Annotated in this window: 47 protein-coding genes (2 of these 47 running past the window's edge); 22 read left to right on the top strand and 25 right to left on the bottom strand. The window is 72.7% G+C overall.

Annotated elements, in window-relative coordinates:
- A protein-coding gene (locus AC0665_RS13355; RefSeq protein WP_478705019.1) for a GTP-binding protein crosses the window boundary here: on the bottom strand, nucleotides 1-1,604 show its 5' portion. 370 nt of this gene lie to the left of the window's left edge; 1,604 of the gene's 1,974 nt are visible here — the first part of the coding sequence; it begins with the start codon at nucleotides 1,602-1,604; its stop codon lies off the left edge, out of view.
- A 188-nt stretch (nucleotides 1,605-1,792) separates the two neighbouring features.
- Between AC0665_RS13355 and AC0665_RS13350 the strand changes: the two genes are divergently transcribed.
- Both AC0665_RS13350 and AC0665_RS13345 read left to right on the top strand, forming a co-directional pair.
- On the top strand, nucleotides 1,793-2,899 hold the full coding sequence (locus AC0665_RS13350; protein ID WP_478705018.1) for an XdhC family protein: 1,107 nt from the start codon (nucleotides 1,793-1,795) through the stop codon (nucleotides 2,897-2,899).
- Nucleotides 2,900-2,984: 85 nt separating this feature from the next.
- The gene (locus tag AC0665_RS13345) at nucleotides 2,985-3,587 is read left to right on the top strand and encodes a carboxymuconolactone decarboxylase family protein (RefSeq protein ID WP_478605434.1); all 603 of its coding nucleotides are present in this window, start codon (nucleotides 2,985-2,987) and stop codon (nucleotides 3,585-3,587) included.
- Here the strand turns inward: AC0665_RS13345 and AC0665_RS13340 are convergent.
- A complete protein-coding gene (locus AC0665_RS13340) occupies nucleotides 3,580-4,401 on the bottom strand; it encodes a class I SAM-dependent methyltransferase (RefSeq protein ID WP_478605436.1) in 822 nt (273 codons plus the stop codon). The two genes, AC0665_RS13345 and AC0665_RS13340, sit on opposite strands and share 8 nt — an antisense overlap.
- A gap of 34 nt (nucleotides 4,402-4,435) precedes the next feature.
- Nucleotides 4,436-4,945: a metallophosphoesterase family protein gene (locus AC0665_RS13335; protein WP_478605439.1), complete on the bottom strand. Its 510-nt coding sequence runs from the start codon at nucleotides 4,943-4,945 to the stop codon at nucleotides 4,436-4,438.
- A gap of 208 nt (nucleotides 4,946-5,153) precedes the next feature.
- Between AC0665_RS13335 and AC0665_RS13330 the strand changes: the two genes are divergently transcribed.
- Entirely contained in the window at nucleotides 5,154-7,097 is a 1,944-nt protein-coding gene (locus AC0665_RS13330; RefSeq protein ID WP_478605443.1) for a glycosyltransferase family 2 protein, read from the top strand.
- 4 nt (nucleotides 7,098-7,101) lie between these two features.
- Nucleotides 7,102-7,707: a dTDP-4-dehydrorhamnose 3,5-epimerase gene (gene rfbC, locus AC0665_RS13325; protein WP_468633048.1), complete on the top strand. Its 606-nt coding sequence runs from the start codon at nucleotides 7,102-7,104 to the stop codon at nucleotides 7,705-7,707.
- A gap of 141 nt (nucleotides 7,708-7,848) precedes the next feature.
- Here the strand turns inward: rfbC and AC0665_RS13320 are convergent, their stop codons facing one another.
- The 7 genes from AC0665_RS13320 to AC0665_RS13290 all read right to left on the bottom strand — a co-directional run bounded on the left by AC0665_RS13320 (nucleotide 7,849) and on the right by AC0665_RS13290 (nucleotide 13,453).
- Entirely contained in the window at nucleotides 7,849-8,652 is an 804-nt protein-coding gene (locus AC0665_RS13320; protein ID WP_363116428.1) for a class I SAM-dependent methyltransferase, read from the bottom strand.
- Entirely contained in the window at nucleotides 8,639-9,526 is an 888-nt protein-coding gene (gene rfbD / locus AC0665_RS13315; RefSeq protein WP_478605446.1) for a dTDP-4-dehydrorhamnose reductase, read from the bottom strand. Before rfbD ends, AC0665_RS13320 begins: the two co-directional genes overlap by 14 nt.
- The gene (rfbB, locus tag AC0665_RS13310) at nucleotides 9,523-10,503 is read right to left on the bottom strand and encodes a dTDP-glucose 4,6-dehydratase (RefSeq protein ID WP_478605449.1); all 981 of its coding nucleotides are present in this window, start codon (nucleotides 10,501-10,503) and stop codon (nucleotides 9,523-9,525) included. The genes rfbD and rfbB overlap by 4 nt, the downstream gene beginning before the upstream one ends.
- Nucleotides 10,500-11,567 (bottom strand): glucose-1-phosphate thymidylyltransferase, encoded by a 1,068-nt coding sequence (locus tag AC0665_RS13305; RefSeq protein WP_468404716.1) that lies wholly within the window; start codon nucleotides 11,565-11,567, stop codon nucleotides 10,500-10,502. Before AC0665_RS13305 ends, rfbB begins: the two co-directional genes overlap by 4 nt.
- A 104-nt stretch (nucleotides 11,568-11,671) precedes the next feature.
- Entirely contained in the window at nucleotides 11,672-11,854 is a 183-nt protein-coding gene (locus AC0665_RS13300) for a hypothetical protein (protein ID WP_363117034.1), read from the bottom strand.
- Nucleotides 11,855-12,023: 169 nt separating this feature from the next.
- Nucleotides 12,024-12,443, bottom strand: coding sequence for a CBS domain-containing protein (locus tag AC0665_RS13295; protein ID WP_363116432.1), 420 nt, complete (start codon nucleotides 12,441-12,443; stop codon nucleotides 12,024-12,026).
- A 74-nt stretch (nucleotides 12,444-12,517) separates the two neighbouring features.
- Nucleotides 12,518-13,453 carry a LysR family transcriptional regulator gene (locus AC0665_RS13290; RefSeq protein WP_478705017.1) on the bottom strand — a complete coding sequence of 312 codons (936 nt, stop codon included), beginning with the start codon at nucleotides 13,451-13,453 and terminating at the stop codon, nucleotides 12,518-12,520.
- Between the two features lie 156 nt (nucleotides 13,454-13,609).
- Here AC0665_RS13290 and AC0665_RS13285 point away from each other — a divergent pair, with 156 nt between their 5' ends.
- Nucleotides 13,610-14,305: a type 1 glutamine amidotransferase domain-containing protein gene (locus AC0665_RS13285; protein WP_478705016.1), complete on the top strand. Its 696-nt coding sequence runs from the start codon at nucleotides 13,610-13,612 to the stop codon at nucleotides 14,303-14,305.
- Nucleotides 14,306-14,336: 31 nt separating this feature from the next.
- Here the strand turns inward: AC0665_RS13285 and AC0665_RS13280 are convergent, their stop codons facing one another.
- Complete coding sequence (locus AC0665_RS13280) at nucleotides 14,337-16,784, bottom strand: SpoIIE family protein phosphatase (protein ID WP_468633038.1); 2,448 nt, start codon at nucleotides 16,782-16,784, stop codon at nucleotides 14,337-14,339.
- 259 nt (nucleotides 16,785-17,043) lie between these two features.
- Between AC0665_RS13280 and AC0665_RS13275 the strand changes: the two genes are divergently transcribed.
- Entirely contained in the window at nucleotides 17,044-19,200 is a 2,157-nt protein-coding gene (locus AC0665_RS13275) for a PP2C family protein-serine/threonine phosphatase (RefSeq protein ID WP_478705041.1), read from the top strand.
- A 251-nt stretch (nucleotides 19,201-19,451) separates the two neighbouring features.
- Here AC0665_RS13275 and AC0665_RS13270 read toward each other — a convergent pair whose 3' ends face one another.
- A complete protein-coding gene (locus tag AC0665_RS13270) occupies nucleotides 19,452-20,849 on the bottom strand; it encodes a S1 family peptidase (protein ID WP_478705015.1) in 1,398 nt (465 codons plus the stop codon).
- Between the two features lie 744 nt (nucleotides 20,850-21,593).
- On the opposite strand from AC0665_RS13270, the gene AC0665_RS13265 reads away from it, so the two are divergent.
- The 9 genes from AC0665_RS13265 to AC0665_RS13225 all read left to right on the top strand — a co-directional run bounded on the left by AC0665_RS13265 (nucleotide 21,594) and on the right by AC0665_RS13225 (nucleotide 31,067).
- On the top strand, nucleotides 21,594-21,809 hold the full coding sequence (locus tag AC0665_RS13265; RefSeq protein ID WP_390977767.1) for a type A2 lantipeptide: 216 nt from the start codon (nucleotides 21,594-21,596) through the stop codon (nucleotides 21,807-21,809).
- 117 nt (nucleotides 21,810-21,926) lie between these two features.
- Nucleotides 21,927-22,733 (top strand): biotin/lipoyl-containing protein, encoded by an 807-nt coding sequence (locus AC0665_RS13260; protein WP_478605457.1) that lies wholly within the window; start codon nucleotides 21,927-21,929, stop codon nucleotides 22,731-22,733.
- Nucleotides 22,730-24,955: an NHLP family bacteriocin export ABC transporter peptidase/permease/ATPase subunit gene (locus AC0665_RS13255; protein WP_478705014.1), complete on the top strand. Its 2,226-nt coding sequence runs from the start codon at nucleotides 22,730-22,732 to the stop codon at nucleotides 24,953-24,955. Before AC0665_RS13260 ends, AC0665_RS13255 begins: the two co-directional genes overlap by 4 nt.
- A gap of 1 nt (nucleotide 24,956) precedes the next feature.
- Nucleotides 24,957-27,782, top strand: coding sequence for an NHLP bacteriocin export ABC transporter permease/ATPase subunit (locus tag AC0665_RS13250; RefSeq protein WP_478705013.1), 2,826 nt, complete (start codon nucleotides 24,957-24,959; stop codon nucleotides 27,780-27,782).
- A 77-nt stretch (nucleotides 27,783-27,859) separates the two neighbouring features.
- Nucleotides 27,860-28,867, top strand: coding sequence for a Ppx/GppA family phosphatase (locus tag AC0665_RS13245; protein WP_363116440.1), 1,008 nt, complete (start codon nucleotides 27,860-27,862; stop codon nucleotides 28,865-28,867).
- A gap of 43 nt (nucleotides 28,868-28,910) precedes the next feature.
- Complete coding sequence (locus AC0665_RS13240) at nucleotides 28,911-29,111, top strand: hypothetical protein (RefSeq protein ID WP_468404700.1); 201 nt, start codon at nucleotides 28,911-28,913, stop codon at nucleotides 29,109-29,111.
- Between the two features lie 80 nt (nucleotides 29,112-29,191).
- On the top strand, nucleotides 29,192-30,199 hold the full coding sequence (locus tag AC0665_RS13235; protein ID WP_468404698.1) for an iron-containing redox enzyme family protein: 1,008 nt from the start codon (nucleotides 29,192-29,194) through the stop codon (nucleotides 30,197-30,199).
- Nucleotides 30,200-30,220: 21 nt separating this feature from the next.
- Nucleotides 30,221-30,877: a HemK2/MTQ2 family protein methyltransferase gene (locus AC0665_RS13230; protein ID WP_468404696.1), complete on the top strand. Its 657-nt coding sequence runs from the start codon at nucleotides 30,221-30,223 to the stop codon at nucleotides 30,875-30,877.
- On the top strand, nucleotides 30,858-31,067 hold the full coding sequence (locus AC0665_RS13225) for a CDGSH iron-sulfur domain-containing protein (protein WP_363116444.1): 210 nt from the start codon (nucleotides 30,858-30,860) through the stop codon (nucleotides 31,065-31,067). Before AC0665_RS13230 ends, AC0665_RS13225 begins: the two co-directional genes overlap by 20 nt.
- Before the next feature lie 172 nt (nucleotides 31,068-31,239).
- Here the strand turns inward: AC0665_RS13225 and AC0665_RS13220 are convergent, their stop codons facing one another.
- The gene (locus AC0665_RS13220; protein ID WP_468404694.1) at nucleotides 31,240-31,674 is read right to left on the bottom strand and encodes a protease inhibitor; all 435 of its coding nucleotides are present in this window, start codon (nucleotides 31,672-31,674) and stop codon (nucleotides 31,240-31,242) included.
- 466 nt (nucleotides 31,675-32,140) lie between these two features.
- On the opposite strand from AC0665_RS13220, the gene AC0665_RS13215 reads away from it, so the two are divergent.
- Nucleotides 32,141-33,310 (top strand): lactate 2-monooxygenase, encoded by a 1,170-nt coding sequence (locus AC0665_RS13215; protein WP_478705012.1) that lies wholly within the window; start codon nucleotides 32,141-32,143, stop codon nucleotides 33,308-33,310.
- A gap of 57 nt (nucleotides 33,311-33,367) precedes the next feature.
- On the opposite strand, the gene AC0665_RS13210 is transcribed toward AC0665_RS13215, so the two are convergent.
- From AC0665_RS13210 to AC0665_RS13200, 3 genes are all read right to left on the bottom strand, one after another.
- Nucleotides 33,368-34,987, bottom strand: coding sequence for an RICIN domain-containing protein (locus AC0665_RS13210; RefSeq protein ID WP_468633028.1), 1,620 nt, complete (start codon nucleotides 34,985-34,987; stop codon nucleotides 33,368-33,370).
- A 330-nt stretch (nucleotides 34,988-35,317) separates the two neighbouring features.
- Nucleotides 35,318-35,695: a toxin Doc gene (locus tag AC0665_RS13205; protein WP_363116448.1), complete on the bottom strand. Its 378-nt coding sequence runs from the start codon at nucleotides 35,693-35,695 to the stop codon at nucleotides 35,318-35,320.
- Nucleotides 35,696-35,698: 3 nt separating this feature from the next.
- Nucleotides 35,699-35,944, bottom strand: a complete 246-nt coding sequence (locus AC0665_RS13200; RefSeq protein WP_030845137.1) for a hypothetical protein — start codon at nucleotides 35,942-35,944, stop codon at nucleotides 35,699-35,701.
- A 175-nt stretch (nucleotides 35,945-36,119) separates the two neighbouring features.
- Here AC0665_RS13200 and AC0665_RS13195 point away from each other — a divergent pair, with 175 nt between their 5' ends.
- Both AC0665_RS13195 and qcrB read left to right on the top strand, forming a co-directional pair.
- Nucleotides 36,120-37,052 (top strand): sigma-70 family RNA polymerase sigma factor, encoded by a 933-nt coding sequence (locus tag AC0665_RS13195; protein WP_478605470.1) that lies wholly within the window; start codon nucleotides 36,120-36,122, stop codon nucleotides 37,050-37,052.
- Nucleotides 37,049-38,563 (top strand): cytochrome bc1 complex cytochrome b subunit, encoded by a 1,515-nt coding sequence (qcrB, locus tag AC0665_RS13190; RefSeq protein WP_478705011.1) that lies wholly within the window; start codon nucleotides 37,049-37,051, stop codon nucleotides 38,561-38,563. The genes AC0665_RS13195 and qcrB overlap by 4 nt, the downstream gene beginning before the upstream one ends.
- On the opposite strand, the gene AC0665_RS13185 is transcribed toward qcrB, so the two are convergent.
- From AC0665_RS13185 to AC0665_RS13175, 3 genes are all read right to left on the bottom strand, one after another.
- Nucleotides 38,523-39,314 carry an alpha/beta fold hydrolase gene (locus AC0665_RS13185; RefSeq protein WP_468404684.1) on the bottom strand — a complete coding sequence of 264 codons (792 nt, stop codon included), beginning with the start codon at nucleotides 39,312-39,314 and terminating at the stop codon, nucleotides 38,523-38,525. The two genes, qcrB and AC0665_RS13185, sit on opposite strands and share 41 nt — an antisense overlap.
- A 76-nt stretch (nucleotides 39,315-39,390) precedes the next feature.
- Nucleotides 39,391-41,634, bottom strand: a complete 2,244-nt coding sequence (locus tag AC0665_RS13180; RefSeq protein ID WP_478705010.1) for a glycoside hydrolase family 9 protein — start codon at nucleotides 41,632-41,634, stop codon at nucleotides 39,391-39,393.
- Nucleotides 41,635-41,787: 153 nt separating this feature from the next.
- On the bottom strand, nucleotides 41,788-44,883 hold the full coding sequence (locus tag AC0665_RS13175; protein WP_478705009.1) for a glycoside hydrolase family 2 TIM barrel-domain containing protein: 3,096 nt from the start codon (nucleotides 44,881-44,883) through the stop codon (nucleotides 41,788-41,790).
- Nucleotides 44,884-45,139: 256 nt separating this feature from the next.
- On the opposite strand from AC0665_RS13175, the gene AC0665_RS13170 reads away from it, so the two are divergent.
- Nucleotides 45,140-47,530 (top strand): SpoIIE family protein phosphatase, encoded by a 2,391-nt coding sequence (locus AC0665_RS13170; RefSeq protein ID WP_478705008.1) that lies wholly within the window; start codon nucleotides 45,140-45,142, stop codon nucleotides 47,528-47,530.
- 122 nt (nucleotides 47,531-47,652) lie between these two features.
- Nucleotides 47,653-48,912, top strand: a complete 1,260-nt coding sequence (locus AC0665_RS13165) for an SLC13 family permease (RefSeq protein WP_468404877.1) — start codon at nucleotides 47,653-47,655, stop codon at nucleotides 48,910-48,912.
- 38 nt (nucleotides 48,913-48,950) lie between these two features.
- On the opposite strand, the gene AC0665_RS13160 is transcribed toward AC0665_RS13165, so the two are convergent.
- A complete protein-coding gene (locus AC0665_RS13160) occupies nucleotides 48,951-51,896 on the bottom strand; it encodes an RICIN domain-containing protein (RefSeq protein WP_478705007.1) in 2,946 nt (981 codons plus the stop codon).
- A 371-nt stretch (nucleotides 51,897-52,267) separates the two neighbouring features.
- Nucleotides 52,268-53,206 (bottom strand): helix-turn-helix domain-containing protein, encoded by a 939-nt coding sequence (locus AC0665_RS13155; protein ID WP_478705006.1) that lies wholly within the window; start codon nucleotides 53,204-53,206, stop codon nucleotides 52,268-52,270.
- Between the two features lie 63 nt (nucleotides 53,207-53,269).
- Here AC0665_RS13155 and AC0665_RS13150 point away from each other — a divergent pair, with 63 nt between their 5' ends.
- Complete coding sequence (locus AC0665_RS13150) at nucleotides 53,270-54,112, top strand: phytanoyl-CoA dioxygenase family protein (protein WP_468404672.1); 843 nt, start codon at nucleotides 53,270-53,272, stop codon at nucleotides 54,110-54,112.
- A gap of 16 nt (nucleotides 54,113-54,128) precedes the next feature.
- Here the strand turns inward: AC0665_RS13150 and AC0665_RS13145 are convergent, their stop codons facing one another.
- Entirely contained in the window at nucleotides 54,129-55,097 is a 969-nt protein-coding gene (locus AC0665_RS13145) for an aldo/keto reductase (protein WP_468633010.1), read from the bottom strand.
- Nucleotides 55,098-55,236: 139 nt separating this feature from the next.
- Nucleotides 55,237-55,695: a nuclear transport factor 2 family protein gene (locus AC0665_RS13140; protein ID WP_468404668.1), complete on the bottom strand. Its 459-nt coding sequence runs from the start codon at nucleotides 55,693-55,695 to the stop codon at nucleotides 55,237-55,239.
- Between the two features lie 92 nt (nucleotides 55,696-55,787).
- Between AC0665_RS13140 and AC0665_RS13135 the strand changes: the two genes are divergently transcribed.
- A complete protein-coding gene (locus tag AC0665_RS13135; protein WP_468404667.1) occupies nucleotides 55,788-56,339 on the top strand; it encodes a TetR/AcrR family transcriptional regulator in 552 nt (183 codons plus the stop codon).
- Between the two features lie 20 nt (nucleotides 56,340-56,359).
- Here the strand turns inward: AC0665_RS13135 and AC0665_RS13130 are convergent, their stop codons facing one another.
- Nucleotides 56,360-56,557, bottom strand: a complete 198-nt coding sequence (locus AC0665_RS13130) for a ferredoxin (protein ID WP_468404665.1) — start codon at nucleotides 56,555-56,557, stop codon at nucleotides 56,360-56,362.
- Nucleotides 56,558-56,568: 11 nt separating this feature from the next.
- Nucleotides 56,569-57,389: the 3' portion of a cytochrome P450 gene (locus AC0665_RS13125; RefSeq protein WP_468633002.1), read on the bottom strand. 376 nt of this gene lie beyond the right edge of the window; only the last 821 of its 1,197 coding nucleotides appear in the window; its start codon lies off the right edge, out of view — the gene reads right to left on this strand; it ends in the stop codon at nucleotides 56,569-56,571.

Raw genomic sequence — 57,389 nt, 5'->3', positions numbered from 1 at the left:
AGGGGCGTCACGCCGCGGAAGTCGGCCCCCGTGCTCGACATGCTCTTGTCGAACCCCTGGTGGGCATGGCTCTGCCGGGGCGAGTAGCCGCTGTGCGTCATGGTGATCACGCAGTCGGTGACCTGCCAGCCGTGCAGCCCCTGGTCGAGCGTCTCCCGCACGGTGTCCTCGACGGCCCTGAAGAAGGCGTACGGCATCGATCCGAGCTCCACCTCCAGCCGGAAGCCGACGCCCGAGCCGACCGGTGCCGGGTCGACGCGCAGGCCTACGGTCGCGAGGAACGGGTTGGGGTCCACCTTGTTGAACTCCACCGCCCGCCCGGTGCCGACGGGGCGTTCCACGCACAGCGGCGTCGTCCCACGGAAGGTGACGTCGAGGCCGTACTCCTCGGCGAGGGTGGCCTGGATGACCTCCTTCTGCACCTCGCCGTACAAGGAGACGGAGGTCTCCTGGCGGCGTTCGTCGCGGCGCAGGCCGATCAGCGGGTCCTGCTCGGCGAGGTGGGTGAGCGCCAGGTGGAGCGCTGCCCTGTTCACTCCCGGGCCGGGCACGACGACCGTCTCCAGGGTGGGCGGGGCGAAGAAGTGCTCGTAGGCCTTGCGGGGTTCGCCGATCGTGTCCCCGATCCGGATGCCGTCGAGCCCGGTGAGACGGGCGATCCGGCCGGCGGCGACGGACTCCTCCCTGGTGTCCGTGCCGTCGCCGAAGACGCTGATCCCGGTGATCCGGCCTTCGGCGCCGTCCGCTCCGAACGGCACCCGGTCGCGCACACGCAGGGTCCCTGAGAACATCCGCGCGTAGGCTGCCCTCTCCCCCGCCGGGCCCCGGTCGATCTTGAACACGGTGGCGGACACCGGGCCGTCGGCATCGCCTTCGGCAGCCGGAAGCAGGGTCTCGATGCCGGACAGGAGCGCCTCCACCCCCGCGCCCGTGGCGGCGGAGCCGAAGTAGAGCGGGTGGACGAGCGCGTCCCGGGTCTGCGCGACGAGGGAGCCGTGCAGCAGGGCGTCGGTGACGGTGTCCTCGACGTACGCGGCCAGCAGGGCGTCGTCCTGCCCGGTCAGGACGTCGAGGGTGGCGGCCGGCCCCGGCCCGGGGATGAAGCGGGCCGAGCGGGTGCCGAGACCGGTGACGGACCCCATGGGCACGATCGCGGGGGTCAGCCGGGCCGAGATCTCCCGCAGCAAGTCCTCGTGGCGCGCTCCGCCCCGGTCGATCTTGTTGACGAAGAGCAGGGTGGGGATGCGCAGCCGCTGGAGCGTCCGCATCAGCACCCGGGTCTGCGCCTGCACCCCCTCGACGGCGGAGATCACGAGGACGACACCGTCCAGCACGCCGAGCACCCGTTCCACCTCGGCGATGAAGTCCGGGTGACCGGGGGTGTCGATGAGGTTGACGGTCACGCCGTCGAGCGGGAACGAGACGACGGCGGACTTGATGGTGATGCCGCGCCGGCGCTCCAGGGCGAGGGTGTCGGTGCGGGTGCTGCCGTCGTCGACGCTGCCGATCTCGTCGATCACCCCGGCCGAATGGAGCAGCCGCTCGGTCAGGCTGGTCTTACCGGCGTCGACATGGGCGAGAATTCCAAGGTTGAGCAGGTGCACGAAGCGTCATGTCCTTCGCAGAGAGGTCCGTTCCTGGCTGGGGGGACATGCACGCAGTGCGCATCGGGGCTCCTTCGGACTCGGTGACGTCGCTTCCTGTGCAGTGCAGCAGAACGGCACGCAGGGTCACAACGGAATTAACCGCCGCCGGGGTACCCGGAGGGGTGCGCGACGGAGAGGAGCGGCTCGTGCGTGACGTTCTCCCGGTGCTCGGCCGCTGGTACGCGGCCGGGGCCCCGTTCGGGCTCGCGACGGTCGTCGAGGTCAGCCGCAGCGCGCCGCGAAACCCGGGCGCGGCGATGGCGGTGGGCCCGGACGAGCAGGTGGTGGGCAGTGTGTCCGGGGGCTGCGTCGAAGGGGCGGTGTTCGAGCTGGCGCGGGAGGCCGCCGCGGGCGGCGAGGCCCGTCTTGAGACCTTCGGCTACAGCGACGAGGACGCCTTCGCGGTCGGCCTGACCTGCGGCGGTGAGATCACGCTGCTGGTGCGGGCGGTCACGCCCGAGCGTGATCCCGGCTTCGGCGCGCTGGCGGACTCGGTCGCGGCGGGTGAACCGGTCGCCCTGGCGACGGTGACCGACGGCCCGGCGCCGCGCGGGGCGGCGCTCGCGGTCCGGCCGGACCGGACCACCGGCACGCTCGGGTCGAGCGGCCTGGACGCGGCCGTGACCGCCGACGCCCGCGGCGAACTCGCCCTCGGCGCGACGGACCTGCGGCACTACGGTCCCGAGGGGCAGCGCCGGGAGGACTCCGTCGGCGTGTTCCTCCAGTCCTTCGCGCCGCCCCCGCGGATGCTGGTGTTCGGCGCGATCGACTACGCCGCCGCCGTGGCCCGTATCGGTGACTTCCTCGGCTACAGCGTCACCGTCTGCGACGCCCGCCCGGTGTTCGCGACGCCCCGGCGTTTCCCCGAGGGCGTCGAGGTGGTCGCGCAGTGGCCGCACCGCTATCTGCGCCAGACCCGGACCGATGAGCGCACGGTCGTCTGCGTTCTGACGCACGACCCCAAGTTCGACGTGCCGCTGCTGACCGAGGCGCTGCGCCGCCCGGCCGCCTACATCGGGGCGATGGGCAGCCGCCGCACCCACACCGACCGGCTGGCACGACTGGCCGAGGCCGGGCTCACGGAACACGAGCTGTCCCGGCTGCGCTCACCGGTCGGCCTCGACCTCGGAGCCCGTACGCCCGAGGAGGTGGCCGTGTCCGTCGCCGCCGAGATCGTGGCACTGCGCTGGGGCGGCACCGGCATGCCGCTCACCGCGACCGAGGGGGCGGTCCACCCGCGCACCTCCCCCTGAAACCGAGCGGACCGGCTCCCGGCCCTTCACGGGCAGGCGTTCAGCCGGTCTCCTGGGATGAGTCCATCGGAGACCGGAGGCCCTCATGCCACAGCGTCACCAAGCCGCCCGACAGACCCGTCCTCGGCTGGAGCCGCTCCCCGAGAAGGAGTGGGACCCGCGCACCCGGGAACTGCTGGCCGCCGCCCCCCACGACCCCGGGGGCGGCATCCCGAACATCTTCACCACGCTCGTGCGCCATCCCGATCTGTACGAGCAGTTCATGCCGTTCGGCGGCCGGCTGCTCGGCAGGGGCCTACTGCCGGCGCAGGTGCGCGAGTTACTGATCCTGCGCACCGCGTGGAACACCGGCGCGCGGTACGAGTGGGGGCGGCACCTCCCCCTGGCCAGGGCGGCGGGCGTCACGGACGCGGACATCGACCGCATCGGCGAAGGGCCTGAGGCACCCGGATGGTCAGACCTCCAGCGGCACCTGATCCGCGCCGCGGACGAGCTGCACGGTGACGCCACGGTGTCCGACGCGACCTGGGCGGGTCTGGCCGAGCACTTCGGCGACGCCGAACTGATCGAGATCACCCTGCTGGTGGGGCAGTACCACATGGTGGCCTACTTCCTCAACGCCACCGGGGTGCGACTGGAGCCCGGTTTCGACAGCACCGGGTTCGAGGAGGGGGCGGACTCTAGCTGAGCCGCCGTGAGCCGTCGTCTGCCGGTCTGCGCCCCCAGGCCGAGATCATCGGCGAGGTGGCGAGGTCCAGGCGTCCCGCCTCGACGGCGCTGAGGTGCGCGTCGATCTCCTCGTCCGTGGCGAGGCCCGCGGCGACGAGCCTGTCCCGTACCTGCCGGACGGTGGCCGCCTCCAGGGCGTCGCAGGCGGGCGAGGAGATCGGGAAGTAGGCGTCGGCCCCGACGTCCACGAGGCCCGCCTCACGCAGCAGCCGCGGCAGTCTGCGTCCGTAGGAGAGGTCCGCACCGCGCTGCCGCAGCAGTTCTCGGAAACCGGTGCGCAGCCGGTTGGCCCGCTCCTGCTCGGGGCCGTGCTCATCCGGGCAGATCAGGGGCTGGAGCGCGGGGTCGGCGTCCTCGATCAGCAGCACCCCGCCGGGGCGCAGCGCCTGGATCATGGCGCGCAGCGCGGCGTCGCGCTCGGTGACGTGGACCAGGACGAGCCGGGCGTGCACCAGGTCGAAGGGACCGGCCGGAGGGGCGTCGCGGCCGACGTCGTGCCGCAGCACCTCGACGCCCTCGGTGGCGGCCGCGGCGGTCCAGGACACGTCGATGTCCGTGGCGAGCACGCGCCCGGTGGGCCCGACGCGCTCGCGCAGCCAGGCCGCGACGCCCGGCCCGCCGGCCCCGACCTCCCAGCAGCGCCACCCCTCGGCGATCCCGGCCGCCTCGAAGTGCCGGAACGTCGAGGCGTCGAAGAGGGCCGACAGCGCGTCGAAGCGGGTACCGGCCTCGGCCTGCCGGTTGTCCAGGAGGTATCCGTCGTCCTGCCCCATGCGGCGATCATGTCACGCGCACAGCCGGGGCGTTTCAGCGCGGTGGGCGGGGCGGCAGCCGGTGCAGTTCCACGTCCGTGAGCTGCCCCTCGGCGACCGTGGCGGTCAGGTACGTGCAGTGGGGCTGACGGCGGCGGTCCGTCGGCGAGCCCGGGTTCAGCAGGCGCAGGCCGGAGGGGGCCGTGGTGTCCCAGGGGATGTGGCTGTGGCCGAAGACCAGTACGTCCAGGTCGGGGAAGCGGGCGGCGCACCGCTGCTCCCGGCCCTGTCTGGCACCGGTCTCGTGGATCACGCCGAACCGCACCCCGCCCAGTTCCGCGTACGCCACCTCGGGCAGCCGGGCGCGCAGCTCCGGCCCGTCGTTGTTGCCGTACACGGCGACGAGCCGGCGACTGCGGGCCTCCAGCAGATCGAGGGTGGCCGCGTCGACCCAGTCGCCGGCGTGGAACACCACGTCGGCGCGTGGGAGTTCGGCGAGCAGGGGGGCGGGCAGTTCCCTGGCCCGCTTGGGCAGGTGAGTGTCCGACATGAAAAGCAGGCGCACCTCCTCAGCCTAGGCGCCGCGGCACGCTGCCGCCTCCGACCCGCTTGACCGCGAACAGACAGACGCTGCAGCTCAGTTGCCGTGCCGCCGAGATGATCACGGCGAGGTCTCGAAAGGTGAGGCGAGCTCGCCGAGCGGGTTAGCATCGGGCGACACGCAGTACAACAGGACGTCTACGGCGAGCGACCCGAAGGGGCCCGGAAACCCGATGCCGGTCAAGGTCAGCGTCATCGTCCCCGTGTACAACCCGGGGATCTACATCGAGGACTGCATCTCCTCGCTGCAGCGGCAGTCGCTGCCTCCCGACGAGTTCGAGGTGATCTTCGTCGACGACGGCTCGACCGACGAGACCCCGGCCCGGCTCGACCGGCTCGCCGCCGAGGACCCCCGGATGAGGGTCATCCACCAGGAGAACTCCGGCTGGTCGGGCAAGCCCCGCAACGTCGGCATCGAGGCCTCCCGCGGCGAGTTCGTCATGTTCGTCGACAACGACGACTACCTGGGCGACGAGGCCCTGGAGCGGATGTACGACTACGGCGTGGCCAACGGCGCCGACGTGATCGTAGGCAAGATGGCCGGCAAGGGCCGCGGTGTGCCGGTGGAGCTGTTCCGCCGCAACCACCCGCGCGCCACCGTGGAGAACGCCCCGCTCATCGACAGCCTCACCCCGCACAAGATGGTCCGCCGGGCCTTCCTGGACCGCATCGGTCTGCGTTTCCCCGAGGGCAGGCGGCGCCTGGAGGACCACGTCTTCATCGCCGAGGCGTACCTGCGCGCGGAGAACGTCTCCGTGCTCAGCGATTACGTCTGCTACTACCACCTCCGGCGCGACGACGGTTCCAACGCCGGCTTCGAGCGCTTCGACCCGGTCGGCTACTTCGCGAACCTCCGCGAGGCTCTCGACGTCGTGGAGCGGTACACGGAGCCCGGTCCGGTGCGCGACCGGCTGCTCCGGCGCTGGCTGCGCGTGGAGATGGTCGAGCGGCTGCGGGCGCGGCGCTTGCTGAACCTGCCCGACGACTACCGCAGGGAGCTGTTCGGGGAGATCCACAAGGTCGTCGTCGAGCGGTTCGGGCCGGGGGTGGCCGCCGGTCTGCAGCCCACGCAGCAGGTCATCGCCGCGCTGACGGCGGCCGACCGGTACGACGACGTGGTGGCCTTCGCGGAGTGGGAGGCGGGTGTCGCCCCCAAGGCGGCCCCCGGGGACATCGAGTGGCGCGACGGCTCCCTCACCATCGGCTTCACCGCCGAGTACCTGTCCGGCGGCGAGCCGATGCTGTTCCCCGCCGCCGCCGAGTCCACGCCGCTGACGGATGTGCCGAAGGACGTGCCCGCGGCGGTGCGCTGGGTGGCCTCGGAGACCGCCGCGCGGTTCGGACAGGCCACGGCCGACCTGCTGCTGCGGGAGCGCTCCAGCGCCGCCCAGTACTTCCAGCCGGTGCGGTTCACGCGCGAGAGCGTGCCCGTCGGGGACGGCGAGGAGGTCCGGCTGGTCCTGCGGGCCACCGCCACCGTCGACCCGGCCGCCCTGCCGCGTGACGGCGCCTGGGACGCACTCGTCCGGGTGAAGTCGGGCGGCTGGACCAAGGAGTGCCGGCTGGGCCCGGTGCCGCCCGAGGACCGCTCCACGCCGGACGCGGGAGTGGTCGGCGACCGCCCGGTCCTGCCGTACTGGACGGCACCCCACGGCAACCTCTCCCTGGAGCTCGGCGCGCGCGGCAAGCGGCTCGGGCTCGGCCGTGTGCAGCTGGGGGACGTCACCGTCTCCGAGGGCCGGTTCCGGGTCCGGCTGCCGGTGCACGTCCCGGGCGAGACCCGGGTGCGGCTGAGGTTCGTCTCCTCCCGCCGCATCCTGGAGACGCCCGGCACCCTCTCCCCCCTCGATGACCGGCCGGGTTCGGTGCTGGCCGCCGATCTGCCCGCCGAGCAGGAACTGTCGGGCGATGTCTGGCGGGTGGCCGTGTGCCTGAACCCGGGCGCCGAGCAGGCCCGCTTCGCCGGTCTGCCGTTCGCGCTGCGGGCCGGGGGCGGGAGCGTGCTGGTGACGCCGGTGCCGGGACCGGGCGTGGCGCTGCGACTGGCCCGGCGTGCGCGACGGGTGCTGCGTGCCGCGCGCCGGAAGGTCGATTCCCGTATCAGGAACGGAGAGTGAGGGCATGCGACCCCTGGGGATAGAGGGCGCCTGGGTTCTGGAGCCCAAGGTCTTCCCGGACGACCGGGGCAGCTTCCACGAGTGGTACCGCGGTGCGGAGTTCCGCGAGGCGACGGGCCACGACCTGTCCCTGGCCCAGGCCAACTGCTCGGTCTCCAAACGGGGTGTGCTGCGGGGCGTGCACTTCGCGGACGTGCCGCCCAGCCAGGCCAAGTACGTCACGTGTGTCCGCGGTGCCGTCCTGGACGTGGTGGTCGACATCCGTGTGGGCTCCCCCACCTACGGGGCGTGGGAGGCCGTACGGCTCGACGACGACACACGGCACGCGATGTTCCTGGCGGAGGGCCTCGGTCACGCCTTCATGGCCCTCACGGACGACGCGACGGTGGTCTACCTGTGCTCCGAGGGCTACGCCCCGGACCGTGAACACGGCATCCACCCGCTCGACCCGGCCCTGGGGATCGAGTGGCCCGAGGGCATCACCCCGCTGCTGTCCCCGAAGGACGAACAGGCCCCGACCCTCGCGGAGGCGGAACGGCGGGGACTGCTCCCGTCGTACGAGGCCTGCCTGGCGTACTACGAGCAACTGCGCGACGGGCAGGGAGCGTAGCCCTCAGCCGAGCATGGGACACACCGCAGGCCCGGACGCGAGCGGCGTCCGGGCCTGCGTTTCGTGCGGCCGGGCCTGCGGTTCGTGCGGCCGGGAAGGCCTCGGCGCCAGCCGCCCCCGGGCGGTGGCCGGCGCCGTCGTTCAGCGGCTCACACCGACCTGCTGGAGGGCCTTGCGCAGCGGCTCCCAGCCCACGGAGCGGGGCAGGCCGCGGTTGCGGGCCTGGGCGAGGGGACGCCAGAACCCCGCTTCGAGCAGGGCTTCGGGGCGGACCGCGCCGGCCCGCTCCAGGATCGCCTCGGGCACCTTCTGCGGGTCGGGGACCTTGTACTCGGCCATGATCTCGTCGTACTTGTCGTGCAGGACCCGGTTGTCCGGGTCGGCGCCGAAGACCACCAACTGGCCGGTGGGCGCGGTGTCCACCTGCACCGTGACCAGGTCGGGGCGGTAACGCGCCAGCACCTCGGTGATCTTGTAGACGTCGCCGGTCCAGGCGTTGGTGTGCCGGTCCCGGGCCGCTTCGTCGATGCTGCGCGGCAGCATGTCGTCGAGGACGATCACACTGCCCCAGTCGGAGTACTTCTCGACGTTCATGAAGTCGCGCAGCGCGAACTCGAACAGGTGCATGCCGTCGATGAAGGACAGGTCCAGCGTCGTGCGGCGCCAGTAGCCGATGGGGCTGCGGCCGCGGCGCAGGTTGCGCAGCGGGTGACGGCCGCCCTTGAGGTGCTGGAGGGGGTTGTCGCGCGCGAAGAAGTCGTCACTGGTGGCCTTCACCAGGTGGACGTCGCACCGCAGCTCCGAGACCACCTTGAAGGCGGGGTCGATCGCGATGCTGGGGACGCGGGACAACGTCAGGCTGCGCCCGTCGTTGACGCCGATCTCCAGGTAGTTGCGATTGGCGCTGACCTTGTGCAGTTCCCGGAGGAACTCATGGCGTTTCACGAGGAAGACCTTCCTTGCGGATGCGGGGCAGTGCTTCGTGCAGGGCGGAGCGCCAGTCGCGCGGCGGTGGCAGGCCGATCTCCTGCCACCGGCGGTGTGCGAGGGCGCTGTACGCCGGGCGGGGCGCGGGCCGCGGGAAGGCCGCGCTGCTGGTGGGGCGCACCCGGTCCGGGTCGGCGCCGATGAGGGAGAACACCTCGCGGGCGAGGTCGTACCAGGTGGCCTCGCCGGAGTTGGTGGCGTGGAAGACGCCGTGCGCGCCGGGGCCGAGCCGGGGGCCGAGGTCGGCGATGCGCTGGGCGACGTCGGCGCTCCAGGTGGGCTGCCCGCGCTGGTCGTCCACGACGTCGAGGGTGTCGCGACGGGACTCCAGCTCGATCATCGTCCGTACGAAGCTCCGGCCGTGGGCGCCGTAGAGCCAGGCCGTGCGTACGACGGCGCCGGCGCCGGGCAGTTCCTCCAGCACGGCCTGCTCCCCGGCCAGCTTGGTGCGGCCGTAGGCGGTGCGCGGGCCGGTGGGGTGGTCCTCCGGGTAGGGGGTGGTGCGGGCCTCGCCGGAGAAGACGTAGTCCGTGGAGACGTGGATCAGGCGGGCTCCGTGCGTGGCGCAGGAGCGGGCCAGCACACGCGGGCCGTCGCCGTTGATCTCCAGGGCGCGGGCCTCGTCGGTCTCGGCGTCGTCGACGGCGGTGTACGCGGCGCAGTTCACGACGAGGCCGGGGCGGTGCTCCCGCACGGCGGCGTCGACGGCCGCCCGGTCCGTGATGTCCAGGGCGGCGCGGTCGAGGCCGACGACGCTCTCCCCGCGGCTCGTCAGTTCCTCGACGACGTCACGGCCGAGCATCCCGCCGGCCCCGGTGATCAGCCACGTCATGCCCGCTCCTGGGCGACGCGCCGCTTCAGGGGCTCCCACCAGGCCCGGTTGTCGCGGTACCAGGCGACGGTCTCGGCGAGGCCGGTGGTGAAGTCGTGGCGGGGCCGGTAGCCCAGTTCGTCGCGGGCCTTGGAGCAGTCCACGGAGTAGCGCAGGTCGTGTCCCTTGCGGTCCTCGACGTACTCCACGCGGTCCCAGTCCGCTCCGCAGGCCTCCAGCAGGAGACCGGTGAGCTCCTTGTTGGTCAGCTCGGTGCCGCCGCCGATGTTGTAGACCTCGCCGGGCCGGCCCTTCGTGCGGGCGAGGTCGACGCCCTGACAGTGGTCGTCGACGTGCAGCCAGTCGCGGACGTTGCGGCCCTCGCCGTACAGCGGCACCTTGTGGCCGTCGAGGAGGTTGGTGACGAACAGCGGGATGACCTTCTCGGGGAACTGGTGCGGGCCGTAGTTGTTGGAGCAGCGCGTGACGCGCACGTCCAGGCCGTGGGTGCGGTGGTAGGCCAGCGCGAGCAGGTCGGAGGAGGCCTTGGAGGCCGAGTACGGCGAGTTCGGTTGCAGCGGGTGGTCCTCCGGCCACGAGCCGGACTCGATGGAGCCGTACACCTCGTCGGTGGAGACGTGCACGAAGGGGCCCACTCCGTAGCGCAGGGCGGCGTCCAGCAGGGTCTGGGTGCCGAGGACGTTGGTGCGGACGAAGTCGGCGGCGCCCGTGATGGAGCGGTCCACATGGGACTCGGCGGCGAAGTGCACGACCTGGTCCGCGCCCGCCATCAGCTTGTCGACCAGCTCGGCGTCGCAGATGTCGCCCTGGACGAACTCCAGCCGCGGGTGGGTCAGTTCGAGGTTGTCGAGGGTGCCGGCGTAGGTGAGCTTGTCCAGCACGGTGATGCGCGGCGCGTCGGGCGCGTGCGAGGCGAGCAGTGCGCGGACGTAGCGGGAGCCGATGAACCCGGCGGCGCCGGTGACGAGGAGGTTCATGAAGTGATCTGCACCTTGCTGTGATCTCCGAGGACGAAGCGGTGGGCGCTGGGGACGCTGGGCGCGGGAGTCACCTCGACGTGCCGGCCGATCAGCGAGGCCTCGATGCGGCCGACTCCCTGGATCGAGGAGTCCCGCAGCACTATCGAGAACTCCAGCTCGCTGTCGGTGATGCGGCAGTTCTCGGCGACGGAGGTGAAGGGGCCGACGTAGGAGTTGCTGACGACGGTGCCCGAGCCGATGACGACGGGCCCCACGACACGGGAGTTGACGATCCGCGCTCCCTCTTCGAGCACCACCCGCCCGATGGTCTCCGAGGTGTCGTCCACCTCGCCGTCGATGCGGCGCTCCACGACTTCGAGGACCGTGCGGTTCACCTCGAGCATGTCGCCGACGTTGCCGGTGTCCTTCCAGTAGCCCTTGACGACCGCGGAGCGCACGTCGGCGCCGGTGTCGATCAGGTGCTGGATGGCGTGGGTGATCTCCAGCTCGCCGCGCCAGGACGGTTCGATGGCGCGGACCGCCTCGTGGACGAGGGGCGTGAACATGTAGACGCCGACCAGCGCGAGGTCGCTCTTGGGCTGGTCGGGCTTCTCCTCCAGGCCGATCACCTGACCGGACGGGTCGAGTTCGGCGACTCCGAAGGCGCGGGGGTCGGCCACGCGGGTGAGCAGGATCTGGGCGTCGGGCCGGTGGCTGCGGAACTCCTCGACGAGGCCCGTGATGCCCCCGACGATGAAGTTGTCGCCGAGGTACATCACGAAGTCGTCGTCGCCGAGGTAGTCCCGGGCGATCAGCACCGCGTGGGCCAGCCCGAGGGGCCGCTCCTGGGGAATGTAGGTGATCTTCAGGCCGAACGCCGACCCGTCCCCCACCGCTTCCTCGATCTCCTCGGCCGTCTCCCCGACGATCATTCCCACGTCGGTGATGCCGGCCTCGGCGATCGACTCCAACCCGTAGAACAGCACGGGCTTGTTGGCCACGGGCACCAGTTGCTTGGCCGACGTGTGGGTGATCGGCCGCAACCGTGTTCCTGCACCGCCGGACAGCACGAGAGCCTTCATTCGGTTCACCTTAGTCGTGAACCGGCGGATGTGAACATCACTTCTTTCAGTTGTCGACGTGCGCGGTTGCTCGGCCCGTCATCGCGCTGTGCTGCGGGGAGGGGTCAGTCCTCACCCCGGACGATGTTCCACTCCGGCCCGGAGCTCACCGCCCCGGGGGTGCCCCGGTCCCCGACGGCGGGGAGGCAGGTCCGCAGCGCGGCCTTTCCGCGCAGACGGCGTGCCTTCGACCAGCCGGTCTCGTGCTGACGGACGACGGGCTTCTCACTGGTGTCCATGGACTCCACGACTCATCATCTTCCTTCTGCTTGCGCTCGTGTTCGAGTCCCCAGTGAAAATCCGAACAAACCCGGACCGGAGCGGTCTCGAACTCCGCTCCTCAGGCCCGGTGTTGCAGGACGCACGACGGTCCCGCGCACGACGGGGTGCGCGGGACCGTGCGGGTGGGTGCCGCTGTCAGGCGTTGGGGCGCGCGGCGCTGATGTCGCCGAGCGCCGACTCCGGGTCGCGCTCCATGGCCAGGTCGCCCAGGGAGACGATGCCCACGGGGTGCCCGTGATCGACGACCGGGATGCGGCGCACCGAGTGCTCGCGCATCAGCTCCACCGCGTGCCCCAGGTCCTCGTCGGGGCCGACGGTGACCAGGTCGTCGCTGCACGCACCGGCCACGGTGGTCTGCTCCGGGTCGCCGCCCCGGCTGATGGACCGGACGACGAGGTCCCGGTCGGTGACCAGGCCGCGCAGGTCGTCGCCGTCCGTCACCAGGACGACACCGAGGTCCTCGTCGCGCATGATGCGCGCCACCTCGGCGACGGAGGTCTGCGGCCCGACGGTGACCGGGTCGCCGGTCATGATGTCGCGGACGTGCTGAGCCATGACGTTCCTCTTCCTTCGGCTCGTGGCGGATTCTCCGTTCTGCGCCGCCACGGGTACCCGGCCGGGCCGCGGTGTCACCAGGTGCGCCCGGCCTCCAGCAGACGGTCGCGGACGAGGGCGACGTGCGGGTTGTCCGAGGTGCCGGGCCGCTGGACGAGGAAGCCGGTGTTGATCGGCGCGTCCTGCGGGGCGTCGAGGAGGACCAGGGCGCCAGACGCCAGTTCCCCGGCGCACAGGTAGCGCGGCAGCACACTGAAGCCGGCGCCGGCCGTGACCAGGGCCAGGACGGCCCGCAGGTCCGGCACCGAGACGGCGGCGCGGCAGTTCAGACGCCGGCCGAACACGTGCCGCCAGTAGCGGCGCACGATGGGCAGGTCCTCGGCGTAGGTGATCAGCGGGACGTCGTGCAGCGCGGCGGGAGTGTCGGCCGCCGGGCGCTTCGCGATCCGCTCGGCCCAGGCGGGGGCGGCGACCAGGACGAACTCCTCGTCGGTCAGCGGCACCGCCGGCAGGGTGCGGCCGCGGGGCCGGGTGGTGGCGATCACCAGGTCGTGGCGGCCGGCGCGCAGTTCGTCGAGCAGGGGCTCGGTCAGCCCGGTGGCGACGCGCAGCCGGACGCCCTCGGTGACGAGTGGGGCGAGGGCGGGCAGGGCCCGGGTGGACAGCAGTTCGGCGGGCCCGGCCAGGTGGACCGGCTCGGCGCGTGACTCCGCCCGGGGGCCGTGGCCGGTGGCCTCGGCGAGCGCGTCGAGAGGGGCCGCGACCCGGGCCGCGAGTTCGTCCGCCACGGCCGTCGGGGCGACACCGCGCGGCAGTCGTTCGAACAGCTCACGGCGGGTCTGCCGTTCCAGTGAGCGGATCTGCGTGGTGACGGTCGGCTGGGACAGGCCCCGCAGCTGCGCGGCGGCCGTGAAGGAACCGGACCGGTAGACCGCCAGGAAGGTGCGCAGCAGGTTCAGGTCCGGCTGCGTGGGTGCGCCGGTCGCGCCGAGCGGGTCGAGGGGCCTCACATGAACCGACCCTACCCGGTCCGGTCATTGGAATTCCTATGGCTGCTATTGCCTCTGTCATTGGAAAACCGTCGGTCCGGGCGCCTACGGTCGTTGTCGTCCCTGTCACCGCCGCGCTGTCCGACCGCGGCTCGTCCCCCTGGAGATGCATCCACCATGTCGAAGATCCTCTTCGTCGTCACCGGCGCCGACACCTGGACCCTGGCCGACGGCACCGGGCACCCCACCGGCTTCTGGGCCGAGGAGGCCGTCGCACCGTACGAGGCGTTCAGGGCCGCCGGGCACGAGGTCGTCGTGGCCACGCCCGGCGGCGTCGAGCCCACCGTCGACCGGGCCTCCCTGGCTCCCGAGGTGAACGGGGGGCAGGAGAACGCCGACCGGATCGCGAAGGCGCTGGAGTCCTTCACCGAGCTGCGGCGTCCCGTCCGGCTCGAGGACGTCCGGCTGGACGACTACGCGGCCGTCTTCTACCCCGGCGGCCACGGCCCGATGGAGGACCTCGCCGTGAACGCCGACTCCGGCCGGCTGCTGGCCCGGGCCCTGGAGTCGGGCAGGCCGCTGGGCGTCGTCTGCCACGGGCCGGCCGCGCTGCTGGCCGCCGTCGGGGCCGACGGCACCAACGTCTTCGCCGGTTACGAGGTCGCGGCGTTCACCAACGCCGAGGAGATCCAGGGCGGCCTCGCCGACCGCGCCCCGTGGCTGCTCCAGGACCGGCTCACCGAGGCCGGTGTGCGGGTGCGGGCCGGGGAGCCGTGGGCCCCGCACGTGGTCACCGACCGCAGCCTGGTCACGGGCCAGAACCCGGCGTCCTCGGCCCCGCTGGCCCAGGAGCTGCTGAAGCGGCTGGGCTGAGCCGCGGGCGCCGCCGGACCGGTCCGGCCCTTCAGCGGCCGAGCGTCAGCTCCGCCCACACCTGCTTGCCGCCGCTGACCGGCAGGGTGCCCCAGGTCGCGGTGAGAGCCTCCACGAGCAGGATGCCCCGGCCGCCGGTGGCCTCCCAGCCGATGCTGGTCGGCCGGACCGGTGAGCGCGGGGAGGCGTCGGCGACGGCGATGCGCAGCCGGTCGTTGACGAGGGTGAGGTCCATCCGGACCTGGCCGTCGGTGTGCACCAGGGCGTTGGTGACGAGTTCGGAGACGACCAGGAGCGCGGCGTCGTGGTCCACGGTGACGCCCCAGGAGCGCAGGGTGCGCCGGGCGAAGCGGCGGGCGTGTCCGACGGCCTGGGGCACGCGCCAGACCGTCCAGCTCTCCCTGAGCGGGCGCAGTTCCATGCCGTCGTAGCGCAGGAGGAGCAGGGCGACGTCGTCGGTGCGCGGGGCGTCGCCCAGGAGGCCGTCGGCGACGAGGCCCATGTCGGCCGGGGCGGCGTCGGCGAGCCGTCGGGCGAGGTGGGCCATGCCTTCGTCGATGTCGGAGTCGGGCGTCTCGACGAGCCCGTCCGTGGCCAGGGCGATCATGGTGCCGGGCGGGAGCCGGAGCGGGCTCATGGGGAAGTCGGCCCGGGTGACGACGCCGAGGGGCGGCCCGCCCTCGGCCTCCGCGATCTCGGTCCGGCCGTCCGGATAGCGCAGCACCGGCGGCAGGTGCCCCGCGCGCACGCACCAGGCCGCGCCCTCCTCCAGGTCGACGTCGACGTAGCAGCAGGTCGCGAAGAGATCGCTGTCCATGTCCGTCAGCAGCCGGTTGGCGTGCGCGACGACCACGTCCGGCGGGTGGCCCTCGACGGCGTAGGCGCGCAGGGCGGTGCGCATCTGGCCCATGAGGGTGGCGGCGCCGGCGCTGTGGCCCTGCACGTCGCCGATGACGAGGGCGACGTGATGGTCGGGCAGCGGGATGACGTCGTACCAGTCGCCGCCGAGTTCGAGCCCGGCCGTGCTCGGCAGGTAGCGGGCGACGGCCACCGCGCCGGGCAGCCGGGGCAGGCTGCGCGGCAGCAGCTGGCGCTGGAGCATGCCGACGAGTTCGTGCTCGGCGTCGAAGGCCCGGGCCCGCACCAGGGCCTGTCCGGCCAGGCCCGCGCAGGCGGTGAGCAGGGCGCGTTCGTCGGTGCCGAAGTCGTGCGGGGCGTCCCAGCCGATCAGGCAGGCGCCGGCCATGCGGTTCCCGGCGGGCAGCGGCAGGACGGCGAGACCGCCGGGGCCCACTTCGGCCAGGGCGCGTTCCAGGGGGCTGCCGGCGGGCCAGATGCGGGCCCTGCCCTCGCGCAGGGCGGCGGCGAGGGTGGGCATGGCGCGCACGGGCGCGTCGGGCCACTCGGTGCGCCACTCCGACCGCCACAGCTCGGGCCAGGCCTCGGGTTCGGGCGGGTCGAGGACGGTGACGACGAGCCGTTCGCTCTCCAGCTCGGCGAGCGCGATCCGGTCCGCCCTGAGCGGCCTGCGCAGCGCGGCGACCACGGCCTTGCCCACGTCGCGGACGGTGACGGCGGTGGCCAGGGCGGCGGCAAGACGCTGGACGCGGGCCACGTCGGTGACGTCGGAGCGCAGGGTGGAGACGTCGACGACCGTGCCCACGAGCCGGGCCGGGCGCCCCTCACCGCCGGGCAGGAGGCGTCCGCGCAGCCGGAGCCACTTCGGCGGCCCGGCGGGCTGGAGCACCCGGAACTCCAGCTCCCGGTCGCCGATGGACATGTGGTCGGCCTCCACCACGGACATCAGCGAGGGCAGGTCCTCGGGCACGGTCAGGCTGAGCAGCGTCTCGATCCGGCCGTCGAACTCCACGGGGTCCAGTCCGAACAGCTCCAGCAGGTCGTCGCCGATCCGGACCCGGCCGGTGTCCATGGCGAGGCTGAAGGCGCTCGGGGGCAGGTCACCGGCCTCGGCGGGGGTGGGCGGCGCGGTGAAGGCGACCGCCTCGGAGATGAGTTCCAGACAGCCGAGGTCGTCGTCGGAGAATCCCCCGGGGCGTTCGGTCACCGCCAGCAGGCAGCCGCCGTCCCCCTGCACGGGCAGGGCCGTGAGGAAGAAGTCCCCGAAGGGCGTGCGCCGTGCCTGGGCGTGCTCGGCGAGTTCGGCCGGGCCCAGCGACACCGGGCGTCCGCCGCGGTGGGCCTCGGCGACCGGGGACCGTCCGGCGCGCGGGTAGCTGTCGCGCAGGCCGTAGAGCGTCCTCGGGACCCCCGCCGACTCCATGAGGCACAGCAGCTCGCCGTCCTGGCCGGGCGCGTACACGGCGGCGAACACCGCACCGGCGAAGACGAGGGCCTGTTCGAGGACACGGCGCAGCCGGTCGGGCGCCTCGTGATCGACCGCGATCGCCTTGAGGGCACCTTCGGCACGCAGCGTTCGCGTTCCGCGCTCTTGGGCGCCCTGACTGACCACGTTGGCCATTACAGCGCTAATGAGACACCTGCGCAGCCCCTGTGGGCGTTCCGTGGACCGGCACCGGGGCGGACGCTCGAAAGAAATCGAACATGACGGGACGCCTGCGTTCCGCACGGTGTTCTCGTGACAGGCGTGACGGTCCGGGCGCGGTGCGCGGCGCCTGTGACCGAAGGCAACCAGTTCGTCACGGGGCCGCTCGTCGTGCGGGACGGGCCGTCAGGGGGGAGATTTGTTCCTGAACCCGGTCGCGCGGCCGTGCGAGGAGGTGGTCGGCGTGTCCGACGGGCAGTCGTCCGCACAGGCGCCGGCAGCCGCCAGGACGCCGGTCGGCCGTCCCCTGCTCTCGCTGGCGCTGGCGTCGATGATGGACGAGGTGCACGCCCACTCCGGCGCGGTCTATCTGATGGCGCCGGACCAGCCGGTGCTGGAGATGGCGGTGATGGCCGGTCTGCCGCGGGCGTTCGCGGCGCCCTGGGAGCGGGTCGGCCTGAGCTCGCCGATCCCGGTCGCCGACGCGGCGCGCGAGCGGCGGCTGGTGTGGGTCGGCGGCGAGGAGCAGATGGCCCGCCTCTATCCGCGGATCGCCGTGGTGCTGCCCTATCCGTTCGCCCTGGCCGCCGTGCCCGTCGCCACCGAGACCACCGTCTACGGCGCGGTCTTCGTGACCTGGCCGGGCGCGCACCCGGCGGAGCTGTCCGACCACGAACGCGAGCACCTGACCGCGGCCTGCGGGCGGCTTGCGGTCCGGCTGGAGCGGGCGGCCGAGCACAGCATCCCGCCGCACCCCGAGGCCGATCTGCTCGCCTCTCCCCTGGTCGGCGGCATGGCCGGCACGCTGGGCACGGTCGAGGCGGCCCGGATGGTGAGCCGGCTGCCCTACGGGCTGGTCTCCCTGGACCTGCACGGGCGGATCGGCTTCGTCAACGCGGCGGCGGGCGAGCTGCTGAACGTCCCCGTCAGCCGGCTGCTGGGCACCCAGCTGTGGGCGTCGGTGCCCTGGCTCAACGACCCGGTGTACGAGGACCGCTACCGGGCCGCGCTGCTGAGTCAGCACGTCACGTCCTTCGTGGCGCTGCGCCCGCCCGGCGAGTGGCTGTCGTTCCGGCTGTACCCGAGCACGACGGGTCTGAGCGTGCGCATCACGAGGTCCCGTGCCGTGTCCCGGATGAACCGGACCACTCCCCCGCCCGACGGGACCCCCTCGCGGCTGGTCACCATCTCGCAGGTGCTGGATCTGGCCGGCGCCCTCACCGAGGCGGTGGGGGTGCAGGACGTGGTGCAGCTGGTCGCGGACGAGATCGCCCCGGCGGTGGGCAGCCAGGCCCTGGTGATGCTGGGCTCCCGGGCGAACCGGCTCCGGGTGCTGGGGCATCGCGGGTACCGGGACCCGCACGTGGTGGAACGCTTCGACGGGATGCCCCTGACCGAGCCGACACCCGGCACACAGGTGCTGCGCACGGGCGTGCCCGCGTTCTTCGAATCGCGGGAGCAGCTGGAGCGCCTGTACCCGGCGCGGCAGGCCACCCCGGACGGGTTCGCGGCCTGGGCCTTCCTGCCGCTCATCGCCCAGGGCCGCCCGGTGGGGACCTGCGTCCTGTCCTACGCCGAGCAGCACCCGTTCCCGACGGAGGAGCGGGCGGTGATGACCAGCATGGCCGGGCTGATCGCCCAGGCGCTGGAGCGGGCGCTGCTCTACGACGCCAAGCACCGCCTCGCGCACGGCTTGCAGGAGGCACTGCTGCCGCACTCCCTGCCGTCGCTGCCCGGCATCGAGGCGGTGGGCCGTTATGTGCCGGCCACCCAGGGCATGGACATCGGCGGTGACTTCTACGACCTGGTGGGCAGCCGGGGCACGGCGGCGGCGGTGATCGGGGACGTGCAGGGCCACAACGTGACGGCCGCGGGGCTGATGGGCCAGGTCCGCACGGCGGTGCGCGCGTACACGACGGTAGGGCAGGCCCCCGAGGAGGTCATGCGCAGCACCAACCGGCTGCTGCTCGACCTCGGGTCCGACCTGTTCACCAGCTGCCTGTACCTGCGGCTCGACCCGGCGCACGGGCGGGCCGTGATGTCCCGTGCGGGGCACCCCCCGCCGCTGCTGAGACGGCCGGACGGCCGGGTGCGCGTCCTCGACCTGGCGGGCGGCCCGCTGCTGGGCATCGACGCCTCTGCGGTGTATCCGACGACGGAGGTCGCCCTGGCCCCCGGCTCACTGCTCGTCCTCTATACGGACGGCCTGGTCGAGTCGCCCGGCACGGACTTCGAGGAGGCCCTCGCAGATCTGGGCCGACGGCTGGCCGACGCCGGTGACCGGCCGCTGGACGAACTGGCCGACAGCCTCGTCCACCAGGAGCGGCACCGCACCGACGGGGAGGAGCGGCTCGACGACATCGCCCTGCTGCTGATCAGGGCCCTCGGGTAGGGCGGGAGGGCGGCGGCGCCGGGGAGGGACGGAAGCAGTGTCGGCGGCCGGGGACGCGGTGCGTCGGTCGCCCGCCGGAAGAGCGGCCCTCCGTCCGGAAGCCCGGCCCGTCCGCCACCGGCCGACCGGGTCAGGGAGGGGAGTGCCGCGAACGCCGGCGGCCGGCCCGGTCCCGCCGGGAAGGAGGCGGGACCGGGCCGGCCGTGCCGGGCCGGTGGTGCCGGACCGGCTGCCGACGGCGTGAGAACGCGTCAGCGGGACTCGGTCAGACCGGAGTTGTCCTCGACACCCTGGCCCGCGTCGTGACCGGCACCGGCGTCCTCACCGGCACCGGCACCCGCTTCGTCGCCTCCGGCCTGCTCACCGGCACCGGCACCCGCACCGGCACCGGCTTCCTGCCCGGCACCCGCGCCGGCACCGGCCTCGTCACCCGCACCCGCGCCCGCTTCGTCACCGGCACCGGCCTCGTCGCCCGCGCCGGCTTCCTGGCCCGCGCCGGCCTCGTCACCGGCGCCGCCGCCCGCGGCACCGCCCGCGCCGAGGGTCGCGCCGACCGCCTCCAGGGCGGTGGTCACGGGCTGGAAGAACGTCTCCCCGCCGACCGTGCAGTCGCCGCTGCCGCCGGAGGTCAGGCCGATCGCGAGACCGTCCTGGGTGAACAGCGAGCCGCCGCTGTCGCCGGGCTCGGCGCAGACGTCCGTCTGGATGAGGCCCGTGACGGTGCCCTCCGGGTAGTTCACCGTGGCGTCGAGGCCGAGGACCTGGCCGTCGTTGAGCCCGGTGGTGCTGCCCATCCGGAAGACCTGCTGCCCGACGGTCGCCTCGGCGGCCCCGGTGATCTGCACCGTCTGGTCGCCGGTGTTGACCTCGCTGGGCGCCTCGGTCGCCGGGTCGTCGTACTTCACGAGTGCGAAGTCACCGTTGCCGGGGAAGGTGGCCTGGTCGACCGTGGCGATCGGCTGGCCGCCCTGGGTGTCGGACCACTCGTTGCCGCCGAGGGTGCAGTGACCGGCGGTCAGGAAGGCCGGAGAGCCGTCGCCCGCGGTGACGTTGAACCCGAGGGAGCAGCGCGAGCCGCCCGCGAAGATGGCGTCGCCTCCGGAGACGAACGGCTTGAAGGTCCCGGAGGACTTCTTCAGGGTGGCCATGCCGGAGCCGAGCTCGCGCACGGTGGACTGCAGTCGGTCCCACTTGGCGCCGGTCACGGTGCTGTCCGCCGTCACCAGGAGCTTGTTGGTGCGCGGGTCGATCGACCAGGAGGTGCCGGCGATGGTCGCCTCGGACTTCAGCGTGGAGGCCCCGTCCTGGAGCTCCGACCAGCTGTTGTCGACCTCGCGGACCTTCGCGCCGGCCGCCTTCGCCTGCACGATGACGTTGTTGTTGTCGCCCGGCACGACGTTGACGACGAGCTGCTGGCTGTCGCCGTCGTAGTAGGACCCGCCGAACGCCTCGCCGAGGAGCCCGGAGAGCTGCGAGGCGAGATCCGAGGCGTCGCCCGCCTTCAGGGTCTTCGGCGCCGCCGCCGCGTCACCGGACGAACCGTCCTGGGAGGCGTTGGCGTTGGGGAGCAGGATCGCGGCCGCGCCGAGCGCCACCACGCTGCCCGCCGCTATCGCGGCCTTGCGCTTCGGAATTCGCTTGTGACTCAAACTTCTCTCCTCCTGGGGGACGGAGTAGGTGCCGCCGTCCGGCAGCTGATGGGGGGCGCCTGGATGGCTGTTGGTACGCACGGGCCGCGCGGGGCGTTCAATTCCGTTTGCGAGTGATCCCTTCGCATCGCGAAATCGGCCAACTCCCGCCACCCGCGCACCGACCGCGCGGTCTGTGACCGCCGCGCTCACCTGGGCCGGTGCGGCAGGGCGTCCGCGACGGGCGCGCGAGGAGCCTTGGCCGGATGACGGCCTTTCAGCGGCGGGCGCGCCGGCGGAACCACGGAACGGAACGCTCCGTATCCGCCCGGGGACGGTCTGTCGATCTTGTTGAGTCGAATCCCGGCTTCAGCGAATCTGCACAGCGCGTGCTCAACCCGGTCACCGAAATCAGGGTTGTCCACAACCTGTCCGGGTGGGTCACGCCTTTGGGGCGGGAGTGCCGGATTCGCCGCCGGGGGAGGCAAGGGCCTGGATGCGCCGATGCGGTGCGGCATGTGAAGAACTCGCTGCCAAGTGGTGTCGAGACCTGCACGGATCGGTGCCCTTGGGGCGTAAGTTGCCTGGTGGGACGGTTGGTTGATTGGAAGCGCGGACCCGCAGCGTGCTTTGATCCATCGCACCGCGGGGGCCGCCCAGGGCACCTGGAAACGGGTGCCCGGCACTCGCGGTCGCGGCCGTCATCTGTCCCCAGAGGGGGCCGCTCCCCCCTTGTGAGATATCCATATGAAGGGAAGTTCCATCATGAACTCCACCCCCCAGGTTGAGACCGTCGAGATCGCCGACGCCGAGCTCGACGCCGTCTCCGGCGGTCTGGCCGTGAACGCCGTGAACACCGTCACCGACACGGTGAACGGCATCGCTCCGGTCTCCGGCCTGGTCGACACGGCCGTCGGCACCGTCGAGGGCGTCACCGGCCTGAACACGGCCCCGGTCACCAACCTGGTCGCCGGTCTCTGATCGAGCCCCAGTGCCGTCGAGTCCCGGAGCCGCAGCCCGCGGTTCCGGGTTCTTCGGCTGCCGTGACGGCTTCCGTCACGGTCGTCAGTACCTCTTCTACGGGTGAGGGAAGTTCCCTTGCAGTTCCGCCAACAGGCCCTCGCCAAGCTCCAGTCACCGGAGGAACTCGACCTGCCGGTGCGGTTCGCGCGCCCGCAGGGCTGGCTCGTGCTGTCGGTGACGGTGGTCGCGATGGCGGCCGCCTCGGTGTGGGCGGTGACCGGTTCGGTGACCTCGACCGTCAGCGCACCCGCCATCCTCACGCACGGGCAGGGCAGTTACGTCCTCCAGAGCCCCGTCGCGGGACAGGTCACCGCCGTGCTCGCCAAGCAGGGCCAGCAGGTGCCCGCGGACTCCCCCGTGCTCAAGGTCCGTACCGTCAGAGGTGAGGCCGTCGTGCGCACACTCGACGCGGGCCGGGTCTCCACCCTCGCCGCCACCGTCGGGCAGATCATCCGGACCGGCGCGAACGTCGCCGCCGTCGAGAAGATCGCCCACACCGACGACCCCCTCTACGCGACCGTGTACGTACCCGCCGGGAACGCCGCGTCGATCCCCGGCGACGCCGCCGTGGACCTGACCGTGCAGTCGGTGCCGACGCAGGAGTACGGCGTGCTGCGCGGCCATGTGAAGTCGGTGGACCGCTCGGCGCAGTCCCCGCAGCAGATCGCCGCGTTCCTCGGGGACAGTCAGCTCGGCGAGCAGTTCACCGAGAAGGGCAGGCCCGTGGCCGTGACGGTCCGGCTGGACAAGTCGTCCGCCACGAAGAGCGGTTACGCGTGGTCGTCCGCCGACGGGCCCCCGTTCAAGCTGACCTCCATGACCCTGGCCTCCGGTTCGATCCGGCTCGCCGACCAGCGCCCCGTCGACTGGCTGCTGCCATGAGCGCGACCGCACAGGAGCCGCGGAGCAGGAGACGCGCCGCCCCGCCCCGGCGCAAGGTGCCCAAGTCCCGGGCGAAGACGGTCCGCACACCCACCGTGCTCCAGATGGAAGCCGTCGAGTGCGGCGCCGCCTCCCTGGCGATGGTCCTCGGCCACTACGGCAAGCACGTCCCGCTGGAGGAGCTGCGCATCGCCTGCGGCGTCTCCCGCGACGGCTCACGCGCCAGCAACCTGCTGAAAGCCGCCCGCAGTTACGGCCTGACGGCCAAGGGCATGCAGATGGACCTGGCCGCCCTCGCCGAGGTGACGTCGCCGGCCATCCTGTTCTGGGAGTTCAACCACTACGTCGTCTACGACGGCATGGGCCGCCGGTTCGGCCGCCGCGGCGTCTACATCAACGACCCGGGCAAGGGCCGCCGGTTCGTCCCCATGGAGGACTTCGACGGCAGCTTCACCGGTGTCGTGCTGGTGCTGGAGCCCGGCGAGGACTTCGCCCGGGGCGGCCGCAAGCCCGGTGTCATGGGCGCGATGCCCGCCCGGCTGCGCGGCACCGCGGGCACCATGCCGGCCGCCGTCCTGGCGAGCCTGCTGCTGGTGGGGGTCGGCGCGGCGGTGCCCGCGCTCAGCCGCACCTACATCGACGAGTTCCTGATCGGGAACAAGACCTCGCTGCTCGGCGTGCTGTTCACGTCGATGGCGGCGTGCGTGCTGCTCACCGTCGTGCTCACCTGGCTCCAGCAGGCCAATCTGCTGCGCGGCCGCATCATCTCCTCCACCCTGTCCAGCGCCCGGTTCCTGCGGCATCTGCTGCGGCTGCCGGTGACGTTCTTCTCCCAGCGCAGCCCCGCCGACCTGGTGCAGCGCCTGCAGTCCAACGACGCCGTGTCCGAGACGCTCTCCCGCGACCTCGCGGCGGCGGGCGTGGACGCGGTCGTGGTCGTTCTGTACGCGGTGCTGCTCTACACCTACGACCCGCAGCTGACGTTCGTCGGCATCGGGGTGGCGCTGCTGAACGTCGTCGCCATGCGCGTCGTCATCCGGCTGCGCGCCACGCGCACCGCGAAGCTGCGCGCGGACACCGCCCGTCTCACCAACACCGCCTACACGGGCCTTCAGCTCATCGAGACCATGAAGGCGACCGGAGGTGAGGACGGCTACTTCCGCAAGTGGGCCGGACAGCACGCCACCACCCTGGAGGAGCAGCAGCGGCTCGGTGTGCCGAGTGCCTGGCTGGGCGTCGTCGCGCCGACCCTCGCCACCCTCAACAGCGCGCTGATCCTGTGGATCGGCGGCATGCGGGCCGTCGAGGGGCACATCTCGGTCGGCCTGCTGGTCGCCTTCCAGGCCCTGGTCACCCGGTTCACGGCACCGCTGACCCGGCTGAACGGCGTCGCGGGCCGTATCCAGGACTTCGCGGCGGACGTGGCCCGGCTGAAGGACGTGGAGAACTTCCAGGCCGACCCGCTCTACGGCCGTCCCGGCGCCGGCGAGTCCACCCGCCGTCTCCAGGGACACGTGGAGCTGGAGAACATCACGTTCGGCTACAGCCCGCTCGACAAGCCGCTGCTCAGCGGCTTCGACCTGACGGTCGGCCCCGGGCAGCAGGTGGCGCTGGTGGGCGGTTCGGGCAGCGGCAAGTCCACGGTCTCCCGCCTGATCTCCGGGCTGTACACGCCGTGGGAGGGCGTGATCCGCATCGACGGGCAGCGCATCGAGGACATCCCGCGCGGGGCGCTGGCCGCCTCGGTCTCCTTCGTCGACCAGGACGTGTTCCTCTTTGAGGGCACGGTCCGCGACAACGTGGCGCTGTGGGACCCGTCGATCCCCGAGGATGCGGTGGAGGACGCGCTGCGCGACGCCGCCCTGTACGACGTGATCACGCGCCGCCCCGGGGGCATCCACAGCAGGGTCGAGCAGGACGGCCGCAACTTCTCCGGCGGGCAGCGTCAGCGCCTGGAGATCGCGCGGGCGCTGGTGCGCCGGCCGAGCATCCTGGTGCTGGACGAGGTGACGAGCGCGCTGGACGCGGAGACCGAGCAGGTCGTGATGGACAACCTGCGCCGGCGCGGCTGCGCCTGTGTGGTGATCGCGCACCGGCTCAGCACGGTGCGCGACAGCGACGAGATCGTCGTCCTGGAGCACGGCACGGTCGTGGAGCGGGGACGGCACGAGGACCTGGTGGCCCGCGGCGGAGCGTACGCGGCACTGGTCAGGGAGCGGTGAGATGACGGCCGTTCACGAAGGGCACGACGGCGACCTCGTGCTGGGCGCCTTCGGGCAGCTGGGCACGCGCATCGACTGCGCCGGGTTCAACCGCCTGGACCTGGAGGGGCCGCAGGTGCTGTGGCTGGTGGCGTCCGGGGCCGTGGACCTGTTCGCGGTCGACGCCGGGCAGCAGGGCCACTGGCATCATCTGGGCCGGCTGGAGGCGGGCTCGCTGGTGCTCGGTCCGGTGCCGGGTCCGCAGCACACCCTGGTGGCCCGGCCGCTGCGGGACTGTGTGGTGCACCGCATCGGCCTGCGCGAGCTGTACCAGCCCGCCGACACCGCGACCTGGTCGTACGACGCGTACGGCAACCCACAGTACGTGCCGCCGACGACGAGCCCGCTGGAGTACGCCCTCGCCCTGGGGGTCGGCCGCAGCCTGTCGATCCTGTTCCAGGCGCCGATGGCCACCGAGCGGGCCGCGGCGCCCACCGACGACGACGTGTTCTGGATGCAGGTGCCGCCGGGCAGCGTGCAGTACGGCTCGCTGTACGGCGCGGAGGCCGCGGCCGACCTGCTGATGGACCCCGCGCTGTGGCAGTCCGTGGTGGACCAGCAGTACCGGCTGCTGACCACGCTGGACCGCTGGATCGAGCAGTTGGAGCGCACCCACGAGACGCGCACGGCCGAGGGCATCAAGGCCGGTGAGGCGGTGCGCGCCCAGGCCGACCGGACGCTGCTCGCCTCCATCGGCACACGCTCCTCCCAGCGCACCACCTCGGCCGACGCCGACGCCACGTACGCGGCCTGCAAACTGGTCGGGCAGGCTGCCGGGATCCGGATCACCGAGCCGACTCAGAAGGGCACCGGCGGCGACCGTCTCGACCCGGTCGAGCAGGTCGCCCTGGCCTCCCGTGTCCGTACCCGGGCGGTACGGCTCGACGGCCGCTGGTGGCGCGACAACGTCGGGCCCCTGGTCGGTCAACGGGCCCTGTCGGGGGCGCCGGTGGCGTTGCTGTGGCGGCGCGGCGGCTATGTCGCGGTGCATCCGTCGACCGGCCGGGAGACGCCGGTCGAGAAGGCCAACGCCGACGAGTTCGAGCCGCGCGCGGTGATGTTCTACCGCCCGCTGCCCGAGCGGGGGCTCAGTCCGCTGCGGCTGCTGCGGTTCTGTGTGCAGGGCATGCGCGGCGACCTGACGGCACTGCTGCTCAGCGGTCTGGTCACGGTGGCGATCGGCGCGCTCGTGCCCATCGCCACCGGCAAGGTGCTGGGCGAGTTCGTGCCGAAGGCGCAGACCGGGCTGATCGTGCAGGTGTGTCTGGCGGTGATGCTGAGCAGCGTGGTGGCGGCGGCCTTCATGCTGTTGCAGAACCTGACCATCCTGCGGCTTGAGGGCCGGATCGAGGCCACGCTCCAGCCGGCGGTGTGGGACCGGCTGCTCCGGCTGCCCACGAAGTTCTTCACCGAGCGCTCCACGGGCGAGCTGGCCAGCGCCGCCATGGGCATCAGCTCGATCCGCAGGCTGCTGGCGGGCGTCGGTCCGACGGTCGCCCAGTCGGTGACGGTCGGCGCGATGAACCTGGGGCTGCTGCTCTGGTACAGCGTGCCGATGGCGATGGCCGCGATCGCCATGCTCGTCGTCATCGCGGCCGTCTTCCTGGCGCTCGGGCTGTGGCAGGTGCGCTGGCAGCGGCGTCTTGTGGTGCTCTCCAACAAGCTGAACAACCAGGCCTTCCAGACGCTGCGAGGCCTGCCCAAGCTGCGGGTGGCCGCCGCCGAGAACTACGCGTACGCCGCATGGGCCTCTCAGTTCGCGCGCAGCCGTGAGCTCCAGCAGAAGGTCGGCCGTATCAAGAACCTCACGACGGTGCTGGGCGCGGTGTACCTGCCGCTGTGCACCCTGCTGATGTTCATGCTGCTGGCCGGCCCGGCCCGGGGCTCGATGTCGGCGGCGGCGTTCCTGACGTTCAACACCTCGGTGACGATGGTGCTGACCTCCGTCACCCAGCTGACCGGCGCGTTCGTCTCGGCGGTGGCCGCGCTGCCGCTGTTCGAGGAGATCAGGCCGGTGCTGGACGCCACCCCCGAGGTGCGGGCGGCGAGCACCCGCCCGGGACCGCTGACCGGTGCGATCGAGGCGCGCCGGGTGTCCTTCCGCTACTCCGACGACGGTCCGCTGGTCCTGGACGACGTGTCGTTCGAGGTGCGGCCCGGCGAGTTCGTCGCGGTCGTCGGCCCGAGCGGCTGCGGCAAGTCGACACTGCTGCGGCTGCTGATCGGCTTCGACCGGCCCGTGTCGGGCAGCGTGCTGTACGACGGGCAGGACCTGGCGGCCCTGGACCAGTCGGCGGTACGCCGCCAGTGCGGTGTGGTGCTCCAGCACGCACAGCCGTTCACGGGCTCGATCCTGGACGTCATCTGCGGCACCGAGCCGTACACGCCGGAGGAGGCGATGGCGGCGGCCGAGATGGCCGGTCTCGCCGAGGACATCAAGCGCATGCCGATGGGCCTGCACACCATCGTCTCGGGCAGCGGGGCCGTCTCCGGCGGCCAGCGCCAGCGGCTGATGATCGCCCAGGCGCTGATCCGCCGGCCCCGGATCCTCTTCTTCGACGAGGCGACCAGCGCCCTCGACAACGAGACGCAGCGCACGGTCATCGAGAGCACCAAGGCGCTGCACGCGACCCGGATCGTCATCGCGCACCGGCTGTCGACCGTGATGGACGCCGACCGTGTCGTGGTGATGGAGGAGGGCAAGGTCATCCAGCAGGGCCCGCCCGCGCAGCTCCTCGCCGACACGAACGGCCGGCTGCACGAACTGGTGCGCCGCCAGATGGCGTGACGCGCGGTCGTCCGGATGTGACCGGTACCCCGCCGCGCCTCCTGTTGGCCGGCGCCGTAAATGGGTACCCACCGGCCATGCGAATCAGCGTGGTGGACGTGGGATCGAACACGGTCAGACTGGTGGTCGCGGACGCGGCGGACGGGGTGCCGCTGCCCGTGCACACCGCCAAGTGGCGGCTCAGGCTGTCCGAGCAGGTCGCACCGGGGGGACCGATCCCCGAGCAGGCCGTGGGGCAGCTCGTCGAGGCGGTGGCCGAGGCGAGCAGGACCGCCGCCCGGTGGGGCGCGACGGGCCCGCTGGCGTTCGCGACCGCCGTGGTGCGCAACGCGCCGAACCGGCACGAGGTGCTGCAGACCGTCCGCGCCCGTACGGGCGTCGACCTGTGCACCCTGCCGGGTGAGGTCGAGGCCGAGCTGACGTTTCTCGGCGCCCGGCGCTGGATGGGCTGGCGGTCGGGGCCGCTGGCCCTGCTCGACATCGGCGGCGGAACCCTCGAAGTCGCCTTCGGGCGCGGCCGGTTGCCCGACTTCGTGGCGTCCCTGCCGCTGGGCGCGCGACGGCTGACGCACGAGTTCTTCGAGGACGAGGACCCGCCGTCACCGGAGCGGGTGCGGGCGCTGCGCCGCAAGGTCCGCCATCAGCTGCGGGACGTCGCGGCGCGGATCCGCTGGGAGGGCCCGCGCACGGCGGTCGCCACCTCCCGCACCTTCCAGCAGCTGGGGCGGCTGTGCGGCGCGGCGCCCGGACGGCACGGCCCGTTCGTGGACCGGCAGATGCACCGCTCCGACCTGCGGGCGGCCATCACGCAGCTGGCCGCCCTGCCCGCCGCGGAACGCGCGCACCTGCCCGGCATCTCCGCGCCGCGGGCCGCGCAGAGCCTGGCCGGGGCGGTGGTGGGGCACACCGCGCTGAAGCTGACCGGCATCAAGGCCGTCACGGTGTGTCCGTGGGCGATCCGCGAGGGGGTGCTGCTGCGCCACATCGAGGACGGACCCTCCTGGTGGGCGGAGGTCGCCCGCCGCAGTGAGGAGGCCGCCCCACCCGACCCCGTGCCGCTGCGCATCGCCTCCGCCACCAGCTGAAACGCTCACGACCCGACGTACCGGACGCAGGAAGGAGACCGCCGTGTCCGAGCACAAGGACCACGACCGGGACCAGGACCAGCACGGCACACCGCCGCAGACGGCTCTCGAAGAGGTGCTGCGGGAGGTCGAGGACGCCGAGAACCGCACCCGGGACTCCGCCGAGCAGCGCCGTCACCGGGGTGAGGCCGGGGAGGCCATCACCCCCAACGCACGCGCCCAGGAGGAGTCCGAGGGCGACTGACGGCATCGGGCGGGCGCCACCGGGGGCAGGGCGGCGGCACCGGCGGGTGACCTTCGCCGCCGGGCGGGTACCCGGCGCGCATGGAGCACGAAGGACCAGCACTGCCCACCCCGCGCGGCCCGCTGAGCAGGGGCGTCGACGCCTGGCTGCGGGGCGCGGGGCGGCTGCCCCGCCTGGAGGACGTCGCCCGGGCCGAGGTGTACGGCGACGACCTCCAGCTCGCCCTGTACGTCTGCTACGAGCTGCACTACCGCGGCTTCGCCGGTGTCCCGGCGGAGCGTGAGTGGGACGTCGACCTGCTGCGCGTGCGCGCGGCCATGGAGCAGCGCTTCCTGTCCGCGCTGCGCGCCGACGCCCGGGTCCACGACACCGTGGACGAGGCATTGGCCGGCCTCCTGGTCGAGCCCGTCGAGGGCACCGGCGTCAGCCACTACCTGCGCGACGAGGGCGAGCTGTGGCAGATGCGGGAGTACGCGGCCCAGCGCTCCCTGTACCACCTCAAGGAGGCGGACCCGCACGCCTGGGTGCTGCCGCGGCTGTACGGCCGGGCGAAGGCCGGGATGGCGGCGGTGGAGTTCGACGAGTGGGGCGGCGGCCGCGCCGACCGCGTGCACGCCGCCCTGTTCGCCGACCTGATGAGGGACCTGGGCCTGGACACCACCTATGGCCGCTATCTCGACGCGTCGACCGCCGAGGCCCTGGTCACGGTGAACATGATGTCCCTGTTCGGCCTGCACCGGGCCCTCAGGGGCGCTCTGGTCGGCCATTTCGCGGCGGTCGAGATCACCTCGTCGCCGGGGTCGCGCCGGCTCGCCGAGGCGATGCGCCGCACGGGCGCCGGGCCCGCCGCCGAGCACTTCTACGACGAGCACGTCGAGGCGGACGCGGTCCACGAGCAGGTGGTGCGTCACGACGTCATCGGCGGACTGCTGGAGGAGGAGCCGCATCTCGCTCCCGACGTCGCCTTCGGTATCGACGCGACCGAGTTCGTCGAGGAGCGCTTCGGCGCCCGGCTGCTCACCGACTGGCGTGCGTCACGTTCGTCACTGCGCGAACCGCTGGCCCGGGAAGTCACTCATATCTCCTGATGACCGGGGTACTCGGCGTCCGTGATCGCACTCGTACTCCCGGGCGTGTACGCCCCGCAGGAAGACACCGAGCTGCTGGCCGGTGCCCTGTCCGACGAGCCGCTGCCCCCGGGCGCCGAGGTTCTCGACGTGGGCACCGGCAGCGGCGCCCTCGCCCTGGAGGCCGCTCGCCGGGGCGCCCGTGTGACCGCGGTGGACGTCTCCTGGAGCGCCGTGTGGGCCGCCCGGCTCAATGCCCGGCTGGCGAGGCTCCCGGTCCGCATCCGGCACGGCAATCTGTTCGATCCCGTGCGCGGGAGGACGTTCGATCTGATCCTGGCCAATCCCCCGTACGTGCCGGCTCCGGACGGCCGTCGCAGGCAGCCCCGCGGCGCTGCCCGGGCCTGGGACGCGGGTGACGACGGGCGTCTGGTCGTCGACCGCATCTGCCGGCAGGCACCCGGTCTGCTGCGGCCCGGCGGGGTGCTGCTGCTCGTGCAGTCGGCGCTGAGCGCGCCCGATGTGACCGTGGAGCAGTTGCGCGCGGCCGGTCTGAAGGCCGCGGTGACCCGCCGGCATCGGATCGAGTTCGGGCCGGTGCTGCGCGGCCGGGAAGCCTGGCTGCGGGAGCGGGGGCTGCTGCCCGCCGCCGATGACAAGGAAGAGCTGGTGGTCGTCCGTGCCGAACTCCCCGTCTGACCGGTCCGCCGCGACGCCGCGCCGCGTCGCCGTCCAGCGCAAGGGCCCGCTGTTGATGGAGGGCCCGGTGGAGGTGGAGCTGGAGGACGGCTCCGTCGTCGCCTCCGACCGCTTCCGTGTGGCGCTGTGCACCTGCCGGCGCAGTCGCCGCTACCCGTGGTGCGACACCAGTCATCGCGACCGGGCCTGAGTACCCGGTCCGGACGGACCGGAAGAGCCCAGAGGCCGGCGGGCGGCCCCACTCCGCCCGCCGGCCCCCTCGCGCGAGATCGCGACTCCCCGTGACAACGGCCCGGCTCCCCAGCCACGGCCCGCTGCGCTTCACGGACTCAGTGCGATCCCGGTCTGTGGGCTCGGCCCGCTCAGAAGGAGAAGACGCCCGTGCCGTAGGCGTTCTTCATGCAGTCGTTGGAGAAGGTGCGCTCGTAGGAGACGCGCTTGCCCTGCCAGACGCCGTCGACGGTGATGACGACCGGGTCGTACTGCTTGGTGCACATCACGCCCTCCTTCGCCGTCAGGGCGTCGAAGTCCCCGCCGACGCCGCGCAGTTCCGCGCAGGCCGCTCCGGCCGCCGGGTGCGTGCCGGCGGGCGTCGGGGCGCAGGTCAGGGTGACCGCGCGTTCCGGCGTCGTCGCGAGCGCGCTCTCACCGTGCCCCACCGTGAGGACGAGAGCCGACGGGGCGTAGAGCGCGGTGGGGGCCTGCCCCGGGGCGGCGAGCGCGGCCCCGGAGAGGGGGCCGCAGACGGCGGTGGCCGTCAGGCCGAGGGTCATGGCCCAGCGCGCGGTGTTCCGCATTGTGTGCATCCTTCCGCATCGATTACAGGGGGTGCCGGTCCGTGCTCGGTCGGTGCCCGGAGCGGCGAGCGCGAGTCTGCCGAGTCCGCCGCGGAAACACACATCGACCCCACGGGTTTCAGTAACCTTGCGTATTGAATCAGTGGCGCGAAGTTACGGAATCCGCGCGGGTGAAGCCCGTAACCGCACGGGCCCCGGGGTCATGAAGCGGCCAGATGGCCGAATTCCAGGTGTTCGTTAATCGGCCTGAAACATTCCGATTCCGCTCTCGGCCGACTGCTTCGTGACCCCTTGTGTTCATCGCGCGGCCGGATATTTGTCATTACATGACGGCTCCACCGCGGCGGGATGAGCCGTCCGCTGTGCACGGCGAGCGCCCGACCCTGATCCCTCCGGGCGCATACCGCTCGGTATCGTCGCCCGCACGGCAGGTCCCGACGAGGAGACGACGAGAGGCGGGGCGTACGTGGGCAAGCACTGGGCGGACTTCCAGTACGAGATCTACCTGAACGGGATGACGGGTGCCGTACCGCGGCTGCCCACCGATCTGACCCGGCTCGAGGAGCTCACCGAGCAGCGGCTCGGGCCCGGCCCGGTCGACTACGTGGCGGGCAGCGCGGGCAACGGCAGTACGGCCCGGGCCAACCGGGCGGCCCTGGAGCGCCGCAGGATCGTGCCGCGCATGCTGCGGGACGTCCACGAGCGGGACCTGTCCGTCGAGGTGCTGGGGCGTGCCCTGCCCGCCCCTCTCGCGCTGGCCCCGGTCGGGGTGCTGTCGATCATGCACCCGGACGCCGAGTCCGCCGCGGCCCGGGCCGCCGCCGCACAGGGCGTGCCGTACATCCTGTCGTCGGCCTCCAGCACACCCCTGGAGCAGGTCGCCGAGGCGATGGGGGACGCCGAGCGCTGGTTCCAGCTGTACTGGCCGAAGGACCCGGAGGTGGCCCGCAGCTTCCTCGCCCGGGCGAGGGCGGCCGGGTACACGGCGCTGGTCGTCACGCTGGACACACCGCTGCTGTCCTGGCGGCCGCGTGATCTGGACCAGGCCTATCTGCCGTTCCTGCACGGGGTCGGCACGGCCAACTACTTCTCGGACCCGGCCTTCCAGGCGGGTCTCGCCAAGCCGGTGCACGAGGATCCGGACGCGGCGGTGATGCACTTCGTCGGCATGTTCTCCGACCCCGCCAAGAGCTGGCCGGACCTGGCGTTCCTGCGGGAGAACTGGGGCGGCCCGATCGTCCTCAAGGGCGTCCTGCACCCCGACGACGCGCGCCTGGCCGCCGACGCCGGCATGGACGGGGTGGTCGTCTCCAACCACGGCGGCCGTCAGGTGGCCGGCTCCGTGGCGGCCGCCGACGCGCTCCCCCGGGTGGCGAAGGCGGTCGGTGACCGGCTCACCGTCCTCTTCGACAGCGGCATCCGCACCGGCGACGACGTCTTCAAGGCCCTCGCCCTCGGCGCCCGCGCGGTCCTCGTGGGACGCCCGTACGTCTACGGCCTCGGCCTGGACGGCCGGTCCGGCGTCGAGCACGTCATCCGCTGCCTGCTCGCCGAACTCGACCTGACGCTCGCCCTGTCGGGCCATGCCACACCCGGCACGGTCGGCCCGGCCGACCTCGTCGAGGATCCGGTCTGACAGGGGGCCGCGCTGCGCGTCCGCGGCGCAGCCCCGCTCGGGCCGTGGGGCCGGTCGTCAGGACGTGCCGCCGTGCGACAGCGTCACATGGCGGGCCGCCGGGTCCCGCTGCTCCTCGATCGACAGGGAACCCGACGCCGACGGCAGGGGCTCCGCCCGCCAGTGCTGGGCGTCGGACGAGCGGTCGCGGACCTTGACGACGATGTCGGCGTCCGGATCGTCGTCGGCCGGGGCGAGGGCGAGCCGCTCGTCCCAGCGGGGCAGCAGCTCCCCCCGCACGGTCAGGTCGTAGCGCACGTCGTCGGCCCGCTCGGCATCCTTGCCGGCACAGGTGCCGAGGACGACCACACCGGCGTCCTTGTGGGAGTCCAGACACAGTCCGGGATCGGCGACGCTGCGCAGCAGACCGTCGTCCTCGTAGGTCCACTGCTGGGTCCACACCGTCGAGCACTCCGCGAGCTTGGTGCCCGAGCCCTCCTTCGGCAGGTCCCGGATGTCCAGGCACAGATCGGCGCCCGCGTTGCGCAGCCGCGTCACGCCCTGCGCCGCGGGCAGGCCCGCGGTGCCGGGCGGTGTCACCGAGGCATCGCCCTTGCCGCCGGCCGCGCTGCTGGAGCCCGCCGGGTCGGCCTCACCCCCGTCGTGGGAGGACGTGCTGATGATGAGCACCGTCGCCAGCACCCCGGCCGACACCGCGCCCACGCCGGACAGCAGCGCCCGCGAGGAGCGCAGCCCCTGCGGAACCCGGGCCGGCACCGCGAGCCGGGACAGCAGCCCCTGCCGCCCGCCGCCCCGCCGTCCGCCACGCCGGCCCGTGCGAGCGCCCCGTGTGCCGTGCGAGGCCCGCCCGGGGCGCGAGTCGAGGTAGCGGCGGGCGCCCCAGCCGAGCACCGCCTCGGCGATCAACGGCCCGAGCGGGCCCTCGAAATGGCTCAGTTGCTCGGCCGCGTTCCGGCAGTAACGGCACTCGTCGAGATGCTGCTGAACGTCCGGCAGCAGTGCGCCGCCCCGGCGGATCGGCACATCGAGGAGGCGGTTGTAGAACCGGCAATCATGGGTCGGGGCGAGTTCGCGATGGGCGAGTACACAGCCCTCGCGGAATTTGTCCCGCGCCTGCTCGAGGGCCGCCGACGCGATCTCGGTGTCCATCCCCAGGAGTCCGGCGGGAACGCTTATGGGATCCGCCTCCACCTCGACATGCCAGAGCAAACACCGCGCAGCCGCGGGAAGTGCCTGGAATGCCCGCTCCGCGAGGAGGCGATTTTCCGGGGTCATGGACGTCGCCGCGCGCAGTCCCCGCCCTCCGGCCGGTTTCTGCAAGGCGGGCAGAACGGCTGATATTCGATCGTCACCCGACCACTCGCGGATCGTGTCGCGCACGGTCACCAGCAGGGCCGGACGCAGCGCGACGGCCGACTCGCCGAAGGCGAGACGGTTGAGGGTGCGGTGGAAGGCGATCCCGGTCACCATGGCCGCGACCTGCGACGACGAGGCCAGACAGATGACCGCGTAGTCGTGCGCCGACTGGTGGTGCCGGGCCATGAGCAGCGCGACGGAATGGGCGGCGACCTGGCCCTCCGGGCTGCCTCTCAGGGGGGCGGCGAGTGATTCATCGGATTCCCCTGGATCCCCGCCGGGCGGGGGATACGGAGGACGAGGGGGGTGGGGGGTGGGCACTGAGATGGTTCCTTCCCACGCGTGTGGCACACAGAAGTCCTGCCGCCGAAAAAGGAGGCCCGGTTGGTGCGTACCTTTTTTGGCGGGGCGCGGGAGGTGCGAATTCACCGACGGTGAGTCGGACGCGGTCAACAACTCACGTGCGACACCCGGCCATTCCCCCCGCACGCGCGATTCACTCTTGCACAACCCCCACACGGCCAACAAGGCGCCCGGACAACATCCCCGCCATTGACAGAAAGTCAGAAACGGGGAACGGATACGCGCTGTTCGCACCCGTTTTCGACATTTCCCTGCGGCCTGTGTGAATCGGACACCGGGTCCGGTTCCTCAGATCTGCCAGGACCGCAGCCGGTCCGCCGCGCCGTAGACGTCGGTGGTGCCGGTCAGGAGGTCACGGGCCAGGTCGACGAGGGCGCCGTAGGGCGGGTCGATGCCGACGCCGCTGACGAACATGTACGCCACGGCGGTCGCGCAGGCGAAGCGGGCGTTGGCCGAGGGCAGCGGCCGGAGCACCGTGATGGTGTGCAGCAGCGCGGCGGCCCGCCAGGCCGCGTCGGAGTTCACCCCGAGGCGCGGCGGGTCGACGCGGTGCCGGGCGACGGCCGCGACCAGCGCCGAGAAGTCGTTGACAGTGGGCTGGTCCGGCAGGACCTCCTCGTGACGCTGGAGCAGCCAGGGCACGTCGATATGGATCACGGGTGCCATGGGTCAGGCGGCCCGCCCCTCGCCCTTGGCGGGTGGTTCGTCGTCGGGGAACGCGGCGGCGAACTCGTCGGCGTGGGTGGCGAAGAACCGGCGGAAGGCCTCGGCGCCCTCCTGGAGGGCCCGGTGACGGGCTATGTCGGCCGCGGCCGCCTCCCGCACGAGGGCCTTCATGGACGTACCGCGCTCCTTGGCGATCTGCCGCAGGTCCTCAAGTTCGCGGTCGCTGAACTCCACGTTGAGAGCTGGCATGTCTTCACGGTACCGCTCGGGTACTGGCTCGTAAATATCCCCAGGTCAAGAGCGCCACCGGAAGGTACCAGCCGGGCGCTGGGCCTGAGATGTGGGTCACATTCAGCCGTGCGATGTCACATTTTCGGGTCCTGCCCGGCTCGCAGTGGTGAGCGCGTACCTGGGAGGGCCACGCATGACCGAGATCTCCGCACCCGGCACGGACGCCCCGCTCGACGCGGCGACCGGGGTGTTCGTCGACCATCGCGAGCTGCTGTTCGGCGTCGTCTACAACATCCTCGGCAGTGTCGCCGACACCGAGGACGTCCTCCAGGAGACATGGCTGTCCTGGACGGCGCGCGGCGGGGGCGCGCCCCTGGACGGCGTCGACAACCCGCGCGCCTATCTCGTCCGGGTGGCGGTCAACCACGCGCTGCGCCGCCGTGCCGTGATCAACCGCCGGCAGGAGACGTACGTAGGGCCGTGGCTGCCCGAGCCGCTGGTCGACGCGGAGGACACCGAGACCGCCGAGACCCCGGCCCTGCGTTCGGAGTCGGTGTCGCTGGCGATGCTGGTGGTCCTGGAGTCGCTGACACCGCTGGAACGGGCCGTGTTCGTACTGGGCGAGGTGTTCGGCTACCCGCACGCCGAGATCGCGGAGATCATCGACCGCTCCCCCGCCGCCGTACGGCAGTTGGCGCACCGGGCGCGGGAGCACGTGCACGCGCGGCGGCCGCGCTACGAGGCGCATCCGCGGGTGCGGCGGGAGGCGACCGAGCGGTTCGTGCGGGCGGCGCTCGGCGGGGACATCGCCGAGCTGATGGAGGTGCTCGCGCCGGACGTCACGGCGTGGACGGACGCCGGCGGCAAGCGCCGGCGGGCCGGCCTGCGCCCGGTGCACGGCCGCGACAAGGTGACCCGGCTGCTCACCGCCGGCCGGGGCGGCCCCGACCACCCCGTCTGGCGCTACCGGCGGGTCAACGGCGACGACGCGGCGGTGCTGTTCGACGGCGGCGCGCCGTTCGCCGTCCTGGTCCTCGACCTCACCCCGGAAGGCGACCGGGTGCGCGGCATCTACGTCGTGGCCAACCCCGACAAGCTGGCCCACCTGCCCGGGGCGGCGGCGTGAGCGCCGGGCGCGGTGAGCGGCTCGCCGACTGGTTCGACGGGCGGCTCGGCATCCACACGCTCGGCAGGAAGTACCTGCGCAAGGTGTTCCCCGATCACTGGTCGTTCCTGCTGGGCGAGATCTGCCTGTACAGCTTCGTGGTGCTGGTCCTCACCGGCGTGTATCTGACGCTGTTCTTCCACCCGTCGATGAACGAGGTCACGTACAACGGGAGTTACGTCCCGCTGAACGGTGTACGGATGTCGGCGGCGTACGCGTCCACGCTGGACATCAGCTTCGACGTGCGCGGCGGGCTGCTGATCCGGCAGCTGCACCACTGGGCGGCACTGGTCTTCGTCGCCGGGATGCTGACGCACATGATGCGGCACTTCTTCACGGGCTCGTTCCGCAAACCGCGCGAGATCAACTGGCTGTTCGGCTGGCTGCTGCTGTTTCTCGGCCTGTTCGAGGGGCTGTTCGGCTACTCGCTGCCGGACGACCTGCTCTCGGGCACCGGACTGAGGTTCGTGCACGGCGCGCTGCTGTCGGTGCCGGTCGTGGGGACGTACCTGGCGATGTTCCTGTTCGGCGGCGAGTTCCCCGGGGACGACATCGTGGCCCGCTTCTACGCGCTGCACGTGCTGCTGATCCCCGGCGTGATGGCGGCGCTGGTCGTGGCCCACCTGCTGCTCGTCGTCCATCACAAGCACACCCAGTTCGCGGGGCCCGGGCGCACCGAGCGCAATGTCGTGGGGACGCCCTTCATGCCGGTGTACCTGGCCAAGGCGGGCGGCTTCTTCTTCCTGGTGTTCGGGGTGCTCGCGCTGATCGCCGGGGTGGCGACGATCAACCCGGTGTGGTCGTACGGCCCGTACCGCGCCGACCAGGTCTCCACGGGCGCGCAGCCCGACTGGTATCTCGGCTTCGCGGAGGGCCTGGTGCGGATCATGCCGGGCTGGGAGGTCACGCTGTGGGGTCACACGCTGGTGCTGGGCGTGCTGATCCCGATCGTGGTGTTCCCGCTGCTGCTGGTCTTCATCGGCGTGTACCCGTTCCTGGAGGCCAGGTTCACCGGCGACCGGGACGAGCACCATCTGCTGGACCGGCCGCGCAACCGCCCGGTGCGCACGGCGATCGGGGCGGCCTGGATCAGCCTCTACCTGGTGCTGCTCGCGGGCGGTGGGAACGACATCGTCGCGACCCGCCTCCATCTGTCGATCAACACGGTGACATGGACGGTGCGGACCGGGATGTTCGTCGTGCCGGCGGTGGTCTTCGTCGTCACCCGGCGGATCTGTACCGGGTTGCAGCTGCGTGACAGGGAGCTCGTGGCGCACGGCAGGGCGACCGGCGTGATCAAGCGGCTGCCGCACGGCGAGTACGTCGAGGTGCACGAGCCGCTCGACCCGGCCCGGCTGCACACCCTGACCGCCCATGAACGGCCCGGGGAGCCGGTCGGCCACACACCGCGCCGGGCGGTGGCGGGCCCGGTCAGGAGTGGGCGCGGCAGAACTCCCGGACGGTCCGGTTGAACGGCTCCGGCGCCTCGACGTTGGTGAGGTGCCCGATGCCGGGCAGCACGACCAGCGTGGCCTGCGGGATCGCCGCGAGGAACTGGTGGGCGACCGGCTCCACGGGCGAGCGGGCGTCGAGCTCGCCCCACAGCAGGAGCGTCGGCACCTCGATCTTCGGCAGGAGCTCGCGCTGGTCGGCCTCGGCCATGACGGTGAGCTCGGCCCGCATGCTCCGGGCGCGGGTGTCGGCCGACATCACGGACAGCAGGCGGACGGCCTCGGGGGACGGCTGCCCGGCGAACAGGCCCGGCAGGGTCGGCGCGAACTCCTCGGGCGGAACGGCGAGCATCCGTTCCGCCCCCTCGACCCGGGACCGCACCTCCGCCGCGGGCAGCGAGCCCTTCCAGCCGGCGTAGGTGTCCACGAGGAGCAGGGTGCGGACGAGTCCGGGGTGGTGCCGGTAGAGCTCCAGCACGACGGTCCCGCCCCAGGACACGCCGAGGACATGCGCCGGGCCGAGGTCCGCGTCCTCGATGACGGCCGCCAGGCAGCGCGCGTAATCGGCCAGGGCGAAGCCGGGCGGGACGTCGCCGGAGCGCCCGGCGCCCGGTTCGTCCCAGGCGATCACGGTGAACTCGTCGGCCAGCTCCTCCAGCTGGGGGCGGAACAGGCGGGCGTCGGTGAGGGCGCCGTGCGCGAGCACGAGAGGCGGGCCCTGGCCCACCCGGTCGTAGGCGACCTCGATGCCGTCGACCCGCACCGCTGGCATGTCACCAGGCTACGCGCGGGTGCCGGGGGCGTCCTGTCGGCGGACTCCCCCGGCACGCGTCGCGGCCGTCCGGTCCCTACCCCTGGTCCGCCACGAAGGAGGCCATGCGGGTCAGGGCGGCGTTCCAGTTGATCGTGTGCTCGTTGGTCGACCAGGACTGGATGTCGTCGATGTAGCAGAACTGGCCGACGCAGCCCTGGAGTTTGCTCTGTGCGTAGGGGTCCTGGATCCCGGAGTTCGGCCCGCCCGCGAGGGTGCCCTTCGGCGGGTTGGGCTGAGCGGGGTCGAGTTGGTGGGCGTACCAGCGGCTGTGCTGGTTCTGGGCGCTGACCTCGCCGTAGCCGGTGACGTAGGAGATGTTCAGCGCGTTGCGGCCCAGGATGTAGTCCATGCTCTGGAGCGCGCCGTCCCGGTACTTCGAGGCGCCGGTGAGGTCGTACGCGGTGGCGAGGACGACGGCGTTGTTGAGGATCTGGTGGCTGGAGCCCCAGTCGTAGAGGTTGCCGTCGGGTGCGTACGGCATGCCGTAGGGGTGCGCCTTGAGGGTGGCCAGGTAGCGGTCGGCGCCCTTGACGACGGACTCGCGCACCTTGTCCCGGCCCGGCAGCCTGCTCGGCACCGTCGCGAGGTCGAGCCGGCCGGCCGCGCCGGTGCGGGCCCAGTCGAAACCGATCGGCTTGAAGAGGTCGGCGGTGTGGACCGGGGACTTCTGGATGTACTCCTCGAACCGCTTCTCCCCGGTGGACAGGTACAGCTCGGCCGCCGCCCAGTAGAAGTCGTCGGTGACGTCGCTGTCGGCGTAGGCGCCACCGCCGATGCCGTCGCTCTCGGAGGCGAAGCGGTCGGGGTGGGCGAGCGCCGCCGCCCAGGCCTTGCGCGCGGCTGCCAGTGCCTTGTCGGCGAAGGACTTGTCATAGGGGCGGTACAGACGGGCTGCCTGCGCGGCCGTGGCGGCCAGGTTCAGGGTGGCGGCGGTGGACGGCGGGTGCAGTTCGCGCTTTTGCGGGTCGTCGCTCGGCAGCAGCGGCAGGCCGGTCCACTGCTCGTCGTGCATCTTGTGGTGGGCCATGCCGGCCAGCGGCTTGCCGTCGGGCACCTGCATCCGCAGCAGGAACTCCAGTTCCCAGCGGGCCTCGTCGAGGATGTCGGGCACCTTGTTGCCGCTCTCCGGGATGGCGAGCGTGCCGTCCCCGAGCCGGTCCGCCTGCCCCGTGCGGGCGTGCCGGGCGCGTTCCCAGGTGCTCAGCAGTTCCCAGGTGGAGATGCCGCCGTTGACGACGTACTTGCCGTGGTCGCCGGCGTCGTACCAGCCGCCCCTGACGTCGAGGGTGTAGTCGCACACGCCCGGCTGGCAGGGTACGGCGGTGTCGCCCTGGTTGGGGGCCACGCCCAGGTGACCGGCCGGGCGGCCGTAGCCGGGCCGCAGGTCGTCACGGATCGCGAGGCCGCTGCGCTGGGTGTAGTAGTACTTCGCCGAGTCCAGCCGGAGCCGCTCGTAGGCGCCCGCGCCGATGTCGAACGGCCGGCTGGTCTCACCGTCGGCGACGAGCGTGAAGCCCGTGCCCTTCTTGCGGTAGGCGCCGAAGTCGATGCTGTGGACGTTCTGCCCGGAGGAGGCGTCGACGCCGCGTGGCACGGTGGTGCCCCGGGCGACGACCGTCCCGCCGGAGTTCTTCAGCTGCCAGGGCAGCTTCGTGGTGGCGTCGGTGACCAGGGTGGCGTTCTTCGGACCGGCCGGCAGGTAGGCGACCTGGTTGACGCGGACCCGGGGCCCGGTGTCCGGCTCGTACGGTTCGGGCGCCACACCGCCGAGCAGCGAGACGTCGTCCATGCAGAAGCGCCAGGCGTCCGCGCTGCCGCCGAGCTGGAAGCCCACCTGCCCCTGCGTGGTGTCGACGGGCGAGGTGAAGGTGTAGGAGTAGGTGTCGCCGGAGACACTGAGCTGCGGTGACACCTCGTGGTAGGTGTCGTACGGCGACACCGACAGGCCCACGATCGCCCGCACCACATGCCCTGCGGGTGTCCCGGTCGCGCTGAACGAGAAGCGGTACGACTCCCCCTTCACGAGGGTGATGTCGTTCTGTCCGACGGCGGCGTCCCAGCGGTTGGTGGTGCCGCCGGGGACGTCGGCGCAGAGCCGTCCCCCGGACAGCCCCGCGGTGACGTTGCTCGTCGTCCACCAGGGTTCGATCGCGGTGTCGAAGGTGCCGTTCTTGACCTGCTCGGTCTCCTCGGCCCCGGCCGGCGCTGAGGGCAGCGCGGTCAGCGCGGTCGCCAGCAGGGCCGTCAGGGACAGCAGGGCGGTTCTGCGTCGTTTCACGTCTGGGCTCCTCTGGGGAGGTGGGTGGCGCTCACCGTGGGAGCGCTCCCAGAAGCGGGCTGCACGCCATGGTTGTGGCTGATGTGACGCCGCGTCAATGATCCGGACGGGACTGGCTGTTCACCGCCCGTCCGGACCAGGACGCTCGGGGGCTCAGGCGGCCGGGGCGTCCAGCCGGCTGATGCGGATCGCGCCCCGGGGCTCGCCGGGGTGGCGGCTGGTGAGGGTGAGCCGGATCCGGGAGCCGCGGACGGCCTTGAAGGTGATCACCGTGGGGGCGTCGGAGGCGGTGACCCAGCCGATCTCGGTGTCGCGCACGGCCTGCCAGGTGCGGCCGTCCCACACCTCCACCTCGATCGCCGCGGGCAGGCTGTGCGTGGCGTCCACGGTGAAGGAGACGTCCACCCGGTCGTAGCCGCGCGTGCGACCGTGGTCCACCGAGACCCAGTCCTCGGCCCGCGCCCCCTCGAAGGCGGGCAGCAGGGCCGTGGCCTGCTTGAAGAAGCCGTTGGACCAGCCGGTGGCCGGGTCCGCGTCGAGCATGGCGGCGGGCAGGGTGTCCGGGCGTCCGGAGTAGCTCGCGTCCGCGTGCGGAAAGCCGGCGGGGGCCGGGTGCCCGGGCTCGAAGGTGGCCGGGGCCGTCTCGGCCCGGTCCCGCGCCCGGGTGGCCCGTACGGTCACGGTGCCCGTGCGCAGGCCGTCGGCGCGTGCGGTCACCTTCACGGTGCCCGCCCGGGTGCCGGACCGGACGATGGCGAGGGCCTTGCCGTGGAAGGCGGTCCGGGTGCTCGCCTGGTAGCGCTCGGCGCTCTCCTGGCGGCCGTTGTCCAGCCCCGCGATGGAGCCGCCCGCCACCTCGAAGGACAGCAGGTGCTCCGCGCCGGGCACCACCACACCGCGCCGGTCGACGATCTCGGCGGTCACGAAGACCAGGGAGCGGCCGTCCGCCGCGACGGACTCGCGGTCCGCGCTCAGGCGTACGGCGTGCGGGGCGCCCGCGGTGCGCAGCACGTCGGTGGCGACCACCTTGCCGTCGCGCCGGGCCACGGCCTTGAGCTCGCCCGGGGCGTAGGGCACCTTCCAGGTCAGGTGGAGCTTGCCCGCGCTGCCGTTCGGGCTGGTGTAACTGCCGGGGTAGGGGCCGTCGGTGAAGGTCTTGTCGTCGCCGGTCGCCTCGGTCGTCTCCAGGTAGGTGCGGCCGTCGACGGTCTTCTTGGTGTCGAACCGCCTGACCCCCAGGGACTTTCCGTTGAGGTAGAGCTCGACGGTGTCCACGTTCGCGTACGCCCACACCTCGACGGTGTCGCCCTCGGCGTGGTTCCAGGTCATCGGCAGCAGGTGGACCATGGGCTCGCTGATCCACTGGCTCCGGAACAAGTAGTACATGTCCTTCGGGAAGCCCGCTGTGTCGACCGCGCCGAAGAAGGAGGCCTTGACCGGGAAGACGTCGTACGGCGTGGGTTCGCCGATGTAGTCGATGCCGGACCAGAGGAACTGCCCCGCGAACCACTTGCGGTCCCGGTCCTTCTTGTGGCCGTACTCGCCGCTCATGGTCCAGGAGGCGAGGTTGTTGTCGTAGGAGGAGGTCGCGCGTCTGCCCGGGGTGTGGTTCTCGCCGGTGTTGAGGTGCTCGGGTTCCTGGTAGGCGCCGCGGGTGGAGGTCTCGGAGGAGGACTCGGACTCGAAGAGGAAGAGGTGCGGGTAGGCCGCGTGCAGCTGGTCCACCGACTGGGCGGTGTTGTAGTTCAGGCCGAGGCCGTCCAGTTTGGCCAGCATCAGGTCGGCGGCCGAGCCCTTGGCGGGCAGCCGGCGGTACTTGTCGGAGCCGATGACCAGCGGGCGGGTGTCGTCGGCGGCCCTGATCGCGCGGATGATCCGGTCGGCCATGGCGAGGCCGGCGGTGGAGGTGGAGTCGGGTACCTCGTTGCCGATGGACCAGCTCAGCACGGCGGGCGAGTTGCGGGCCGCCAGGACCATCTCGGTGGCGTCCTTCTCGCACCACTCGTCGAAGAACCGGCCGTAGTCGTAGCGGTTCTTTCCGGTGCGCCAGCAGTCGAAGGCCTCCACGAGCATGATGACGCCCAGCTCCTCACAGACCTGGATCACCTCGGGCGCGGGCGGGTTGTGGGAGGTGCGCAGGGCGTTGACGCCCATGGAGCGCATGATCTCCAGCTGGCGGCGGACGGCGTCGATGTTCACGGCGGCGCCGAGCGCGCCGAGGTCGTGGTGGAGGTCGACGCCCTTGATCTTGTGGTGGGTGCCGTTGAGGGAGAAACCCTCGTCCGGGTCGAAGCGGAAGGTGCGGAAGCCGAAGACGGTGCGGTAGGTGTCGACGGTCCGGCCGCCGACGCGCAGTTCGGTGTGCAGGGTGTAGCGGTGCGGGGTCTCGAAGTCCCACACCTCCGGTCGCCGGACGGTGAGTTCGTGGGTCTCGGTGTGCTCGGCGGCGACAGCGGCGGTGGAGGAGGCGCGGGCGACCGTCCGGCCCTCGCGGTCGACGATCCGGGAGACGACCTCGACGTCGGCGTCCTCGCCCGAGGCGTTGACGACGGAGGTGGCGACCCGTACGAGGCCCCGCCCGGCGGTGATCTCGGGCGTGGTGACCCGGGTGCCCCAGCGGGCCACGTGCACCGGCTCGGTGATCACCAGGCGGGCCTCGCGGTAGATGCCGCTGCCCGAGTACCAGCGGCTGCTGGGGAGCCGGTTCTGGACCTTGACGGCGATCACGTTCTCGGTGATGCCGTCGGTGTGGACCAGGTCGGTGAGGTCGAGGGCGAAACCGGTGTAGCCGTAGGGGTGGCGGCCGGCCTCCTTGCCGTTGCAGTGGACGACCGAGTCCATGTAGACGCCGTCGAACTCCACCGAGATCCGCTTGCCGGCGAGGGTGGGCGGCAGGGTGAAGGCCAGGCGGTACCAGCCGAGGCCGCCGGGCAGGAAGCCGGTGCCGCTGGTGGTGCCGTGCTCGGTGGTGGGGGTCTGCTCGATGCTCCAGTCGTGCGGCACGGCGATCTCGCGCCACCCGGAGTCGTCGTACCCGGGAAGATGGGCGTCGGCGTAGGCGCCGGTGGGGTCGGTGAGGCCGCCCGGGTTCACCAGCGCGAAGCGCCAGCCGTCGCGCAGGGCGACGGTGCGGCGGCCCGACGCGCCCCGCGGGTCCCCGGCGGCCCATGCCTCCGTGGTGCCGAGCAGCGCTCCGGCCGCGGGGGCGGCGGCGGAGGCGAGCAGGACCGATCTGCGCGTGACCGACATGGCGGCTCTCCCTCATGAGAACTCAGAAGTACTCACAACTCATCGCGAACAAACAGATTCTGTCGATGTGTCACACGGGGCCGTCAAGGGTGCGGGAGCATCCTTCTGTCCCGGGGGCCGCTGGGGCCGGATGCGCTCCCCGACCCGGCCCGGGAGGCCGTACGGGGGTTACCCGTCCACGCCGGCCGCCTACGGACTACGCTGGAACTCAACTGGCCTCCCTGTTCACTGTGAGTGTCCGTATGGAGTCGCGACGATGAGCCCGGACGAGGCGTTCGACGATGGCGTGGCCGCCCGTGCCGTCATCGCCGCCGACGGCACCCTCACCGGATGGAGCGAGGGCGCCCGCCGCCTCCTGGGCCACACGGCCGACGAGGTCGTCGGCCGCCCGGCCGCCGCGCTGCTGGCCGACGGCGCCGACCCGCCGCCCGTCCCGGCCGACTCCCGCTGGAGCGGCACCCTCACCCTGCGCCACCGCGACGGCCGTGCCGTGTCCGTGTGGGTGCTCGCGCACAGCAGACCGCCGGACGCAACACAGACGACGGACTGGCTCGCGGTGTCCCCGCCCGAGAGCACAGGCCAGGGCCTTCCGGACGACCCGCTGGTGCGGATGGCCCTGACCCAGTCGCCCTGCGCCACGATGATCTTCGACGAGCGGTTGCGGCTGCGCGGTGTCAACGAGGCCATGGCCGACCTCGTAGGGCTGCCCGCCGGGCGGCTGCTGGGCCTGCGGCCCACCGACATCGGCAGCCGGCCGCAGAACGCCGAGCTGGAGGACCATCTGCGCCGGGTGCTGAGCACCGGCCGCCGCCAGGACATGCAGACGCACATGAAGGCCAGCGGCGAGAGCCGGGGGCCGCATGCCTGGCTGGCCCGGCTGGCACCGCTCACCGACACCACCGGCCGGGTGCGGGGCGTGTGCGTGACCGCCCACGACTTCTCCGACCAGTACCGGTCACGGGAGCGGCTCCAGCTCGTCAACGAGGCGAGTGTGCGCATCGGCACCACCCTCGACGTCACCCGCACGGCCCAGGAGCTGGCGGACGTCTGCGTCCCGGCGCTCGCCGACTTCGTCAGCGTCGACCTGCTCGACCCTCAGGAGCACGGCGGCGAGTCCGCCGGGCCGCCGGCCCCGCCGGTCAGCCTGCGCCGGGCAGCCCACCGGTCGGTCAACGCCGGCAGTCCCGAGGCCGTCGCCAAGCCGGGGCAGGTGGACGTCTACCCCGAGAGCTCCCCGCAGGCCGCGTCGCTGGCCGCCGGGCACACGGTCGTGGCCTCGGGAGCCTCCGGCGACCTGGACCAGTGGCTGGCCTGGGACCCCGCCCGCTTCCGGCGCATCCGCGAGTACGGCATCCACTCCACGATGTCAGTGCCGCTCCAGGCCCGGGGCACCACCCTCGGCGTCGCCGTCTTCACCCGCTTCAGGCAGCCCGAGGGCTTCACCGACGACGACGTGCTGCTGGCCGAGGAGGTCACGGCCCGGGCCGCCGTCTGCATCGACAACGCGCGCCGCTACTCCCGCGAGCGCGAGACGACCCTCACGCTCCAGCGCAGCCTGCTGCCGCGCACACTGCCCCGTACGGCGGCGGTGGAGGCGGCCTCCCGCTATCTGCCGGCCACCCGCTCGGGCGTGGGCGGCGACTGGTTCGACGTGATCCCGCTGTCCGGGATGCGGGTCGCCATGGTCGTCGGGGACGTCGTCGGCCACGGCATCCAGGCCTCGGCGACCATGGGCCGGCTGCGCACCGCCGTGCGCACCCTCGCCGACATCGACCTGGCCCCCGACGAACTGCTCACCCACCTCGACGACCTCGTCGTGCGGCTGTCCCAGGAGTCCGGCGGCGGCGACGCCGGCACCGGAGAGGTGGGCGCCACCTGCCTGTACGCGGTGTACGACCCGGTGTCGCGGCGCTGCACCCTGGCCCGGGCCGGGCACCCGTTGCCCCTGCTGGTGCCGCCGGACGGACCGGCACGCCGGCTCGACCTGCCCTCGGGTCCCCCGCTGGGCGTCGGCGGCCTGCCGTTCGAGTGTGCCGAGGTGGAGCTGCGGGAGGGCAGCGTCCTGGCGTTCCATACGGACGGGCTGCTCGTCAGCCGCGAGCGGGACGTCGACGCGGGCACCCGGATACTCCGTGAGGCCCTGTCGGCGCCCTCCGACTCCCTCGACGAGACCTGCGACCGCGTGCTGCAGACCCTGCTGCCGCCGGGCGGCTCCACCGACGACGTGGCCCTGCTGCTGGCCCGTACCCGTGGCCTGCCGTCCGCCCAGGTGGCGACCTGGGACATCCCCGCCGACCCGGCGCTGGTGGCCCCCATCCGCAAGCAGGTCGTCGACCAGCTCGAACGGTGGGGGCTGCTGGACGCCACGTTCACCGCGGAGCTGGTGGTCAGCGAGCTGGTCACCAACGCCATCCGCTACGGCGCCCCGCCCATCCGGCTCCGGCTGATCCATGACGAGGCCACGCTGATCTGCGAGGTGTCCGACACCAACCACACGGCGCCGCACCTGCGCCGGGCCAAGACCTGGGACGAGGGCGGCCGCGGTCTGCTCCTGGTCGCCCAGCTCACCCAGCGGTGGGGCAGCAGGCACACCGCCGAGGGCAAGACGATCTGGGCGGAGCTGGCCCTGCTCGACGACGAGATCTGAGGCCGGACGGCACCCGGCACGGGTGAAGGGCCCCGGCCGGTGGCGGGGGCCCTCACCGGTCTCTTACCGATGCCTGGTTACATGGGCGGGCACCACCTGACCGCGCCCCGGAGGACCCCGCCCTGAACGCCCCGCTCGCCGAAGTCCTGTCCGTGGCGCTGCTGGCCGCCGTCCTCATCTGGGCCGTCGCCCGCCCGAAGGGGCTGCCCGAGGCCGTACTGGCGGTGCCTGCCGCCGGGCTCGCCGTCGCCCTGGGAGTGATCTCCCCGGACCACGCCTGGGAGGAGGTCCAGCGGCTGGGGCCCGTGGTCGGCTTCCTCGCGGCCGTGCTGGTGCTCGCGCACTTCTGCGACGTCGAGGGACTGTTCACGGCGTGCGGGGCGTGGATGGCCCGCTGGGCGGCGGGGCGCCCCACACGGCTGCTGACCGCGGTGTTCGCGCTGGCGTCCGTCATCACGGCCGTGCTCAGCCTGGACGCCACGGTCGTCCTGCTGACACCGGTGGTGCTCGCCACGGCGACCCGCATGGGCGTGCGGGCCCGGCCGCACCTGTACGCCTGCGCCCATCTGTCGAACACGGCCTCGCTGCTGCTGCCGGTCTCCAACCTGACCAACCTGCTGGCCTTCACGGCGAGCGGCCTGAGCTTCACCCGGTTCGCGGTGCTCATGACCCTGCCCTGGCTGGTCGCGATCGCCGCCGAGTACCTGATCTTCCGTCGCTTCTTCGACGAGGAACTCACCGCGCCGCTCCCCTCCCCCGACGAGGCGGCGCGTCCCGAGCCGCTCCCGCTGTTCGCCCTCGTCACGGTCGGCTGCACGCTCGCCGGGTTCGTGGTGGCGTCGGCCGTGGGCATCGCGCCCGCGTGGGCCGCGCTGGCCGGTGCCCTGGTGCTGGCCGGGCGGGCGCTGCTGCGGCGCCGGGCCACCCCGCTGACGGTGGTGCGCTCGGCGAGCCCGGCGTTCCTGGCGTTCGTGCTCGCGCTCGGTGTCGTGGTGCGCGCGGTCGTCGACCACGGGCTCGCCGACGCGCTCCGGCGTGTGCTGCCCGGTGGGTCGGGTCTGCTCGCGCTCCTGGGCGTGGCCGCGCTGGCCGCGGTCCTGGCGAACCTCATCAACAACCTGCCCGCGGTGCTGGTGCTGCTGCCCCTGACCGCCGGGTCCGGGCCCGGCGCCGTGCTGGCGGTGCTGCTCGGTGTGAACATCGGCCCGAACCTGACCTACGCCGGATCGCTGGCGACCCTGCTGTGGCGGCGGATCGTGCAGCAGCACGGGCAGCGGGTGGGGCTCGGGGAGTTCACACGGCTGGGGCTGCTCGCCGTACCGGGCGCACTGGTTCCGGCCGTGGTGGCGCTGTGGCTGTCCCTGACCGTCGTCGGGGCGTGAGCGCGGGGGCCGCACGCCGGCGCCGAGCGCGCGCGGGGTCAGCGGCGCCCTCCGTAGCCGTATCCGCCGTACCCGTACCCGCCGCCGTACCCGTGTCCGGGGTAGCCGTCGCCCGGGCTGCCGTACCGGCTGTCGCTGTCGCAGTAGTACCCGTAGCGTTCGCAGGCCGGGGCGGTGGCGGCCGGGCTGCTCGGCGCCGGTTGCGGTGACGCGGAGGTCGGGGACGGGGTCGGGGACGGCTCGGGTGTCTTCGACGGGGTCGGAGCGGGGGGCGGCGTGGGCGTGGGACGCGGTGCCGGGGCGGCGGCGTTCCAGTTGACGGACTTCAGCTGGAGGTCGGCCCTGGATGTGTCGATCACCCAGCGCTGGGCCTCGTCGTCCGTCCGGTTCTTCAGGACCAGGGCTCCCGATCCGTCGGTCGCGGCGGGGGCCAGGGCCAGGTCCTGGTCCGAGCGGGGCACCAGGGCGCCCTGGAGGGTGAAGTCGTAGCGGATGTTCTCGAGCTCGGGCCGGGACGGGCCCGCGCAGGGGGCCAGCCGCACCGAGTAGCCGAGCCCGGAGTCCAGGCACAGGTCGGGGGCGGCGCCGTTGCGCAGCAGCCCGTCGGTCTCGTACGTCCACTGCTGGGCGGACTCCGCCGAGCAGGCCGTGAGCTCGGCCTCCCCGCCCTCTACCGCCTTCTTGCCGTCGATGCCGACGCACAGATCCGAGGCGACGTTGTGCAGCCGGCCGCGCAGGGCGCCCTTCTCGGCGTCGCCCGCGTCGGCCCACGACGGGTCGGTGGCCGACGCGCCGGCGTCGGAGTCGGGGGCGCCCTCGGAGGGACGGTCCTGCCCGGCCGGGGCTCCGTCGCCCGAGTTGCCGGTGGACCACAGGACGAGGGGCAGGACGACGAGACCGCTGACGGTCAGGATGCCGACGGTGAGGTTGCGTCGCCGGTTGGCACGGCGGGCCGCCTTGTGGGCGGTCCTCCGTGCGGCGGTCCGCGGGCCGACGGGTCGCGACCCCGGGGGCGCGGTGGCGGGCGGTGCGGGCCACCCGGGTGCGGCCGGCGCGGGAGACCGCGCGGCGGTCCCGGCCGTGTTCACGCCCTCCGCCGGAGCGGGGCGCGGTGGCACGCCCGCCGGACCCCCGGGATCCGTGAACGACTCACCGACGGCACCGGCGAGGGCGACCGGGTCCGGGAAGGCCTCATGCCCCGTGCCGGCAGGGCCGGGGAAGCCTCCGTGAGCCGCCGTGCCGGCAGGGTCACGCACCGCGCGATCGGCACCCGGGCCCATCGCATGGAGCACACCAGCCGCGTCCGGGTACAGGCCTTGCGGCCCTCCGGAAGGCTTCTGGAAGGCCTCCCCGGCCACATCGGCCGCGTCCGGGACCGCCCCGTGCGCCCTCCCGGAGGGGTCCGGGAAGACCTGGCCGCCCCCACCACCCGTGCCGGGGGCCACTCCACTCGCCCTCCCGGACGAGCCCGGGAACACCTCGCGGGCCCCACCCACCGGTTTACGAGACCCTCTACGACCCCTCCCGGAAGGACCCGGGGAGACCTCGCCGGCCCCGCCCGCCGGTTTGCGAGCCCCTCTACGACCCCTCCCGGAAGGCCCTGGAGAGACCCCATCGGCCCCACCACCCGCACCGGGGACCATCCCGGAAGGGCCCGGGAACACCTCGCCGGTCTCACCCGCCGGTTTACGAGACCCTCTACGACCCCTCCCGGAAGGGTCCGGAAGGACCTCGCCTGCCCCGTCCGCCGGTTTGCGGGACGCTCGGCGTGCCCTCCGGGTGGGGCCCTGGGAGGGCTCGGGCGCCGGGTCGGGAGAGACCTCGCGCGCCCCGCCCAGCAGGTCCGGGAACGCCCCGCCCGCCACACCGGAAGGGTCCGCAGACAGACCGTGCGCCGCACCCGTGCCGGTGGAAGGGTCCTGGAACACCTCGTCCGCCGCACCCGCCGGGTAGCGGGACGCCCCGCGCGCCCTTCCCGTCCGGGGCGGAATGATCTCGTGCGCCACCACCGGCGGGTCCGGGAAGACCTCGCGCGCCAGACTCATCGGGTCGGGGAAGAGCTCTCGCGCCGCACCGGCCGGCATGCTCGCGGGGGCCGCACCGGCCGCCTTCCCGGGCCGTCCGCGCTCCGCGCCGCGGCCGCCCTCGGCGCTCTCCCCCGCCTCGCTCGCCCGGCTCTCCGCGTAGCTCCGGCCGCCCCAGCCCAGTACCGCCTCCGACAGGGCGGCACCGAGGGCGTGGTTGAACTGGTCGAGCTGGTCCGCGGTGGCGCTGCAGTGCCCGCAGCCCTCGATGTGGGCGCGCAGGTCGGGGTCGATGGCGGCGCCCCCGCGCCGGTAGGTCACGTCGAGCAGCCGCAGATAGCGCCGGCACTCCTCGTCGGGGGCGAGTTCACGGTGCAGCTGGAGGCACTCCTCGCGCAGCCGGTCCCGGGCCCGGCCCAGTTCGACGCGGGCTCCCTCCTCGTCCAGGCCGAGCAACCCGGCCGGGGAGGAGAGGCGTTCGGCCTCGACCTCGACATGCCACAGCAGGCAGCGGGCGGACTGGGGCAGCCGCTGGTACGCCCCGGACAGCAGACGCCGGTGCGGCGAGGGCAGCAGCAGGGCGGCGGGCCGCTCGGTCCCGGACAGCAGCTCCGGGTGGAGCGTGTCGCACCTGTGGTCACCGGCCCACTCGGCCGCGATGCGCCGCACGGTGACGAGCAGTTGGGGCCGCCAGGCGGAGGTCGGGCCGTTCTGACGGAGGGTCTCGCCGAAGAGCCGGGTGAACGCGGCCGTGGTGAGCATGCCCGCGGCGCGGGGGCCGTCGGTGCACAGGCGGGCGTAGGCGAAGGCCGCCTCCCAGTGCCGGTCCAGCAGCTCGCCGACGGGATGGAGCGCGGGCGTCGCCCCGGTCCACTTCCTGAGCTCCGCGCTCAGTTGCTCGTCCGTCGCGCCGAACCCGCGGGCCGAGGCCGGAGAATTCGACGGGCCTGCGTCTTTCACGGCTGCATTCCTCTCAAGGACATGCGGAATAAAGTCCGTACCAAGGGGTATGCCGGCCCGGCGGCCTCGCGCATACGAAGAAAGGCGTGGTGTGGACACGCCGACAGCACACCTTTGCACAGCTCAGGGACAGGGAACAAGTGATCGCACAGTTTCGCGCATTGCCTGCGCGGGCGCAGCCTTTTGACAAAATGTCAATCAACGGAGCGATAGGCATTTCCGTGCCGTCTGCCCCCTTTTAGCGGCTCGCATTTCCCCGCCCGGAGTGGCCACCCGGAAACCATTGGATCACCGCCTGCCCAGCAGCTCACGCGGTTGCCGCCCTTTCCGCGCCGGTCTTTCGGGGACGCCCGGGAAACCAATGGCGGTGGTCAGCCGGGCAGGCCGGCGTGGGTCGTGCGGTACGCCCCGGGCGGGGTGCCGTAGCGCGCCCGAAAGGCACGGTTGAAGTGGAAGGGGCTGACGAAGCCCGAGGCCGCGCCCACCCGTTCGACGGGCAGGTCGGTGTTCTCCAGCAGCCGGGCGGCATGGCGCAGCCGCGCCTCGCGCAGGGCGCGCATGGGCGACTGGCCGAGCTGCCGGCTGAACAGATGGGCGAAGCGGGAGGGTGACAGCGCGACCGCCTCGGCGAGGGAGCGGACGGTGTGCGGGGCGCCCGGATCGGCGTCGATCAGGTCCCGGGCGCGGCGGATCCGCGGGTCCAGCCCCGGCCGGGGCGCCGTCGGCCGGGCGGCGGCGGTGGTGAGCAGGACGATCTCCTCCAGCGCGCACAGGGCCAGTTCACGGGCCGCGCTGCCGTGCGCCACGGCGACCTGCCCGTCCTCGGACGCCCCGTCGGGCGGCGCCCCGGAGCCGGTCCAGCGGGCGTCGGCCTGCATCCGCCGGAACGCCGCACCGACGCGGTCGTGCACCCCGGCCGGTGCGGAGGTGACCACGTACATCCCGTCGCCGGCCTCGTACGGCCGCAGCCACGCGCCCCAGGACGGGCGGGCCTGGCAGTGCACCCACCAGAACCGCCAGTGCCGGGCCCCGGCCTCGACCTCGTAGCCGTGCCGAACGCCGGGGGCGAGTACGACGAGGTCCCCCGCACCGGCCGAGGCCCGCGCCCCGCCCTGCCACAGCCGTCCCCGGCCCGCCGTGGTCCAGGTGAAGAGCCAGCTCGCGGATCCGCGCGGTCGGCTGACGCCGTAGCCGGGCGGCTGGTCGAAGTGGCCGAGCACGACCAGCCCGGGCGGCGGAGCGGGGACGCCGGGGTCATCGTTGTCCGACCGGTCAGCAGGGACGGGCAATCCGTCAGCACGCACGGGCATCCTCCTCGACGGCCCGCAGGCCTAGCGTTTCGCACCGAGGACACCTGACCGAGGAGTGCGTTCATGACAGTCACGGGCAAGGGCGCCACCGGCGCTTCCATCCTGGACCCGGCCGGGCTCGGGCGGTACCGGGAGGCTTTCGAGGAGGACGGTTTCACGGTGGTGCGCGGGCTCTTCGGGGCCGACGAGATCGACCGGCTGTGCGACTCGTTCGCGGAGCTGCGTGCGGCCGGCCCGGTGCCGGGGCACTTCGAGCCGCGCGCGGCGGACACGCCGGGCGCCGATCCGCTGCACGTGTGGCCCCGGGTGATGCATCCGCACGAGATCGACGACGTCGCGCGGGAGGTGCTGCTGGACGCCCGGCTGCGGACGGTGCTCGAGGTGCTGCTCGGTGAGGAGGTGCTCGCCGCGCAGAGCATGTTCTACTTCAAGCCGCCGGGCGCGCGGGGACAGGCGCTGCACCAGGACAACTTCTACCTGCGGGTGGAGCCGGGGACCTGTGTGGCGGCGTGGGTGGCCTGCGATGTGATCGACCGGGAGAACGGCGGGCTGGAGGTCGTGCCGGGCACGCACCTCATGGACCTGTTCTGCCCGGAGCTCGCCGACCCGGAGGTGTCGTTCGCGCGGGAGTACGTCCCGCCGCCGGCCGGCCTGGCGCCGGTGCCGGTGGACATGGCTCCGGGGGACGTTTTGTTCTTCAACGGGAGCCTGGTGCACGGGTCGCGGCCCAACCGGTCGGCACAGCGGTTCCGGCGGTCGTTCATCGGGCACTACGTGGGACGGTCGGCCGAGCGGATCGGGCGGTTCTACCGGACTCTGGCGATGAGCGGGGCGAGGGTGGAGCTGGCGGAGAGCGAGGGGGCGGGCCCCTGCGGAACGGAGTTCGCAGCGCAGGGGCCGCACTGACCTTTGGGGCGTGGGTTCAGTGCCCGGCGACGGGGTGGGGGCTGTAGGGCAGCTGGAGCTCCTCCAGCTCCTTGTCGCTCAACCGGAGCTCCACGGCGGCCACCGCGTCCTCCAGGTGCCCGGGCTTGGACGCCCCGACGATCGGGGACGTCACCGTGGGCTGGTGGAGGAGCCAGGCCAGGGCGACCTGCGCGCGGGGGACGCCCCGCTCCCGGGCGATGCGGGTGACCGCCTCGACGATGGTGCGGTCGCCCTCCTGGTACAGGCTGCCGCCGAAGGCGTCGGTGGCGCTGCGCTCGGTGGTGGTGTCCCAGTCCCGGGTGAGGCGGCCACGGGCCAGCGGGCTCCACGGCAGGACGGCCACGCCCTGGTCGGCGCACAGGGGGAGCATCTCCCGCTCCTCCTCGCGGTAGATCAGGTTGTAGTGGTTCTGCATGGAGACGAAGCGCGTCCAGCCGTTGAGCCGCGCGGTGTACTGGGCCTTGGAGAACTGCCAGGCGTACATCGAACTCGCCCCGATGTAGCGGACCTTGCCCGCCTTGACGACGTCGTGCAGCGCCTCCATCGTCTCCTCGACCGGGGTGTGCGGGTCGAAGCGGTGGATCTGGTAGAGGTCGACGTAGTCGGTGCCGAGGCGGCCGAGACTGCGGTCGAGCTCGGACAGGATCGCCTTGCGGGACAGTCCGCCGCCGTTCGGCCCGGGCCGCATCCGGCCGTGCACCTTGGTCGCGAGGACGATCTCGTCGCGGCGGGCGAAGTCGCGCAGGGCCCGGCCGACGATCTCCTCACTGGTGCCGTCGGAGTAGACGTTCGCGGTGTCGAAGAAGTTGATCCCCGCTTCCACCGCCTGCCGGATCAGCGGGCGCGAGGCCTCCTCGTCGAGGGTCCACTCGTGCGTGCCGCGGTCCGGAAGGCCGTAGGTCATGCACCCCAGACAGATCCGCGACACGTCCAGGCCCGTCGAACCGAGCTTCACGTACTGCATCGTTGCTGCTCCTGCCTTCGGGAGGGTTTGTCTCGGGAGCGTACGTGTCCGCGGTGGACGGCCGGGGCCGGCCAGGTCGGGACAGGGCGGGGCGCGCGGCCTGTTCGGTCACCGGGGAACCCCGGCGAGTGCCCGGGGGTCACCGGACGGGGAGGGTGTCCGCCCGTTCCGTCTCCGGGCGGGAGCCGTGGATGCGGCGCTCGTTCTCCTCGATCGGGACGTCGTTGATGCTCGCCTCGCGGCGGGTCATCAGGCCGTGCTCGTCGAACTCCCACAGTTCGTTGCCGTAGGAGCGCCACCACTGCCCGTCGGTGTCGCGGCACTCGTACTGGAAGCGGACGGCGATGCGGTTGCCGTCGAAGGCCCACAGGTCCTTGCGCAGGGCGTACTCCTGCTCGCGCTCCCACTTGCGGGTCAGGAACGCCACGATCCCGGCGCGGCCGGTGACGAAGGTGTCGCGGTTGCGCCAGACGGAGTCCGGCGAGTAGGCGAGGGAGACCTTGTGTGGGTCGCGGGTGTTCCAGGCGTCCTCGGCGGCCTGCACCTTCCGCGCGGCACTCTCGCGGGTGAAGGGCGGCAGCGGCGGGCGGTCGGTCATGAATCCTCCCCGGGAGCGCGGGAGAACGAGCGTTCTCCGGCTGGCTGCTACCGTAGGAGAACGCTCGTTCTCCCGTCAAGGAAGGGTCGTTCATGGACAGCGCAGCGGCCCGGGTGCGGGCCTTGGACGCCGCCGAGGAGCTCTTCTACGGGCGGGGTGTGCGCGCCGTCGGCATGGACGACGTCCGCGGCGCCTCCGGTGTCTCGCTCAAGCGGCTCTACCAGCTGTTCCCGTCCAAGGAGCATCTGGTGGTGGCGTATCTGGAGCGGCGCGACACACGCTGGCGCGGGCAGCTGGCCGCGCATGTCGAGCGGCACGGGGAGCCGCGGGAGCGGATCCTGGCCGTCTTCGACCGGCTCGGGGAGTGGTTCGGCGAGCCGGGCTTCCGTGGCTGCGCCTGGCTGAACGCGTACGGCGAGCTGGGGGCCGGCTCGGCGCGTGTGGCCGCCCTGGTGCGCGCGCACAAGCGGGCGTTCCGGGAGTACCTCGGCTCGCTCACGGCGGACGCGGGACTGCCCGACGCGCTGGCCGGGCAGCTGTTCCTGCTGGCCGAGGGCGCCATGGTCACGGCGGGCGTCACCGGGAGCGCCGGACCCGCGGCCGAGGCGCGCGAGGCGGCCCGGCGGCTCCTGGACGCCGTGTGAGATCCCGCCTCATAGCACTGTCAGCGCACCGTCTCGGACACGGTGATGGCGCTGACCGGGCAGGCGCGTGCCGCCTCCCGCAGCAGCGGACTGCCGCTGTCCGACGCACCCGGCAGGAGGGTGCTGAAGCCCTCGTCGTCCTGGGTGAACACCGCCGGGGCGGTGAGGGCGCACTGCCCCGCGCCGATGCAGAGGTGCTGGTCGATGTCGATGTGCATGGCGCACGCCCTTACCAGGTCACGGGGAGTTCCAGCATCCCCTGGATCGTGTCGCCCGGCTTGAAGGGGATCTCCTCGGCCGGTACGGCCAGGCGCAGGGCGGGGAGCCGGTCGAAGAGGCTGCGCAGGGCGATCTCCAGCTCGGCGCGGGCGAGGTTCTGCCCGAGGCACTGGTGGATGCCGAAACCGAACGCCACGTGGTGACGGGCCGGGCGGCTCCAGTCGAGTGTGTCCGGCTCCGGATAGACCGTCTCGTCGCGGTTGATGAGGGAGGTCGCGAAGACCACGCCCTCGCCCTTGCGGATGGTCGTCCCGGCCACCTCGATGTCCTCGACGGCCAGGCGCAGCATGCCGTCCGCGATCGACAGCATCCGCATCAGCTCCTCTACCGCGGCCGGCAGCAGCCGCCAGTCCGCGCGGAGTTCGGCGAGCCGTTCGGGGTGCTGGAGCAGGGTGAAGGTGCCGAGCGAGATCATGTTGGCGGTCGTCTCGTGGCCCGCGACCAGCAGGATGAGGGCCATGGCGATCAGGCCCTCGCGGTCGAGGCCGCCCTCGCTCGGCCGGCGGTGGACCAGGTCGTCCAGCAGGCCGGTGCCGGGTTCGCGCCGCTTGCGGTCGATCAGCTCGCCGAAGTACGTCTCCAGCAGGTCGCGGGCGTCCAGCACATCGGCGGTCTCCGGGCCGCGCAGCAGCCGTCGCGACTGGGTCTCGAAGAAGTCGTGGTCGGCGTACGGGACGCCCAGCAGGGCGCAGATCACCATGGACGGCACGGGCAGCGCGAAGGCGCTCACCAGGTCCGCCGCGGGGCCCTCGGCGATCATCGCGTCGAGTC

The organism is Streptomyces sp. NPDC043685 (assembly GCF_056436585.1).
The sequence above is the reverse complement of the archived record's forward strand: the minus strand, read 5'-3'. Positions and strand labels throughout refer to the sequence as shown.

What these genes read in the sequence shown, in the direction of transcription:
- AC0665_RS13345 (WP_478605434.1), top strand. Translation starts at nt 2,985, where the DNA reads ATGCCACAGCGTCACCAAGCCGCCCGACAGACCCGTCCTCGGCTGGAG.
- AC0665_RS13340 (WP_478605436.1), bottom strand. Translation starts at nt 4,401, where the DNA reads ATGGGGCAGGACGACGGATACCTCCTGGACAACCGGCAGGCCGAGGCC.
- AC0665_RS13330 (WP_478605443.1), top strand. Translation starts at nt 5,154, where the DNA reads ATGCCGGTCAAGGTCAGCGTCATCGTCCCCGTGTACAACCCGGGGATC.
- rfbC (WP_468633048.1), top strand. Translation starts at nt 7,102, where the DNA reads ATGCGACCCCTGGGGATAGAGGGCGCCTGGGTTCTGGAGCCCAAGGTC.
- rfbD (WP_478605446.1), bottom strand. Translation starts at nt 9,526, where the DNA reads ATGACGTGGCTGATCACCGGGGCCGGCGGGATGCTCGGCCGTGACGTC.
- rfbB (WP_478605449.1), bottom strand. Translation starts at nt 10,503, where the DNA reads ATGAACCTCCTCGTCACCGGCGCCGCCGGGTTCATCGGCTCCCGCTAC.
- AC0665_RS13305 (WP_468404716.1), bottom strand. Translation starts at nt 11,567, where the DNA reads ATGAAGGCTCTCGTGCTGTCCGGCGGTGCAGGAACACGGTTGCGGCCG.
- AC0665_RS13295 (WP_363116432.1), bottom strand. Translation starts at nt 12,443, where the DNA reads ATGGCTCAGCACGTCCGCGACATCATGACCGGCGACCCGGTCACCGTC.
- AC0665_RS13285 (WP_478705016.1), top strand. Translation starts at nt 13,610, where the DNA reads ATGTCGAAGATCCTCTTCGTCGTCACCGGCGCCGACACCTGGACCCTG.
- AC0665_RS13280 (WP_468633038.1), bottom strand. Translation starts at nt 16,784, where the DNA reads ATGGCCAACGTGGTCAGTCAGGGCGCCCAAGAGCGCGGAACGCGAACG.
- AC0665_RS13265 (WP_390977767.1), top strand. Translation starts at nt 21,594, where the DNA reads ATGAACTCCACCCCCCAGGTTGAGACCGTCGAGATCGCCGACGCCGAG.
- AC0665_RS13255 (WP_478705014.1), top strand. Translation starts at nt 22,730, where the DNA reads ATGAGCGCGACCGCACAGGAGCCGCGGAGCAGGAGACGCGCCGCCCCG.
- AC0665_RS13250 (WP_478705013.1), top strand. Translation starts at nt 24,957, where the DNA reads ATGACGGCCGTTCACGAAGGGCACGACGGCGACCTCGTGCTGGGCGCC.
- AC0665_RS13245 (WP_363116440.1), top strand. Translation starts at nt 27,860, where the DNA reads ATGCGAATCAGCGTGGTGGACGTGGGATCGAACACGGTCAGACTGGTG.
- AC0665_RS13235 (WP_468404698.1), top strand. Translation starts at nt 29,192, where the DNA reads ATGGAGCACGAAGGACCAGCACTGCCCACCCCGCGCGGCCCGCTGAGC.
- AC0665_RS13220 (WP_468404694.1), bottom strand. Translation starts at nt 31,674, where the DNA reads ATGCGGAACACCGCGCGCTGGGCCATGACCCTCGGCCTGACGGCCACC.
- AC0665_RS13205 (WP_363116448.1), bottom strand. Translation starts at nt 35,695, where the DNA reads ATGGCACCCGTGATCCATATCGACGTGCCCTGGCTGCTCCAGCGTCAC.
- AC0665_RS13200 (WP_030845137.1), bottom strand. Translation starts at nt 35,944, where the DNA reads ATGCCAGCTCTCAACGTGGAGTTCAGCGACCGCGAACTTGAGGACCTG.
- AC0665_RS13195 (WP_478605470.1), top strand. Translation starts at nt 36,120, where the DNA reads ATGACCGAGATCTCCGCACCCGGCACGGACGCCCCGCTCGACGCGGCG.
- AC0665_RS13185 (WP_468404684.1), bottom strand. Translation starts at nt 39,314, where the DNA reads ATGCCAGCGGTGCGGGTCGACGGCATCGAGGTCGCCTACGACCGGGTG.
- AC0665_RS13175 (WP_478705009.1), bottom strand. Translation starts at nt 44,883, where the DNA reads ATGTCGGTCACGCGCAGATCGGTCCTGCTCGCCTCCGCCGCCGCCCCC.
- AC0665_RS13170 (WP_478705008.1), top strand. Translation starts at nt 45,140, where the DNA reads ATGAGCCCGGACGAGGCGTTCGACGATGGCGTGGCCGCCCGTGCCGTC.
- AC0665_RS13155 (WP_478705006.1), bottom strand. Translation starts at nt 53,206, where the DNA reads ATGCCCGTGCGTGCTGACGGATTGCCCGTCCCTGCTGACCGGTCGGAC.
- AC0665_RS13150 (WP_468404672.1), top strand. Translation starts at nt 53,270, where the DNA reads ATGACAGTCACGGGCAAGGGCGCCACCGGCGCTTCCATCCTGGACCCG.
- AC0665_RS13145 (WP_468633010.1), bottom strand. Translation starts at nt 55,097, where the DNA reads ATGCAGTACGTGAAGCTCGGTTCGACGGGCCTGGACGTGTCGCGGATC.
- AC0665_RS13140 (WP_468404668.1), bottom strand. Translation starts at nt 55,695, where the DNA reads ATGACCGACCGCCCGCCGCTGCCGCCCTTCACCCGCGAGAGTGCCGCG.
- AC0665_RS13135 (WP_468404667.1), top strand. Translation starts at nt 55,788, where the DNA reads ATGGACAGCGCAGCGGCCCGGGTGCGGGCCTTGGACGCCGCCGAGGAG.
- AC0665_RS13130 (WP_468404665.1), bottom strand. Translation starts at nt 56,557, where the DNA reads ATGCACATCGACATCGACCAGCACCTCTGCATCGGCGCGGGGCAGTGC.